Source organism: Streptococcus sp. 2579 (genome assembly GCF_013277195.1).
Classification (GTDB): Bacteria; Bacillota; Bacilli; order Lactobacillales; family Streptococcaceae; genus Streptococcus.
This window is the reverse complement of the sequence record NZ_VMMM01000011.1, coordinates 1-49,255: the sequence shown is the minus strand read 5'-3', so window position 1 is coordinate 49,255 and position 49,255 is coordinate 1. Positions and strand designations below refer to the sequence as shown.

At 40.3% G+C, this 49,255-nt stretch carries 50 protein-coding genes, 11 tRNA genes, 1 rRNA gene and 1 pseudogene; 61 read left to right on the top strand and 2 right to left on the bottom strand.

What is annotated here, in order from left to right:
• Positions 1 to 73: 73 nt before the first annotated feature.
• The 20 genes from rrf (at position 74) to pcp (ending at position 9,432) form a co-directional block, all read left to right on the top strand.
• Positions 74 to 189, top strand: a 5S ribosomal RNA gene (rrf, locus tag HT725_RS06640).
• Positions 190 to 193: 4 nt separating this feature from the next.
• A tRNA-Val gene (locus HT725_RS06635) sits at positions 194 to 266 on the top strand.
• Positions 267 to 271: 5 nt separating this feature from the next.
• Positions 272 to 342, top strand: a tRNA-Gly gene (locus tag HT725_RS06630).
• Between the two features lie 34 nt (positions 343 to 376).
• Positions 377 to 450: transfer RNA gene (locus tag HT725_RS06625), tRNA-Ile, on the top strand.
• Positions 451 to 532: 82 nt separating this feature from the next.
• Positions 533 to 622 (top strand) — tRNA-Ser (locus HT725_RS06620).
• A gap of 10 nt (positions 623 to 632) precedes the next feature.
• Positions 633 to 706, top strand: a tRNA-Met gene (locus HT725_RS06615).
• 3 nt (positions 707 to 709) lie between these two features.
• A tRNA-Phe gene (locus HT725_RS06610) sits at positions 710 to 782 on the top strand.
• Between the two features lie 12 nt (positions 783 to 794).
• Positions 795 to 875 (top strand) — tRNA-Tyr (locus HT725_RS06605).
• A 4-nt stretch (positions 876 to 879) separates the two neighbouring features.
• Positions 880 to 950, top strand: a tRNA-Trp gene (locus tag HT725_RS06600).
• Between the two features lie 14 nt (positions 951 to 964).
• Positions 965 to 1,037: transfer RNA gene (locus HT725_RS06595), tRNA-His, on the top strand.
• Positions 1,038 to 1,050: 13 nt separating this feature from the next.
• A tRNA-Gln gene (locus HT725_RS06590) sits at positions 1,051 to 1,122 on the top strand.
• A 9-nt stretch (positions 1,123 to 1,131) separates the two neighbouring features.
• Positions 1,132 to 1,215 (top strand) — tRNA-Leu (locus HT725_RS06585).
• Between the two features lie 106 nt (positions 1,216 to 1,321).
• Positions 1,322 to 2,599 carry a glutamate-cysteine ligase family protein gene (locus HT725_RS06580; RefSeq protein WP_173214441.1) on the top strand — a complete coding sequence of 426 codons (1,278 nt, stop codon included), beginning with the start codon at positions 1,322 to 1,324 and terminating at the stop codon, positions 2,597 to 2,599.
• Positions 2,600 to 2,674: 75 nt separating this feature from the next.
• Entirely contained in the window at positions 2,675 to 4,159 is a 1,485-nt protein-coding gene (gene thrC / locus HT725_RS06575; protein ID WP_173218878.1) for a threonine synthase, read from the top strand.
• Positions 4,160 to 4,219: 60 nt separating this feature from the next.
• Positions 4,220 to 5,500, top strand: a complete 1,281-nt coding sequence (locus HT725_RS06570; RefSeq protein WP_173253265.1) for an MATE family efflux transporter — start codon at positions 4,220 to 4,222, stop codon at positions 5,498 to 5,500.
• 3 nt (positions 5,501 to 5,503) lie between these two features.
• Positions 5,504 to 6,127: an HAD family hydrolase gene (locus HT725_RS06565; protein ID WP_173218876.1), complete on the top strand. Its 624-nt coding sequence runs from the start codon at positions 5,504 to 5,506 to the stop codon at positions 6,125 to 6,127.
• 162 nt (positions 6,128 to 6,289) lie between these two features.
• Positions 6,290 to 7,480, top strand: coding sequence for a LysM domain-containing protein (locus HT725_RS06560; protein ID WP_173218875.1), 1,191 nt, complete (start codon positions 6,290 to 6,292; stop codon positions 7,478 to 7,480).
• Positions 7,481 to 7,770: 290 nt separating this feature from the next.
• Positions 7,771 to 8,196, top strand: coding sequence for a MarR family winged helix-turn-helix transcriptional regulator (locus tag HT725_RS06555; protein ID WP_173218873.1), 426 nt, complete (start codon positions 7,771 to 7,773; stop codon positions 8,194 to 8,196).
• Positions 8,197 to 8,206: 10 nt separating this feature from the next.
• Positions 8,207 to 8,569 carry a DUF1304 family protein gene (locus HT725_RS06550; RefSeq protein ID WP_173218871.1) on the top strand — a complete coding sequence of 121 codons (363 nt, stop codon included), beginning with the start codon at positions 8,207 to 8,209 and terminating at the stop codon, positions 8,567 to 8,569.
• Between the two features lie 218 nt (positions 8,570 to 8,787).
• Complete coding sequence (gene pcp / locus HT725_RS06545; RefSeq protein WP_173218170.1) at positions 8,788 to 9,432, top strand: pyroglutamyl-peptidase I; 645 nt, start codon at positions 8,788 to 8,790, stop codon at positions 9,430 to 9,432.
• Positions 9,433 to 9,457: 25 nt separating this feature from the next.
• Here the strand turns inward: pcp and HT725_RS06540 are convergent, their stop codons facing one another.
• A complete protein-coding gene (locus HT725_RS06540; protein WP_173218172.1) occupies positions 9,458 to 10,315 on the bottom strand; it encodes a DUF975 family protein in 858 nt (285 codons plus the stop codon).
• Between the two features lie 116 nt (positions 10,316 to 10,431).
• On the opposite strand from HT725_RS06540, the gene tgt reads away from it, so the two are divergent.
• The 36 genes from tgt to gap all read left to right on the top strand — a co-directional run bounded on the left by tgt (position 10,432) and on the right by gap (position 44,682).
• The gene (gene tgt / locus HT725_RS06535; RefSeq protein WP_001285237.1) at positions 10,432 to 11,574 is read left to right on the top strand and encodes a tRNA guanosine(34) transglycosylase Tgt; all 1,143 of its coding nucleotides are present in this window, start codon (positions 10,432 to 10,434) and stop codon (positions 11,572 to 11,574) included.
• 100 nt (positions 11,575 to 11,674) lie between these two features.
• Entirely contained in the window at positions 11,675 to 13,492 is a 1,818-nt protein-coding gene (locus HT725_RS06530) for an acyltransferase family protein (RefSeq protein ID WP_173253264.1), read from the top strand.
• A 151-nt stretch (positions 13,493 to 13,643) separates the two neighbouring features.
• Entirely contained in the window at positions 13,644 to 14,795 is a 1,152-nt protein-coding gene (nagA, locus tag HT725_RS06525) for an N-acetylglucosamine-6-phosphate deacetylase (protein ID WP_173253263.1), read from the top strand.
• Between the two features lie 162 nt (positions 14,796 to 14,957).
• Positions 14,958 to 16,016, top strand: a complete 1,059-nt coding sequence (locus HT725_RS06520) for a zinc-dependent alcohol dehydrogenase family protein (RefSeq protein WP_173218177.1) — start codon at positions 14,958 to 14,960, stop codon at positions 16,014 to 16,016.
• A gap of 149 nt (positions 16,017 to 16,165) precedes the next feature.
• Positions 16,166 to 16,531, top strand: a complete 366-nt coding sequence (locus HT725_RS06515; protein ID WP_173218179.1) for a DUF1033 family protein — start codon at positions 16,166 to 16,168, stop codon at positions 16,529 to 16,531.
• Positions 16,532 to 16,607: 76 nt separating this feature from the next.
• A complete protein-coding gene (gene comGA / locus HT725_RS06510) occupies positions 16,608 to 17,549 on the top strand; it encodes a competence type IV pilus ATPase ComGA (RefSeq protein WP_173253262.1) in 942 nt (313 codons plus the stop codon).
• Entirely contained in the window at positions 17,497 to 18,513 is a 1,017-nt protein-coding gene (gene comGB, locus HT725_RS06505; RefSeq protein ID WP_173253261.1) for a competence type IV pilus assembly protein ComGB, read from the top strand. The genes comGA and comGB overlap by 53 nt, the downstream gene beginning before the upstream one ends.
• A gap of 1 nt (position 18,514) precedes the next feature.
• The gene (gene comGC / locus HT725_RS06500; protein WP_173218185.1) at positions 18,515 to 18,841 is read left to right on the top strand and encodes a competence type IV pilus major pilin ComGC; all 327 of its coding nucleotides are present in this window, start codon (positions 18,515 to 18,517) and stop codon (positions 18,839 to 18,841) included.
• Complete coding sequence (comGD, locus tag HT725_RS06495) at positions 18,834 to 19,238, top strand: competence type IV pilus minor pilin ComGD (protein ID WP_240147371.1); 405 nt, start codon at positions 18,834 to 18,836, stop codon at positions 19,236 to 19,238. The genes comGC and comGD overlap by 8 nt, the downstream gene beginning before the upstream one ends.
• On the top strand, positions 19,201 to 19,503 hold the full coding sequence (comGE, locus tag HT725_RS06490; RefSeq protein WP_071478895.1) for a competence type IV pilus minor pilin ComGE: 303 nt from the start codon (positions 19,201 to 19,203) through the stop codon (positions 19,501 to 19,503). Before comGD ends, comGE begins: the two co-directional genes overlap by 38 nt.
• Positions 19,466 to 19,927 (top strand): competence type IV pilus minor pilin ComGF, encoded by a 462-nt coding sequence (gene comGF, locus HT725_RS06485; protein WP_173253260.1) that lies wholly within the window; start codon positions 19,466 to 19,468, stop codon positions 19,925 to 19,927. Before comGE ends, comGF begins: the two co-directional genes overlap by 38 nt.
• Entirely contained in the window at positions 19,905 to 20,318 is a 414-nt protein-coding gene (comGG, locus tag HT725_RS06480; protein ID WP_173253259.1) for a competence type IV pilus minor pilin ComGG, read from the top strand. Before comGF ends, comGG begins: the two co-directional genes overlap by 23 nt.
• Before the next feature lie 32 nt (positions 20,319 to 20,350).
• Positions 20,351 to 20,938 carry a class I SAM-dependent methyltransferase gene (locus HT725_RS06475; protein ID WP_173253258.1) on the top strand — a complete coding sequence of 196 codons (588 nt, stop codon included), beginning with the start codon at positions 20,351 to 20,353 and terminating at the stop codon, positions 20,936 to 20,938.
• Positions 20,939 to 20,998: 60 nt separating this feature from the next.
• Entirely contained in the window at positions 20,999 to 21,952 is a 954-nt protein-coding gene (locus tag HT725_RS06470) for a class I SAM-dependent methyltransferase (protein ID WP_173253257.1), read from the top strand.
• Between the two features lie 50 nt (positions 21,953 to 22,002).
• Complete coding sequence (locus tag HT725_RS06465) at positions 22,003 to 23,193, top strand: acetate kinase (RefSeq protein WP_173253256.1); 1,191 nt, start codon at positions 22,003 to 22,005, stop codon at positions 23,191 to 23,193.
• A 148-nt stretch (positions 23,194 to 23,341) separates the two neighbouring features.
• Positions 23,342 to 23,713 (top strand): ribonuclease P protein component, encoded by a 372-nt coding sequence (rnpA, locus tag HT725_RS06460; RefSeq protein ID WP_173253255.1) that lies wholly within the window; start codon positions 23,342 to 23,344, stop codon positions 23,711 to 23,713.
• Entirely contained in the window at positions 23,688 to 24,512 is an 825-nt protein-coding gene (locus HT725_RS06455; protein ID WP_345890542.1) for a membrane protein insertase YidC, read from the top strand. Before rnpA ends, HT725_RS06455 begins: the two co-directional genes overlap by 26 nt.
• Before the next feature lie 17 nt (positions 24,513 to 24,529).
• The gene (gene jag / locus HT725_RS06450; RefSeq protein ID WP_173253253.1) at positions 24,530 to 25,516 is read left to right on the top strand and encodes an RNA-binding cell elongation regulator Jag/EloR; all 987 of its coding nucleotides are present in this window, start codon (positions 24,530 to 24,532) and stop codon (positions 25,514 to 25,516) included.
• A 50-nt stretch (positions 25,517 to 25,566) separates the two neighbouring features.
• Positions 25,567 to 26,202: a ribonuclease P gene (locus HT725_RS06445; RefSeq protein WP_173253252.1), complete on the top strand. Its 636-nt coding sequence runs from the start codon at positions 25,567 to 25,569 to the stop codon at positions 26,200 to 26,202.
• A 118-nt stretch (positions 26,203 to 26,320) separates the two neighbouring features.
• Complete coding sequence (locus HT725_RS06440; protein WP_173253251.1) at positions 26,321 to 27,778, top strand: PTS ascorbate transporter subunit IIC; 1,458 nt, start codon at positions 26,321 to 26,323, stop codon at positions 27,776 to 27,778.
• A gap of 21 nt (positions 27,779 to 27,799) precedes the next feature.
• Positions 27,800 to 28,081 carry a PTS sugar transporter subunit IIB gene (locus tag HT725_RS06435; protein WP_000241466.1) on the top strand — a complete coding sequence of 94 codons (282 nt, stop codon included), beginning with the start codon at positions 27,800 to 27,802 and terminating at the stop codon, positions 28,079 to 28,081.
• Positions 28,082 to 28,157: 76 nt separating this feature from the next.
• Entirely contained in the window at positions 28,158 to 28,643 is a 486-nt protein-coding gene (locus tag HT725_RS06430; RefSeq protein WP_001049924.1) for a PTS sugar transporter subunit IIA, read from the top strand.
• A gap of 16 nt (positions 28,644 to 28,659) precedes the next feature.
• Positions 28,660 to 29,325, top strand: coding sequence for a 3-keto-L-gulonate-6-phosphate decarboxylase UlaD (locus HT725_RS06425; RefSeq protein WP_042516260.1), 666 nt, complete (start codon positions 28,660 to 28,662; stop codon positions 29,323 to 29,325).
• Positions 29,326 to 29,328: 3 nt separating this feature from the next.
• Positions 29,329 to 30,192, top strand: a complete 864-nt coding sequence (locus HT725_RS06420) for an L-ribulose-5-phosphate 3-epimerase (protein WP_173253250.1) — start codon at positions 29,329 to 29,331, stop codon at positions 30,190 to 30,192.
• Between the two features lies 1 nt (position 30,193).
• Positions 30,194 to 30,901 carry an L-ribulose-5-phosphate 4-epimerase gene (locus tag HT725_RS06415; RefSeq protein ID WP_173253249.1) on the top strand — a complete coding sequence of 236 codons (708 nt, stop codon included), beginning with the start codon at positions 30,194 to 30,196 and terminating at the stop codon, positions 30,899 to 30,901.
• Between the two features lie 166 nt (positions 30,902 to 31,067).
• Positions 31,068 to 32,741, top strand: a complete 1,674-nt coding sequence (locus tag HT725_RS06410; protein ID WP_173253248.1) for a transcription antiterminator — start codon at positions 31,068 to 31,070, stop codon at positions 32,739 to 32,741.
• 111 nt (positions 32,742 to 32,852) lie between these two features.
• Positions 32,853 to 33,944, top strand: a complete 1,092-nt coding sequence (gene ulaG / locus HT725_RS06405) for an L-ascorbate 6-phosphate lactonase (protein ID WP_173253247.1) — start codon at positions 32,853 to 32,855, stop codon at positions 33,942 to 33,944.
• A 113-nt stretch (positions 33,945 to 34,057) separates the two neighbouring features.
• The gene (gene tkt, locus HT725_RS06400) at positions 34,058 to 36,034 is read left to right on the top strand and encodes a transketolase (RefSeq protein ID WP_173253246.1); all 1,977 of its coding nucleotides are present in this window, start codon (positions 34,058 to 34,060) and stop codon (positions 36,032 to 36,034) included.
• A gap of 116 nt (positions 36,035 to 36,150) precedes the next feature.
• Positions 36,151 to 36,450, top strand: a complete 300-nt coding sequence (gene yajC, locus HT725_RS06395; RefSeq protein ID WP_000445810.1) for a preprotein translocase subunit YajC — start codon at positions 36,151 to 36,153, stop codon at positions 36,448 to 36,450.
• Between the two features lie 46 nt (positions 36,451 to 36,496).
• Entirely contained in the window at positions 36,497 to 36,940 is a 444-nt protein-coding gene (locus tag HT725_RS06390) for a low molecular weight protein-tyrosine-phosphatase (RefSeq protein WP_173253245.1), read from the top strand.
• On the top strand, positions 36,927 to 37,337 hold the full coding sequence (locus tag HT725_RS06385) for an MORN repeat-containing protein (RefSeq protein ID WP_020902388.1): 411 nt from the start codon (positions 36,927 to 36,929) through the stop codon (positions 37,335 to 37,337). The genes HT725_RS06390 and HT725_RS06385 overlap by 14 nt, the downstream gene beginning before the upstream one ends.
• A gap of 299 nt (positions 37,338 to 37,636) precedes the next feature.
• Positions 37,637 to 40,288, top strand: a complete 2,652-nt coding sequence (adhE, locus tag HT725_RS06380; RefSeq protein WP_173253244.1) for a bifunctional acetaldehyde-CoA/alcohol dehydrogenase — start codon at positions 37,637 to 37,639, stop codon at positions 40,286 to 40,288.
• Positions 40,289 to 40,411: 123 nt separating this feature from the next.
• The gene (locus HT725_RS06375; protein ID WP_023945661.1) at positions 40,412 to 41,332 is read left to right on the top strand and encodes an XRE family transcriptional regulator; all 921 of its coding nucleotides are present in this window, start codon (positions 40,412 to 40,414) and stop codon (positions 41,330 to 41,332) included.
• 209 nt (positions 41,333 to 41,541) lie between these two features.
• Positions 41,542 to 42,225 (top strand): ABC transporter ATP-binding protein, encoded by a 684-nt coding sequence (locus HT725_RS06370; protein WP_173220056.1) that lies wholly within the window; start codon positions 41,542 to 41,544, stop codon positions 42,223 to 42,225.
• Positions 42,194 to 43,495, top strand: a complete 1,302-nt coding sequence (locus HT725_RS06365) for an ABC transporter permease (protein WP_173220053.1) — start codon at positions 42,194 to 42,196, stop codon at positions 43,493 to 43,495. Before HT725_RS06370 ends, HT725_RS06365 begins: the two co-directional genes overlap by 32 nt.
• A gap of 176 nt (positions 43,496 to 43,671) precedes the next feature.
• Positions 43,672 to 44,682, top strand: a complete 1,011-nt coding sequence (gene gap, locus HT725_RS06360) for a type I glyceraldehyde-3-phosphate dehydrogenase (RefSeq protein ID WP_000260662.1) — start codon at positions 43,672 to 43,674, stop codon at positions 44,680 to 44,682.
• A gap of 68 nt (positions 44,683 to 44,750) precedes the next feature.
• On the opposite strand, the gene HT725_RS06355 is transcribed toward gap, so the two are convergent.
• Positions 44,751 to 45,626 carry an RluA family pseudouridine synthase gene (locus HT725_RS06355; RefSeq protein ID WP_240147149.1) on the bottom strand — a complete coding sequence of 292 codons (876 nt, stop codon included), beginning with the start codon at positions 45,624 to 45,626 and terminating at the stop codon, positions 44,751 to 44,753.
• Positions 45,627 to 45,712: 86 nt separating this feature from the next.
• On the opposite strand from HT725_RS06355, the gene pbp2a reads away from it, so the two are divergent.
• The 5 genes and pseudogenes from pbp2a to HT725_RS10115 form a co-directional block, all read left to right on the top strand.
• On the top strand, positions 45,713 to 47,908 hold the full coding sequence (pbp2a, locus tag HT725_RS06350) for a penicillin-binding protein PBP2A (RefSeq protein WP_173253243.1): 2,196 nt from the start codon (positions 45,713 to 45,715) through the stop codon (positions 47,906 to 47,908).
• 52 nt (positions 47,909 to 47,960) lie between these two features.
• Complete coding sequence (gene rpmG, locus HT725_RS06345) at positions 47,961 to 48,113, top strand: 50S ribosomal protein L33 (protein WP_014017356.1); 153 nt, start codon at positions 47,961 to 47,963, stop codon at positions 48,111 to 48,113.
• A gap of 9 nt (positions 48,114 to 48,122) precedes the next feature.
• A complete protein-coding gene (secE, locus tag HT725_RS06340) occupies positions 48,123 to 48,299 on the top strand; it encodes a preprotein translocase subunit SecE (protein WP_001210991.1) in 177 nt (58 codons plus the stop codon).
• Between the two features lie 54 nt (positions 48,300 to 48,353).
• The gene (nusG, locus tag HT725_RS06335) at positions 48,354 to 48,890 is read left to right on the top strand and encodes a transcription termination/antitermination protein NusG (protein WP_000376739.1); all 537 of its coding nucleotides are present in this window, start codon (positions 48,354 to 48,356) and stop codon (positions 48,888 to 48,890) included.
• A gap of 120 nt (positions 48,891 to 49,010) precedes the next feature.
• Positions 49,011 to 49,255: pseudogene (locus HT725_RS10115) on the top strand (sigma-70 family RNA polymerase sigma factor); the annotation flags it as partial.

Sequence of the window (49,255 nt, the reverse complement as noted above, 5' to 3'; positions counted from 1 at the left end):
AACTGAGAATACGAAAGCGAATGGTTTTCTTGGTTTGAATAGATATTCAATTTTGAGTAGGTATTACTCAGAGTTAAGTGACGATAGCCTAGGAGATACACCTGTACCCATGCCGAACACAGAAGTTAAGCCCTAGAACGCCGGAAGTAGTTGGGGGTTGCCCCCTGTGAGATATGGAAGTCGCTTAGCTCTAGGGAGTTTAGCTCAGCTGGGAGAGCATCTGCCTTACAAGCAGAGGGTCAGCGGTTCGATCCCGTTAACTCCCATTTTAGCGGGTGTAGTTTAGTGGTAAAACTACAGCCTTCCAAGCTGTTGTCGCGAGTTCGATTCTCGTCACCCGCTTTGAACTTTGTTCTTTGTACCAAGTTTTTGACTTGGGCGCGTAGCTCAGGTGGTTAGAGCGCACGCCTGATAAGCGTGAGGTCGGTGGTTCGAGTCCACTCGTGCCCATAGTGTTTAGTCCATTACTAGAGAATTGTAATATTATCTGTTCGCTAAGAGGACACGGGTTTATTCCCGTATAAACTATTTTGGAGGATTACCCAAGTCCGGCTGAAGGGAACGGTCTTGAAAACCGTCAGGCGTGTAAAAGCGTGCGTGGGTTCGAATCCCACATCCTCCTTTTGTATTAGCGCGGGATGGAGCAGCTCGGTAGCTCGTCGGGCTCATAACCCGAAGGTCGTAGGTTCAAATCCTGCTCCCGCAATAAGGCTCGGTAGCTCAGTTGGTAGAGCAATGGATTGAAGCTCCATGTGTCGGCGGTTCGATTCCGTCTCGCGCCATTTATATATTTTGGAAGGGTAGCGAAGAGGCTAAACGCGGCGGACTGTAAATCCGCTCCTTCGGGTTCGGGGGTTCGAATCCCTCCCCTTCCATTTTACGGGCATAGTTTAAAGGTAGAACTAAGGTCTCCAAAACCTTCAGTGTGGGTTCAATTCCTACTGCCCGTGTTAATAGAATTATGGCGGGTGTGGTGAAGTGGTTAACACACCAGATTGTGGCTCTGGCATGCGTGGGTTCGATCCCCATCACTCGCCTATTTTATATTATTGGGGTATAGCCAAGCGGTAAGGCAAGGGACTTTGACTCCCTCATGCGTTGGTTCGAATCCAGCTACCCCAGTTACTATTTGCCGGCGTGGCGGAATTGGCAGACGCGCTGGACTCAAAATCCAGTGTCCGCAAGGACGTGCCGGTTCGACCCCGGCCGCCGGTATAGTATAGCATTAAGGAACGTTGTAAATCTTCGTTCCTTTTTATATTATTTTTGGTATAATAATAGTTATTCAAAATTTATTTAGATTATGAAAGTGTAGGGAAGTATGTCTCGTTCTATCGATTTATTAAAACATCGATATTTGAAAAATATTAAAGAAAATCCTGAATTGTTTGTCGGGATTGAGCTGGAATATCCTGTTGTAAACTTGGAAGGAGCTGCTACAGATGTTGAAGTTACCAAGCACTTATTCCGATATTTAGTTTCTTCTTTTGATTTTACTATCGAAAAGGTAGATGATTTTGGGAATCCTATCCAGTTAGTAGATCCAGTAAGTCAGGATGCTATTTTATTTGAAGTTTCCTATACTACGATTGAGTTTGCATTTGGCAAGGCTGAAACGATTCAAGAGATCGAAAATCGTTTCAACAATTATATGGATGTAATTCAGAAAAAGTTAGCTGAATCAAACCATGCTATTGTTGGCTGTGGTATTCATCCCAACTGGGATAAAAATGAGAATTGTCCAGTGGCTTCCCCACGTTATCAGATGTTGATGGACTATTTGAATTTGAGTAGAAATGTTACTAAATCAAACTTACATCATTTCCCTGAATATGGTTCTTTTATCTGTGGGAGTCAGGTTCAGCTGGATATTTCAAAGTCTAACTACTTACGAGTGATTAATGCTTTTACCCAAATTGAAGCAGTTAAGGCTTATTTATTTGCTAATTCTGAGTTTACAGGTGCGGATTGGGATACAAAAATCTCAAGAGATATTTTCTGGGAAGAATCGATGCATGGTATATATCCAGAGAATGTTGGTGTCAATGCTAGCCTCTTTAAAGATGAGGATGATTTTTTTGATTATCTAGATCATTCTGCAATTTTTACTGCGGAACGTGATGGACAAACCTATTATTTTTATCCGATTCAGGCTAGGGACTATTTAGCTACACCTGAAATCCAAGCATTTGATCTTAATGGGGAAGAGGTTCTTATTTACCCTCAAGAGAAAGACTTTGAAACTCATCGTAGTTACCAGTACCAAGACTTAACGACTCGAGGAACAGTTGAGTTTCGTAGTGTGTGTACTCAGCCTCTTGATAGAACTTTTGCTTCTGCAGCTTTTCACTTGGGATTATTAGTTAATTTAGAGAAACTTGAATCTTACTTAGAAACAGCACCTTTCTTTAAAGAATTTGGGCGAAATTATAAGTTTTTAAGACGACAATTTTCTAAGAAGAAGCTTACAGATCAGGAAGAGACTGCGATTATTGAAATTTCCAAAGACTTACTTCTGTTAGCTGAGGAAGGTCTGAAGATGAGAAATAAACAAGAAATGATTTATTTAGAGCCTTTGAAGAAAGAATTGGGACTATAATTTCTTTTATAAAGGGAGAATTTTCTGAAAAATCATGATATAATGGAAGAGACTATAGATAAAGGATAGAGAGTAATGACATTAGTTTATCAATCAACGCGTGATGCCAATAATACAGTAACTGCTAGCCAAGCAATTTTGCAAGGTTTGGCGACGGACGGTGGTTTGTTTACACCGCTTACTTATCCAAAGGTAGATTTGGACTTTGACAAATTGCAAGATGCTTCTTATCAGGAAGTTGCTAAGTTAGTTTTGTCAGCATTTTTAGATGACTTTACAGCTGAGGAGTTGAACTACTGTATCAACAATGCCTACGATAGCAAATTTGATACTCCAGCTATCGCGCCATTAGTGAAATTAGACGGCCAATATAACTTAGAACTTTTCCATGGTTCAACGATTGCCTTTAAGGATATGGCCTTGTCTATCTTGCCATACTTTATGACGACTGCTGCTAAGAAACATGGTTTGGAAAATAAGATTGTTATCTTGACAGCGACATCTGGTGACACGGGGAAAGCTGCTATGGCAGGGTTTGCGGATGTGCCTGGAACTGAGATTATCGTCTTTTATCCAAAGGATGGTGTCAGCAAGGTACAAGAGTTGCAAATGACCACTCAAACTGGCGACAATACTCATGTTATTGCTATTGATGGTAACTTTGACGATGCGCAAACTAACGTCAAACATATGTTTAACGATGTAGCACTTCGTGAAAAATTGGCTGCAAACAAGTTGCAATTTTCATCTGCAAACTCGATGAACATTGGTCGTCTGGTGCCACAGATTGTCTACTATGTGTATGCTTACGCTCAGTTGGTCAAGACTGCTGAGATCGTGGCTGGTGATAAGGTCAATTTCACCGTACCAACAGGAAACTTTGGAAATATCTTGGCTGCCTTTTATGCTAAGCAAATTGGTCTACCAGTTGGTAAATTGATCTGTGCTTCAAATGACAACAATGTTTTGACAGACTTTTTCAAGACACGTGTTTACGATAAGAAACGTGAGTTTAAAGTAACAACTAGTCCATCTATGGATATTTTGGTATCTTCAAACTTGGAGCGCTTGATTTTCCATCTTTTGGGAAATGATTCTGAAAAGACAGCTGAACTTATGAATGCCTTGAACACGCAAGGACAATATGAGTTGACAGACTTTGATGCAGAGATTCTTGAACTATTTGCAGCTGAATATGCGACTGAGGAAGAAACAGCGGCAGAAATCAAGCGAGTTTATGAGTCAGATTCTTATATCGAGGATCCACATACGGCGGTTGCCTCTGCAGTTTATAAGAAATACCAAACGGCTACTGGCGATGCGACTAAGACAGTGATTGCATCAACAGCTAGTCCATACAAGTTCCCAGTAGTTGCAGTAGAAGCTGTAACAGGAAAAGCAGGCTTAACTGACTTTGAAGCCTTGGTTCAATTACATGAAATCTCAGGAGTTGCAGTGCCACCAGCAGTTGATGGCCTTGAAACAGCTCCAGTTCGTCATAAGACAACTGTGGCGGCTGCTGACATGCAAGCAGCGGTTGAGGCTTATCTAGGACTTTAAGACAGAGGGAGTAAACTCGGTTGGGAAACCAACTGAGTTTCTTTTCATCAGGAGGAAGGATTGTTTAAGAAAAATAAAGACATTCTTAATATTGCCTTGCCAGCTATGGGCGAAAACTTTTTGCAGATGCTCATGGGGATGGTGGATAGTTACTTGGTAGCCCACTTGGGCTTGATAGCTATTTCGGGTGTATCAGTAGCTGGCAATATTATCACCATTTACCAGGCGATTTTCATCGCTCTGGGAGCTGCTATTTCCAGTGTTATTTCAAAAAGTTTGGGGCAGAAGGATCAGTCTAAGCTAGTCTATCATGTGACTGAGGCCTTGAAGATTACCTTACTATTAAGTTTTCTTTTGGGAGCTTTGTCCATCTTCGCTGGGAAAGAGATGATAGGACTTTTGGGGACGGAGAGAGATGTAGCTGAGAGTGGTGGACTCTACCTATCCTTGGTAGGCGGATCGATTGTTCTTTTGGGCTTGATGACCAGTATGGGTTCCTTGATTCGTGCAACGCATAATCCACGTTTGCCCCTCTATGTTAGTTTTTTATCCAATGCCTTGAATATTCTCTTTTCCAGTCTAGCTATTTTTGTTCTTGATATGGGAATAGCTGGTGTTGCTTGGGGAACTATTCTGTCTCGTTTGGTAGGTCTTGTGATTTTGTGGTCACAATTAAAACTGCCTTATGCGAAGCCAACTTTTGGTTTAGATAAGGAATTGTTGATCTTGGCTTTACCAGCAGCTGGAGAACGTCTTATGATGCGGGCTGGAGATGTCGTGATCATTGCCTTGGTCGTTTCTTTTGGAACGGAGGCAGTGGCTGGGAATGCAGTCGGAGAAGTCTTGACCCAGTTTAACTATATGCCTGCCTTTGGTGTGGCTACAGCAACAGTCATGCTGGTAGCTCGAGCGGTTGGAGAAGATGATTGGGAAAGAGTCGCTAGTTTGAGCAAGCAAACCTTTTGGCTCTCTCTGGTTCTCATGTTACCCTTGACCTTCAGTATCTATGCTTTGGGTATACCACTAACTCATCTCTATACGACTGATCCTCTAGCGGTGGAGGCCAGTGTTCTAGTAACACTTTTTTCACTACTTGGAACCCCTATGACGACAGGAACAGTCATCTATACGGCAGTCTGGCAGGGTTTGGGCAATGCTCGGCTTCCCTTTTATGCGACAAGTATAGGAATGTGGTGTATCCGCATTGGAACAGGATATCTGATGGGAATTGTGCTTGGTTGGGGCTTGCCCGGTATTTGGGCCGGAACTCTTTTGGATAATGGTTTTCGTTGGTTATTTCTACGTTACCGTTACCAGCGTTATATGAGCTTGAAAGGATAGGAAATGCAAAAAACAGCTTTTATTTGGGATTTAGACGGGACTTTATTGGACTCTTACGAAGCGATTTTGTCAGGGATTGAGGAGACTTTTGCTCAGTTTGCTATTCCTTATGATAAGGAGAAGGTGAGAGAGTTTATCCTCAAGTATTCGGTGCAAGATTTGCTTGTGCGGGTGGCAGAAGAGAGAAAGTTGTATGTGGAAGTGCTAAATCAGGTGCGTGCCCAGAGTTTGGCTGAGAAGAATGCTCAGGTAGTTTTGATGCCAGGTGCGCGTGATGTGCTAGCTTGGGCAGACGAATCAGGAATTCAGCAGTTTGTTTACACTCATAAGAGAGACAATGCTTTTACTATTCTAAGAGATCTGGGGCTGGAATCCTATTTTACAGAGATTCTAACCAGTCAGAATGGCTTTGCGCGCAAGCCAAGTCCAGAAGCAGCTACCTATCTGATAGACAAGTATCAGTTGAATCTTGATAATACTTATTATATAGGAGATCGAACTTTGGATGTGGAATTTGCCCAGAATAGTAGGATTCAAAGTATCAATTTTTTAGAGTCGACTTATGAAGGCAATCACAGGATTCAAGCCTTAGCAGATATTTCCCGTATTTTTGAGGCTGAGCGATAAAAAGATTGTGTCAGTTTTGTGACAGAGACCTAACAAACTATTTCAAGTAATCGAGTTTATTACAAGGAATAGACAGTTCTGTTAAATAGGCCCGAGAGGGCTTTTTTTCTGCATTTTTTGTGTTATCATAGTCAGGTACTCATTTGAAAGGAATTTGAAAGAATGAAGAAAAGAATATTATTAGCCTCAACAGTAGCCTTGTCATTTGCCCCAGTATTGGTAACTCAAGCAGAAGAACTTTTTTGGACTGCACGTAGTGTTGAGCAAATCCAAAATGATTTGACTAAAACGGATAACAAAACAAGTTATACAGTACAGTATGGTGATACCTTGAGCACAATTGCAGAAGCCTTGGGTGTAGATGTCACAGTTCTTGCGAATTTGAATAAAATCACTAATATGGACCTGATTTTCCCAGAAACTGTTTTGACAACGACTGTTAATGAAGCTGAAGAAGTAACAGAAGTTGAAATCCAAACTCCTCAAGCAGACTCTAGTGAAGAAGTGAGAACTGCGACAGCAGATTTGACAACCAATCAAGTGACGGTTGATAATCAAACTGTTCAGGTTGCAGACCTTTCTCAACCGATTGCAGAAGCGCCAAAAGAAGTAGCATCAAGCTCAGAAGTTACAAAGACAGTGACTGCTACAGAAGAAGTGACACCATCTACAGGTACTTCTGTCCCAGAGGAGCAAACATCCGAAACAAGTAGTGCAGTTGAAGAAGCAGCTCCTCAGGCAACGATTCCAACTGAGAAGCAGGAAACACAAGCAAGGACTCAAGCTGAATCAGCAGTAGAAGCAACTACAACGCCAGCAGAAGAAACAGCAAGCGAAACAACTGTAACAAGTGCAGAAGAAGTAAAAGAAGTAAAAGAAGTAGCATCATCAAGTGAAGCTGCACCAACAGTTTCTACTTATCAACCAGAAGAGACGAAAATAATTTCAACAACTTACACAGCTCCAGCTGCGCCCGATTATGCTGGACTTGCAGTAGCGAAATCTGAAAATGCAGGCCTTCAACCACAAACGGCTGCCTTTAAAGAAGAAATTGCTAACTTGTTTGGCATCACATCCTTTAGTGGTTACCGTCCAGGAGACAGTGGAGATCACGGAAAAGGTTTGGCTATCGACTTCATGGTACCAGAAAGCTCAGAACTAGGGGATAAGATTGCGGAATACGCTATTCAAAACATGGCTAGCCGCGGCATTAGTTATATCATCTGGAAACAACGTTTCTATGCTCCATTCGATAGCAAATATGGACCAGCTAACACTTGGAACCCGATGCCAGACCGTGGTAGCGTGACAGAAAATCACTATGACCACGTTCACGTTTCAATGAATGGATAAATCAGACTTGGTAATATCATTTTGACGAATGAGATCTAGCTTTCGTGACAGAGAACCACTATGATCACGTTCACGTTTCAATGAATGGATAAACCAGACTTGGTAATATCATTTTGACGAATGAGATCTAGCTTTCGTGATAGGAAGCGAGTCTCGTTCGTTTTTTGTTTATCAATTTGAATGGGAAGTTACCATCTTGTAATGATTCAAGCATAATCCTTGAAATTTTTTTTACTTTGCATCATAATTGATTAGTCAACTATTGATAAATCAATAAAAGAGAAGAAGAAATGTTAGAGATTCAAGATTTACTGTATCAACTCCGCTTGTCTGAGCAAGCGAGTACGCAATTGTTTGAAAAAAGGCTTGGGATTAGTTTGACACGGTATCAGATTTTATTATTTTTACTGAAGCATTCCCCTTGTAATCAAATAGCGGTTCAGGAGCGTTTGAAGATTGATCAAGCTGCCTTGACACGACATTTCAAGATTTTGGAAAAGGAAGGTCTGGTGGAGCGTCATCGCAATCCTGAAAATCAACGAGAAGTGTTGGTAGAGACTACGAAGTATGCCAAGGAGCAGTTAGTTGTGAATCCGCCTCTGCAGCATATCAAGGTTAAAGAAGCGATGGAAAGTATCTTAACAGAGTCTGAAAGAACAGAACTCAGCCGTTTAGTAAATAAATTGGTTTTGGGTATTGAAAATATAGAAATTTAAGGAGAAATAGGTGTCAATTATGACAATCATTTTAGCAACGATTGTTGCTTTGGAGCATTTTTACATTTTTTATTTGGAAAGTATTGCAACGCAATCAGATGCGACTAGTCGTGTCTTTAACATGGACAAGGAAGAACTGGCTCGTCCGTCAGTAAGTTCATTGTTTAAAAATCAAGGGATTTATAATGCTCTGCTAGGAGTCTTTCTCTTGTATGGGATTTATTTCTCACAGAATTTAGAAATTGTGACTATTTTTGTTTTATTTGTGATTGGTGCTGCGGCTTATGGCTCTCTCACAGCAGATAAGAAAATTATTTTGAAGCAAGGAGGACCAGCTATTTTGACCTTGATGAGTATTTTACTCTTTAAATAAACTCATACTCTTCGAAAATCAAATTCAAACCATGTCAGCGTCGCCTTGCCGTACTCAAGTACAGCCTGCGGCTAGCTTCCTAGTTTGCTCTTTGATTTTCATTGAGTATCAAAGAGCAATCCTAGCCTCGCTAGTCCTTTTCACTCCAGAATAAGGGAAATATGTTATACTTGTCTTTAAGAAAATAGTTTCATTAAATTGGTTTTGAGGAGTTAGAAATGAAAGTATTAGTGACAGGCTTTGAGCCCTTTGGAGGTGAAAAGGTTAATCCAGCTTTGGAGGCCATTAAAGGTTTACCAGCTGAAATCCATGGTGCTGAGGTCCGTTGGTTAGAAGTGCCAACAGTCTTTCACAAATCGGCCCAAGTATTGGAAGAAGAACTGATTCGTTATCAACCTGACTTTGTCCTTTGTATCGGCCAAGCTGGTGGAAGAACTAGCTTGACACCCGAGCGAGTGGCCATTAATCAAGACGATGCACGCATACCGGATAACGAAGGTAATCAACCGATTGACCTTCCTATTCGTCCAGATGGTGCTCCTGCCTATTTTAGTAGTCTGCCGATTAAAGCGATGGTCCAAGCTATAAAAAAAGAGGGCTTGCCGGCCTCTGTTTCCAATACGGCAGGGACTTTTGTCTGCAATCATTTGATGTATCAGGTCCTCTATTTGGTAGAAAAGAAATTTCCACATATTAAGGCAGGTTTTATGCATATTCCTTATATGATGGAACAGGTGGTGAATCGACCGACTACTCCAGCTATGAGTTTAGTGGATATTAGGCGAGGGATAGAAGCGGCAATCGGCGCCATTATCGAACATGGAGATCAGGACCTCAAGTTGGTAGGCGGAGAAACTCATTGATAGAAAAAAGCTTGAGGGAAAACCTTCAAGCTTTTGGACGTTTTTGAGCCAGTATAGATCGGTAGAAAATTATTTTATTGATTTGAATGTAGGGTAGGAGTGAGAAACTAGCAATCCCAAAGGTAATCCAATTGAGGAAGTACCAAGGAAGGAGTTGTAGGTCTAGAATAAAGCGTTGAAATTTGTAGCCTTTCATCAGGAAACGGCTGGTTTTTAGGATTTGTCCTGGTTTGGCTTGTCCTAAGTCTAGAGTGTCACAGAGGAGAAATTCTACCTGTGAATAGGCATAGTATTGTGGAATATAGAGACTATTTCCGACAATCATCAAGAGGACACTTGCTAGAAAGTAGAGACCAAAGGTCATGAGGAAGCGTTCGGTTTCAATTGACGTGAGATCCAGATTGGGAAACTCAGGATGAAGGACAATGAATTTCTTTGCTAGAAAGCTACTGTAAAAAAGAAAGTAAATTCCAAGCAAGCTAGGAATGCTCCATAAAAAGAGAGAGAAACGTTTGAGAAGGAGGGTCAAAAAGGTTTGTGAAAAGTGCTCTTCGTCAAATAGAGCCAGACTATTTTTGACGGATAGTTCTGTATCTGGATTCTTGATGAGTTTCAGAGTTGTATAAACTGAACTGGTTAGAAGTATTGTTCCGATAAAGGAGACTAATAGTGGAAAAAGGTAGGCTTGGAATACATGACCAAGCACGCTTAAAAAGGATTGCTCTAAAATAGACTCGTTGATACGCTCTAAGGGATTAAGAAAACCAGATAAGATGACCAGCATACTGGGAAGGATATAGAGGAGAAAGAGACGGGGGGTGTCAGCCTGAAAATGTTTTGACTCCTGACGAATTGTTTTTAAATCAATTTTTGGATAGTTCATTCTCTTATTATACCATAGTTCGTGACAGTTCCGGCTTTTTTTGATAAAATCATACAGTATGCCCTTGGGCACAAAGTATGAACTGGGACTGTCTTTCCCAGCTTCGGAGGTAAAAAATGTCAGATTCACCAATCAAATACCGTTTGATTAAGAAAGAAAAACACACAGGAGCTCGTCTGGGAGAAATCATCACTCCTCACGGCACCTTCCCGACACCTATGTTTATGCCAGTTGGAACACAAGCCACTGTCAAAACTCAGTCACCTGAAGAATTGAAGGAGATGGGTTCGGGAATTATCCTGTCAAACACTTATCATCTCTGGCTTCGCCCTGGAGATGAACTCATTGCACGCGCTGGTGGTCTCCACAAGTTCATGAATTGGGACCAGCCTATTTTGACAGATAGTGGTGGTTTTCAGGTTTATTCCTTAGCAGATAGCCGTAATATCACAGAAGAAGGAGTAACCTTTAAAAACCATCTCAATGGTTCCAAGATGTTCCTATCGCCAGAAAAAGCTATCTCTATTCAGAATAATCTGGGCTCAGACATCATGATGTCCTTTGACGAATGTCCTCAGTTTTATCAACCTTACGATTACGTTAAGAAATCAATCGAGCGTACCAGTCGTTGGGCTGAGCGTGGTTTGAAGGCTCACCGTCGTCCGCATGACCAAGGGTTATTTGGGATTGTGCAGGGGGCAGGATTTGAAGACCTGCGTCGCCAATCGGCTCATGACCTTGTCAGCATGGACTTCCCAGGTTACTCTATTGGTGGTTTGGCAGTGGGAGAAACCCACGAAGAGATGAATGCTGTCTTGGACTTCACAACCCAACTGCTACCTGAAAACAAACCTCGCTATTTGATGGGTGTGGGAGCGCCAGATAGCTTGATTGATGGGGTGATTCGTGGGGTGGATATGTTTGACTGTGTCTTGCCGACTCGAATCGCTCGTAACGGGACTTGTATGACCAGTCAAGGACGTTTGGTTGTCAAAAATGCCCAGTTTGCTGAGGACTTTACACCACTGGATCCTGAATGTGATTGCTACACATGTAAGAACTATACACGCGCTTATCTTCGTCACCTGCTCAAGGCTGATGAAACCTTTGGTATCCGCTTGACTAGCTACCACAATCTTTACTTCTTGCTTAACCTGATGAAGCAAGTACGCCAAGCCATCATGGATGACAATCTCTTGGAATTCCGTGAGTATTTTGTTGAAAAATATGGCTATAATAAATCAGGCCGTAATTTCTAAAACGGAATAGATATAAGCTAAAAATCCTAAGTTTTCTCTTAGGATTTTTCTTCTTTTTTTGATAGAATAAAGTGTATAACGAAAGGAAGAATAAACTCGTATGCGCATTAAATGGTTTTCCTTGATTAGGATTACAGGTTTACTTTTGGTACTCTTGTATCATTTCTTTCAGACCATCTTTCCTGGAGGATTTTTCGGGGTAGATGTCTTTTTCACATTTTCAGGCTTTCTGATTACAGCTCTACTCATCGAAGAATTTTCTAAAAATCATGAAATTGATTTACTTGGATTTTTTAGGAGGCGTTTTTATCGGATTGTGCCACCTGTGGTTTTGATGGTCTTGGTGACCATGCCCTTTACCTTCCTAGTTCGGCAAGATTATGTGGCTGGAATTGGGGGTCAGATTGCGGGTGTCTTAGGATTTATGACCAATTTCTATGAACTCCTAACAGGTGGGAGTTATGAATCTCAGTTCATTCCACATTTGTTTGTTCATAATTGGAGCTTGGCTGTTGAGGTGCACTACTATATCCTCTGGGGCTTGGCAGTTTGGTTCTTATCCAAGCAGTCTAGGTCAAATGGTCAGTTGAGAGGGATGGTTTTTCTCTTATCAGCTGCTGCCTTCTTGATTAGTTTCTTCTCCATGTTTATTGGTAGTTTTCTAGTGACCTCTTATTCCTCTGTTTACTTCTCCAGTTTAACTCATGTCTATCCATTCTTTTTGGGAAGTATCCTAGCAACGATTGTAGGGGTTCGTCAGACGACTTCCCTCATCAAGCAGTTGGATAAAATCTGGGATTTACGCAAGACCCTGTTGGTTTTTGGAGGAGGTTTTGGCTTCTTACTCATTTTGACCTTCTTTGTCAAATTTACCTATCTCTTTGCCTATCTTATTGGCTTCTTGCTTGCCAGCCTTGCAGCCCTTACTATGATTCTGGCTGCGCGTGTCTTACATGAAAAGACTCCTAACGTACAGGAACCAAAGATTATTAGTTTTTTAGCGGATACTAGCTATGCAGTTTATCTCTTCCATTGGCCTTTCTATATCATTTTCTCACAGTTGACATCAAATCTTCTTGCTGTGTTATTAACTTTGATTTTTTCTTATGGATTTGCCAGTCTTTCATTTTATGTATTGGAGCCGTGGATTGCAGGCAAGAACACACCTGTTTTACAAACTCTTCGTCCCCTGCCTTATATTCACGCAATTCTTGCAACAAGTACAGGAATCTTGGCCTTCATTGTCCTCTTAGTGACTTTGTTGGCACCACAAGTGGGAGCTTTTGAGACAGATTTGACTGTCAATGGTTTGAAGCAAGCTGCAACAAATATTGGTCAGACCAAGGTGATGGCAGAACGAGCAGAAGCTGATAGTTTAGGAATTGCTGATGGCACTATGTTAATTGGTGACTCGGTGGCTTTAAGGGCAAATACAGCACTACAGACAGCCCTTCCTGGAGCACAGATTAACGCGCAAGTCAGCAGAACAACCAAGAATGCCGATGAAATCATGCTAAATAATAGCCAGAATAAATTTTTACCTAAGATGGTGGTCATTGCAACAGGGGTAAATAATCCTGAAAATTACAAGGAAGATTGGGACAGTATCGTGAAAAATCTTCCTAAGGGCCATCATATGATTTTAGTGACTCCTTATGAGGGGGATAAGACAAAAGAGACCTATGCCATCGTTGAGAAGGCTGCTGCCTATATGAGAGAATTGGCAGAGAAGACACCTTACATCACGATAGCAGATTGGAATCAAGTTGCGAAAGAGCATCCAGAAATTTGGGCAGGAACAGACCAAGCCCATTTCGGAAGTGACACTAGCACTATTGAAGCAGGAGCAAAATTGTATGCAGATACCATTGCCACAGCCTTGCAAACAGCTCAAGACAAGCCAGTCAAATCAAAATAACTTGTATTAAAAAGAGAAGAGTTGGAGAAATCCAGCTCTTTTAAAATATCTCTAGAAAATAGGTCTATACCATTTACAAATGAATCAGAAAGGTTTATAATGTAATTGACATAATAAATATCAAAAGTAATCTTTTAAGGAGGTCATTATTATGCCTAATTACGTTAAAGCGGATCAGTTTTTCTATCCATTTGGCATTCGTCGCGGTGGGTACTTAGAACTTGTTGATGGCAAGTTTGGAAAACATGTCGAGCAGATTCCTGAAGGCGCTGAGGTGATTGACTATACAGGTTATAGCATTGCACCAGGTCTTGTGGATACTCATATTCATGGATATGCAGGTGTAGATGTGATGGACAACAACATTGAAGGTACATTGCATACTATGAGTGAAGGACTTCTTAGTACCGGTGTTACCAGTTTCTTGCCAACAACTTTAACAGCCACTTATGAGCAATTGCTTGCAGTCACTGAAAATCTCGGAAACCATTATAAAGAAGCAACAGGTGCTAAGATTCGTGGGATTTATTATGAAGGTCCATATTTCACAGAAACTTTTAAGGGGGCACAAAATCCAACTTATATGAGAGACCCGGGTGTTGAGGAGTTTCATTCTTGGCAAGATGCTGCAAAAGGGATGCTAAATAAAATCGCTATTGCACCAGAACGTGATGGGGTGGAAGATTTTGTACGTACTATTACAGGTGAAGGTGTGACAGTTGCACTTGGACACTCAGATGCGACATTTGAACAAGCTAAGAAGGCAGTTGATGCTGGAGCTAGTGTATGGGTACATGCCTATAATGGGATGCGTGGTTTAACACACCGCGAACTAGGTATGGTAGGAGCTATGTATGAGCTCCCACATACTTACGCAGAATTGATTTGTGATGGTTATCACGTAGATCCAAAAGCTTGTGAGATTTTACTTAAGCAAAAGGGGACAGAAAACATCGCTCTTATTACGGACTGTATGACAGCTGGTGGGCTTGAAGACGGTGACTATATGTTGGGAGAATTCCCTGTTGTAGTAGCAAATGGAACTGCACGTCTCAAATCTACTGGTAATTTGGCAGGTTCTATCCTCAAACTTAAAGATGGTATGAGAAATGTAGTCGAGTGGGGTATTGCAAATCCACACGAAGCGGTCATGATGGCTAGCCTTAACCCAGCAAAATCTGTTAATATTGATGATGTCTGTGGACAAATTCGTGAAGGATATGATGCAGACTTTATCGTATTAGATAAAGATTTGGAATTGGTAGCAACCTACCTAGACGGTGTGAAACGTTATCAAGCATAAGAGAGAAAGCAGAAGTTAGAGATTAGCTTCTGCTTTTTTATCTATATTGCTTTACCGGTAAATGAAAAAGTTAAAAATATCACAAAAAATCTTGAACAAGCAATTGAAAAGGTTTACAATTACATTATAAATAATACAAATAAAAAAACGGAGGAGTGCTTTATGAAAGCCTATACTTATGTTAAACCAGGACTTGCTTCTTTTGTTGACGTTGACAAACCAGTGCTTCGCAAGCCAACAGACGCTATTGTGCGTATCGTAAAAACCACTATTTGTGGAACAGACCTCCATATTATCAAAGGGGATGTTCCTGCTTGTCAAAGTGGTACCATTCTTGGTCACGAAGGAATTGGGATTGTTGAAGAAGTTGGGGAAGGAGTTTCTAACTTCAAAAAAGGCGATAAGGTCTTGATTTCTTGTGTTTGTGCCTGCGGTAAATGCTACTACTGTAAAAAAGGAATTTATGCCCACTGTGAAGACGAAGGGGGCTGGATTTTCGGTCACTTGATTGACGGTATGCAGGCTGAGTATCTACGTGTCCCTCATGCAGATAACACTCTTTACCACACTCCAGAAGCCTTGTCAGATGAAGCCTTGGTTATGCTATCAGACATTCTGCCTACTGGATATGAAATTGGTGTCTTAAAAGGGAAAGTAGAACCTGGTTGCAGCGTAGCCATTATTGGTTCAGGTCCAGTTGGTTTAGCAGCTCTTTTGACAGCTCAATTCTATTCACCAGCTAAATTGATGATGGTGGACTTAGACAATAACCGCTTGGAAACTGCTGTATCATTCGGTGCGACTCATAAGATTAATTCTTCAGACCCTGAAAAAGCCATTAAAGAAATTTATGATTTGACAGATGGCCGTGGGGTAGATGTTGCTATCGAAGCTGTTGGTATTCCTGCAACATTTGATTTCTGTCAAAAGATTATCGGTGTAGACGGAACGGTTGCCAACTGTGGTGTGCATGGTAAACCAGTTGAATTCGATTTGGATAAACTTTGGATTCGTAACATCAATGTAACAACTGGTTTGGTATCTACAAATACCACTCCACAATTGTTGAAAGCTCTTGAAAGTCATAAGATTGAACCAGAAAAATTGGTAACTCATTATTTCAAACTAAGTGAAATTGAAAAAGCCTATGAAGTTTTCAGTAAGGCAGCAGACCACCATGCCATTAAGGTCATCATCGAAAACGATATTTCAGAAGCTTAAGTAGTAAAAACATTTTGGAACATAAGCAAATAGAAATTCAGCCATCATAGGATGGCTGGATTTTTTATCTGAAAAATAAGCAATGAGCATATTTCTTTCCTTGTTTAGCGGAATTGGTTATAATATACGGTACAAAGGAATGAATGAATATGTATCGTGTTATAGAAATGTACGGAGATTTTGAACCGTGGTGGTTCTTAGAAGGTTGGGAAGAAGATATTGTAGCAAGTAAGAAATTTGACCAGTATTATGATGCTCTCAAATACTACAAAACTTGCTGGTTTAGATTGGAACGAGAATCTCCTCTTTATAAAAGTAGAAGTGATTTGATGACCATTTTTTGGGATCCAGAAGACCAACGCTGGTGTGATGAATGTGACGAGTATTTACAACAATACCATTCTTTGGCTCTTTTGCAGGATGAGCAGGTTATTCCAGATGAAAAACTACGCCCAGGCTATGAAAAACAAACAGGTAAGGAAAGGCACCGTTCTTGCCGTATGAAATTAAAATAGAGAAAAAGTAACTTTTTTGGAGTTGCTTTTTTTATTTTCCCAAATCTTTGCGAATAGTTTAGGTGAGGAGGTAAGTATGGTTCAAGAAATTGCACAAGAAATCATTCGTTCGGCTCGGAAAAAAGGGGCGCAGGATATTTATTTTGTCCCCAAGTTAGATGCCTATGAGCTTCATATGAGGGTAGGAGACGAGCGCTGTAAAATCGGTTGTTATGATTTTGAAAAATTTGCGGCCGTCATCAGTCACTTTAAGTTTGTGGCAGGTATGAATGTGGGAGAAAAGCGACGTAGTCAACTGGGTTCCTGTGATTATGAATATGACCAGAAGATGGCGTCCCTACGTTTATCTACTGTAGGCGATTATCGAGGGCAGGAGAGTTTAGTCATTCGCTTGTTGCATGATGAGGAGCAGGACTTGCATTTTTGGTTTCAGGATATTGAAGAATTGGGCAAGCAGTATAGGCAACGGGGACTTTATCTTTTTGCTGGTCCAGTCGGAAGTGGCAAGACGACCTTGATGCATGAATTGGCTAAATCTCTCTTTAAAGGACAGCAAGTCATGTCCATTGAAGATCCTGTAGAAATCAAGCAGGGCGACATGCTCCAGTTGCAGCTAAATGAAGCAATCGGACTGACCTATGAAAATCTGATTAAGCTTTCCCTACGGCATCGTCCTGATCTCTTGATTATCGGAGAAATTCGGGACAGCGAGACGGCGCGTGCAGTGGTCAGAGCCAGTTTGACAGGGGCGACAGTCTTTTCAACCATTCATGCCAAGAGTATCCGAGGTGTTTATGAACGCCTGCTGGAGTTGGGTGTGAGTGAGGAGGAATTGGCAGTCGTTCTGCAAGGAGTCTGCTATCAGAGATTAATCGGGGGAGGAGGAATCGTTGACTTTGCAAATAAAGACTATCAAGAACACCAGCCATCTAGCTGGAATGAACAGATTGACCAGCTTCTTAAAGATGGACATATCACAAGTCTTCAGGCTGAAACGGAAAAAATTAGCTACAGCTAAGCAAAAAAATATCATCACCTTATTTAATAATCTCTTTTCCAGCGGTTTTCATCTGGTGGAGACCATCTCCTTTTTAGATAGGAGTGCCTTATTGGACAAGCAGTGTGTGACTCAGATGCGTGCGGGATTGTCTCAGGGAAAATCATTCTCAGAAATGCTGGAAAGTTTGGGATTTTCAAGTGCCATTGTCACTCAGTTATCCCTAGCGGAAGTCCATGGAAATCTCCACCTGAGTTTGGGAAAGATAGAAGAATATCTAGACAATCTGGCCAAGGTCAAGAAAAAATTAATTGAAGTGGCGACCTATCCCTTGATTTTGCTGGGTTTTCTTCTCTTAATCATGCTGGGGCTACGGAACTACCTACTACCACAACTGGATAGTAGTAATATCGCCACTCAGATTATCGGTAATTTGCCACAAATTTTTCTAGGAATGGTAGGGTTTGTTTCAGTAGGTGTCCTTTTAGCACTCACTTTTTATAAAAGAAGTTCTAAGATGCGTGTCTTTTCTATCCTAGCACGCCTTCCCTTTCTTGGAATCTTTGTGCAGACCTATTTGACAGCCTATTATGCGCGTGAATGGGGGAATATGATTTCGCAGGGAATGGAGCTGACGCAGATTTTTCAAATCATGCAGGAACAAGGTTCCCAGCTCTTTAAAGAAATCGGTCAAGATTTGGCTCAGTCCCTACAAAATGGCCGTGAATTTTCTCAGACGATAGGAACCTATCCTTTCTTTAAAAAGGAGTTGAGTCTCATCATCGAGTATGGGGAAGTCAAGTCCAAGCTGGGTAGTGAGTTGGAAATCTATGCTGAAAAAACTTGGGAAGCCTTTTTTACCCGAGTCAATCGCACCATGAATTTGGTGCAGCCACTGGTTTTTATCTTTGTGGCTCTGATTATCGTTTTACTTTATGCGGCAATGCTCATTCCCATGTATCAAAATATGGAGGTAAATTTTTAACATGAAAAAAATGATGACATTCTTGAAAAAAGCTAAGGTTAAAGCTTTCACTCTGGTAGAGATGTTAGTGGTCCTTTTAATCATCAGCGTGCTTCTCTTGCTCTTTGTACCTAATCTGACCAAGCAAAAAGAGGCTGTCAACGACAAAGGAAAAGCTGCTGTTGTTAAGGTGGTAGAAAGCCAGGCAGAGCTTTATAGCTTGGATAAAAATGAAGATGCTAGCCTAAGCAAGTTACAAGCAGATGGGCGTATTACTTCTGAACAGGCTAAAGCCTATAATGAATACTATACTAAAAACGGAGGAGCAAATCGTAAAGTCAATGATTAAGGCCTTTACCATGCTGGAAAGTCTATTGGTTTTGGGTCTTGTGAGTATCCTTGCCTTGGGATTGTCTGGTTCTGTTCAGTCCACTTTTGCAGCAGTAGAGGAGCAGATTTTCTTTATGGAGTTTGAAGAACTTTATCGGGAAACTCAAAAACGCAGTGTAGCTAGTCAGCAAAAGACAAGTTTGAGCATAGACGGAAAGACCATTAGCAATGGCAGTCAAAAGCTGACAGTTCCTAAAGGAATTCAAGCACCATCGGGACAAAGTATCACATTTGACCGAGCTGGGGGCAATTCGTCTCTGGCTAAGGTTGAATTTCAGACCAGTAAAGGAGCGATTCGCTATCAATTATATTTAGGAAATGGAAAAATTAAACGCATTAAGGAAACAAAAAATTAGGGCAGTGATTTTACTGGAAGCAGTAGTCGCTCTAGCTATTTTTGCTAGCATTGCGACCCTCCTTTTGGGACAAATTCAAAAAAATAGGCAAGAAGAAGCAAAAATCTTGCAGAAAGAAGAAGTTGTGCGTGTCGCTAAGATGGCTCTGCAGACAGGTCAAAATCAGGTAAACATAAATGGAGTGGAGATTCAGGTGTTTTCTAGTGAAAAGGGATTGGAGGTTTATCATGGTTCAGAACAGTTGTTGGCTATCAAAGAGCCATAAGGTCAAGGCTTTCACCTTGTTGGAATCCCTTATTGCTCTTATTGTCATCAGTGGAAGCTTACTCCTCTTTCAAGCCATGAGTCAGCTCCTCATTTCAGAAGTTCGCTACCAGCAACAAAGCGAGCAAAAGGAGTGGCTCCTGTTTGTGGACCAGTTGGAGGCAGAATTAGACCGTTCGCAGTTTGAAAAAGTGGAGGGCAATCGTATTTATATGAAGCAGGATGGCAAGGAAATTGCGATAGGTAAGTCAAAATCAGATGATTTTCGGAAAACCGATGCCAGTGGACGGGGTTATCAGCCTATGGTTTATGGACTCAAATCTGCGCAGATTACAGAGGACAATCAACTGGTTCGTTTTCGTTTCCAGTTCCAAAAAGGCTTAGAAAGGGAGTTCATCTATCGTGTGGAAAAAGAAGAAAGTTAAGGCAGGGGTTCTCCTCTATGCAGTCACCATGGCAGCTATCTTTAGTCTTTTGTTACAATTTTACTTGAACCGACAAGTTGCCCACTATCAAGACTATGCTTTGAATAAAGAAAAATTGGTTGCTTTTGCCATGGCTAAACGAACCAAGGATAAAGCCGAGCAAGAAAGCGGGGAACAGGTCTTTAATCTGGGTCAGGTAAGCTATCAAAACAAGAAAACAAACTTGGTGACAAGGGTTCGTACGCCTAAGAGACAATATGAATTCATCTTTCCTTCAGTCAAAATCAAAGAAGAGAAAAAGGATAAAAAGGAAGAGGTAGCGACCGATTCAAGCGAAAAAGTGGAGAAGAAAAAATCAGAAGAGAAGCCTGAAAAGAAAGGGAATTCCTAGCCAACCAAGCTACTTTGTGTTAAACTAAAAGCATGAAACATGATTTTAACCACAAAGCAGAAACTTTTGATTCCCCTAAAAATATCTTCCTTGCAAACTTGGTTTGTCAAGCAGTCGAGAAACAGATTGATCTTCTATCAGACAAAGAAATTTTGGATTTTGGTGGAGGGACGGGTCTGTTAACCTTGCCCCTAGCCAAGCAGGCTAAGTCTGTAACATTGGTGGATATTTCGGAGAAAATGCTGGAGCAAGCTCGTTTGAAAGCGGAGCAGCAAGACATCAAGAATATCCAGTTTTTGGAGCAAGATTTACTGGAAAACCCCTTAGAGCAAGGGTTTGATCTCATTGTTGTTTGTCGGGTTCTTCACCATATGCCTGATTTGGATGCGGCTCTCTCACTATTTCATCAACATTTGAAGGAAGATGGGCAACTCCTACTTGCTGATTTTACCAAGACAGAAGCTAACCATCATGGATTTGATTTAGCTGAACTGGAAAACAAGCTAGCTCAGTTTGGTTTTTCGAGCATTGATAGTCAGATTCTTTACAGTGCTAAAGACCTGTTTCAAGGAAATTACTCAGAACTCTTTTTAACAGTAGCCCAAAAATCACTCGCCTAGTCAGGGAGTGATTTTTCTATAAGGATGGAAAAAAGAAGGGAAATTTGATAAGATAGGAATATGGATTTTGAAAAAATTGAACAAGCTTATACCTATTTACTAGAGAATGTCCAAGTCATCCAAAGTGATTTGGCGACCAACTTTTATGACGCCTTGGTGGAGCAAAACAGCATCTATCTGGATTGTGAGACTGAGTTAGAGCAGGTCAAGGAGAACAATCATGCCCTTAAACGCTTAGCGCTTCGCAAAGAAGAATGGCTCAAGACCTACCAGTTTCTCTTGATGAAGGCTGGGCAGACAGAGCCCCTACAGGCCAATCACCAGTTTACACCAGATACCATTGCTTTACTTTTGGTGTTTATTGTGGAAGAGCTGTTTAAAGAGAAGGAGATTACGATCCTCGAAATGGGTTCCGGGATGGGAATTCTAGGCGCTACTTTCTTGACCTCGCTTGATAAAAAGGTGGATTACTTGGGAATGGAAGTGGATGATTTGCTGATTGATTTGGCAGCAAGCATGGCAGATGTAATTGGTTTGCAGGCTGGCTTTGTCCAAGGAGATGCTGTTCGTCCACAAATGCTCAAAGAAAGCGACGTGGTCATCAGCGACTTGCCTGTCGGCTATTATCCTGATGATGCCGTTGCGTCGCGCCATCAAGTTGCTTCTAGTCAAGAACATACTTACGCCCATCACTTGCTCATGGAACAAGGGCTTAAGTACCTCAAGTCAGATGGATATGCTATTTTTCTCGCTCCGAGTGATTTGTTGACCAGTCCTCAAAGTGACTTGTTGAAAGGCTGGTTGAAAGAAGAAGCAAGTCTGGTTGCTATGATTAGTTTACCTGAAAATCTCTTTGCCAGTTCTAAACAATCTAAGACTATTTTTATCTTACAGAAGAAAAATGAAATAGCAGTAGAACCCTTTGTTTATCCACTTGCTAGTTTGCAAGATGCAAGTGTTTTAATGAAATTTAAAGAAAATTTTCAAAAATGGACTCAAGGTACTGAAATATAAAATAGATTTTGTTATAATAGATGAAAACGCTTAAAAAGGGGTATCATGTTATGACAAAAACAATCGCAATCAATGCAGGAAGTTCAAGTTTGAAATGGCAATTATACTTAATGCCAGAAGAAAAAGTATTGGCGAAAGGCTTGATTGAACGTATCGGTTTGCAAGATTCAATTTCAACTGTAAAATTTGATGGCCGTTCTGAACAACAAATTTTAGATATCGAAAATCATACACAAGCTGTTAAAATCTTATTGGATGACTTGATTCGTTTCGATATTATCAAGGCTTATGATGAGATTACAGGTGTTGGCCACCGTGTTGTTGCAGGTGGAGAATATTTCAAAGAATCAACAGTTGTTGAGGGAGATGTTTTAGAAAAAGTTGAAGAGTTGAGTTTGTTGGCTCCTCTCCACAATCCAGCTAATGCAGCAGGTGTTCGTGCCTTCAAGGAATTGTTGCCAGACATTACGAGTGTAGTTGTTTTTGATACTTCATTCCACACAACTATGCCAGAGAAAGCTTATCGCTACCCTCTACCAACAAAATATTACACAGAAAACAAGGTTCGTAAATACGGTGCCCACGGGACAAGTCACCAGTTTGTAGCAGGAGAAGCTGCAAAACTATTGGGACGTCCATTAGAGGATTTGAAATTGATTACTTGCCACATCGGTAATGGTGCTTCTATTACAGCCGTTAAAGGTGGTCAATCTGTCGATACTTCAATGGGCTTCACTCCACTTGGTGGTGTGATGATGGGTACTCGTACAGGAGATATTGACCCAGCTATTATTCCTTATTTAATGCAATATACAGAGGACTTTAACACGCCTGAAGACATTAGTCGCGTCCTTAATCGTGAATCAGGGCTTATGGGTGTCTCAGGTAAATCTAGTGATATGCGTGATGTGATTGCTGCGAAAGAAGCAGGAGATCATGATGCTACCTTGGCCTATGAAATCTATATTGATCGTATCCAAAAACATATCGGTCAATACCTCGCAGTCCTAAACGGAGCAGATGCTATTATCTTTACAGCGGGTGTAGGAGAAAATGCAACCGATGTACGTGAAGATGTTATCTCAGGTATCTCTTGGTTTGGCTGTGATGTTGACCCAGAAAAGAACGTCTTTGGTGTGACAGGAGACATCTCAACAGATGCAGCGAAGATCCGTGTATTGGTTATTCCAACAGATGAAGAATTGGTCATTGCCCGTGATGTTGAACGCTTGAAAAAATAAGTAAAACTAGAAAAAATATTTAGGACAAGGAGTTGGGAAAGAGATTTTCCGGCTCCTTTTTCTGATGAAATTGTCCAAAACCTTGCTATGATTGGCTTTTTTGAAAAATATGGTATAATAGTAGTAATTTAATAGATGGAGTTGAGTTTTGAAGAAAAACTTTCGTGTAAAAAGAGAGAAAGATTTTAAGGCAATTTTCAAGGAAGGGACAAGTTTTGCTAATCGCAAATTTGTTGTCTACCAATTAGAAAACCAGAAAAACCATTTTCGAGTAGGTCTATCAGTTAGCAAAAAGCTGGGGAATGCCGTCACTAGAAATCAAATCAAGCGACGAATTAGACATATTATCCAGAATGCAAAAGGGAGTCTGGTAGAAGATGTAGACTTTGTTGTCATTGCTCGGAAAGGGGTCGAAATCTTGGAATACGCAGAGATGGAGAAAAATCTACTCCACGTATTAAAGTTATCAAAGATTTACCAGGAAGGAAATGGGAGTGAAAAAGAAACTACAGCTGACTAGTTTGTTAGGTCTGTCTCTATTGATCATGACAGCCTGTGCGACTAATGGGGCAACTAGTGATATTACAGCCGATTCGGCTGATTTTTGGAGTAAATTGGTTTACTTCTTTGCAGAGGTCATTCGCTTTTTATCATTTGATATTAGTATCGGAGTAGGGATTATTCTCTTTACAATCTTGATTCGTACGGTGCTCTTGCCAGTCTTTCAAGTGCAAATGGTGGCTTCTAGAAAAATGCAGGAAGCTCAACCACGCATTAAGGCGCTGCGAGAACAATATCCAGGTCGAGATATGGAAAGCAGAACCAAGCTAGAGCAAGAAATGCGTAAAGTCTTTAAAGAAATGGGTGTCAGACAGTCAGATTCTCTTTGGCCGATTTTGATTCAGATGCCGCTTATCTTGGCCTTGTTCCAAGCCCTATCAAGAGTTGATTTTTTAAAGACAGGTCATTTCTTATGGATTAACCTTGGTGGTGTGGATACAACCCTTGTTCTTCCGATTTTAGCAGCTGTATTTACCTTTTTAAGTACTTGGTTATCCAATAAAGCCTTGTCTGAGCGTAATGGAGCTACGACGGCGATGATGTATGGGATTCCAGTCTTAATTTTTATCTTTGCAGTTTATGCGCCAGGTGGAGTCGCTCTATACTGGACAGTGTCCAATGCTTATCAAGTCTTGCAAACCTATTTCTTGAACAATCCATTCAAGATTATCGCAGAGCGCGAGGCCGTAGTTCAGGCACAGAAAGATTTGGAAAATAGAAAAAGAAAAGCCAAGAAAAAGGCTCAGAAAACGAAATAATAAGGAGGAATCTGGTAATGGTAGTATTTACAGGTTCAACTGTTGAAGAAGCAATCCAGAAAGGATTGAAAGAATTAGATATTCCAAGGAAGAAGGCACATATTAAAGTCATTTCTCGTGAGAAAAAAGGCTTTCTTGGTTTATTTGGTAAAAAACCAGCCCAAGTGGATATTGAAGCGATTAGTGAAACGACTGTTGTCAAAGCAAACCAACAGGCAGTAAAAGGTGTTCCGAAAAAAATCAATGATTTGAATGAGCCTGTTAAAACAGTCAGTGAAGCAACTGTTGATTTGGGTCATGTTGTAGAGGCGATTAAAAAGATTGAAGAGGAAGGTCAAGGTATTTCTGATGAAGTCAAGGCTGAAATCTTAAAACATGAAAGACATGCCAGCACTATCTTAGAAGAAACTGGTCACATTGAGATTTTAAATGAACTTCAAATCGAGGAAGCGATGAGGGAAGAAGCGTGCGCTGATGACCTTGAAACTGAGCAAGACCAAACTGAAAATCAAGACTTGACAGAGATGGGCTTGAAAGTTGAACCGAGCTTCGATATTGCCCAGGTGGCTACGGATGTGACTGCCTATGTTCAAGCGATTGTGGATGACATGGATGTTGAAGCCACACTTTCAAATGATTATAACCGTCGTAGCATCAATCTACAAATTGACACCAACGAACCAGGGCGTATTATCGGTTACCATGGTAAAGTTTTGAAGGCCTTGCAACTATTGGCTCAAAATTATCTTTACAATCGCTATTCAAGAACTTTCTACATCACTATTAATGTCAATGATTATGTTGAACACCGTGCAGAAGTCTTGCAGACCTATGCGCAAAAATTGGCGACTCGTGTTTTAGAAGAAGGGCACAGTCATCAGACAGATCCAATGTCAAATAGCGAACGCAAGATTATCCATCGTATTATTTCGCGTATGGATGGCGTGACTAGTTACTCTGAAGGTGATGAGCCAAATCGCTATGTCGTTGTAGATACAGAATAAGTAAAATCAGGTTTATCCTGATTTTTTGCTAGTTAGAGGAGGTTAAATGGATGTTGAATGAGATAAGAGACTATCTAGACTTTGCGGGTTTGCAGTACCGTAATCCAGATAAAGTTGGGGAAGAACGAGAAAAAATGCTGGAATTGCGCCATAAAGGCCAAGAGGCTCGAAAAGCTTTTACAGAACTGGCTAAAGCATTTCAGATAAGTCATCCAGAATGGCAACTCCAACAGACCAGTCAGTGGATGAATCAAGCGCAGCGTTTACGACCACATTTTTGGGTTTATCTACAGCGTGAGGGGAAAGTGACAGAACCTATGATGGCTCTTCGTTTGTATGGAACACCTGCTGACTTTGGGATTTCTTTGGAAGTCAGTTTCATAGAGCGCAAGAAAGATGAGCAAACCTTGGAGCAACAAGCCAAGTTATTAGAAGTTCCGGTGGTAGAAGGAATTTATTATCTAGTTTATTCAAATGGGGAAAGTCAACGGTGGGAGGCTACTGAGGAAAATCGCCAAGTGTTAAGAGAAAAACTATCCCATCAGGAAGTTCGCAAAGTTTTAGTGAAGGCAGATGTTCCTGTGACTGCAAATTTATCTGAAGAAGAAATCGTAGAAGGTCTATTGAAATCTTATGCTAAAATTCTTCCCTATTATTTAGCTACAAGAAAATTAGATAATCCGTAAAATATCATAAATCATACAGTCCAAGAGTGAACAGTCCGCTGTGTAATTCTTGGTCTTTTTGTTTACGCTTTCAAAGTATATAATAAACCTACAAAAACAATTCAAAAGGAGAACAATTATGGAAGTCATTTCAAGTGTTCTAAATTGGTTTTCTAGCAATATTTTGCAGAATCCCGCATTTTTCGTAGGTTTATTGGTGTTGGTAGGATACGCACTTTTGAAAAAACCTGCCCATGACGTTTTCTCAGGGTTTGTTAAAGCAACAGTAGGGTATATGTTGCTCAACGTGGGTGCGGGTGGTTTGGTTACAACCTTCCGTCCGATCTTAGCAGCCCTTAACTACAAATTCCAAATTGGTGCAGCGGTTATCGACCCTTACTTTGGACTTGCTGCAGCAAACAACAAAATTGCAGCAGAGTTTCCAGATTTTGTTGGAACTGCAACTACAGCTCTATTGATTGGTTTCGGAATAAATATCTTGCTCGTAGCTCTTCGCAAGATTACGAAGGTAAGAACCCTCTTTATTACTGGTCACATCATGGTACAACAAGCTGCAACAGTATCTCTTATGGTTCTATTCTTAGTACCACAATTGCGCAATGCTTACGGTACAGCAGCGATTGGTATCATCTGTGGACTTTACTGGGCGGTTAGTTCAAATATGACTGTTGAAGCAACTCAACGCTTGACTGGTGGTGGTGGGTTTGCGATTGGTCACCAACAACAATTTGCAATCTGGTTTGTAGATAAAATAGCAGGACGCTTTGGTAAGAAAGAAGAAAGTTTAGATAATCTTAAATTACCTAAGTTTCTCTCAATCTTCCACGATACAGTTGTTGCATCTGCTACCTTGATGCTCGTTTTCTTTGGAGCCATTCTTTTAATCTTGGGTCCAGACATTATGTCTAATAAAGAAGTCATCACTTCAGGAACTCTATTCAATCCTGCTAAACAAGATTTCTTTATGTACATTATCCAAACAGCCTTTACCTTCTCAGTTTACTTGTTCGTTTTGATGCAAGGTGTCCGCATGTTCGTATCTGAGTTGACAAACGCCTTCCAAGGTATTTCAAACAAATTGTTGCCAGGTTCATTCCCAGCGGTTGACGTTGCAGCTTCTTATGGATTTGGTTCTCCAAACGCTGTCTTGTCAGGATTTGCCTTTGGTTTGATTGGTCAATTGATCACAATTGTCTTGCTCATCGTCTTTAAAAATCCGATTCTTATTATTACAGGATTTGTACCAGTGTTCTTTGACAATGCAGCCATTGCGGTCTACGCTGATAAACGCGGCGGATGGAAAGCGGCTGTTATCCTATCCTTCATCTCAGGTGTTCTCCAAGTTGCTTTAGGAGCTCTCTGTGTAGCTCTTCTTGATTTAGCATCTTATGGTGGTTACCATGGAAATATCGACTTTGAATTCCCATGGCTTGGATTTGGATATATCTTCAAATACCTTGGTATTATTGGTTATGTACTTGTGTGTCTCTTCTTGCTTGTTATTCCTCAACTTCAATTTGCCAAAGCAAAAGATAAAGAGAAATATTACAACGGTGAAGTTCAAGAAGAAGCTTAGTATTTAGAAAAGGAGAATAAAATGGTTAAAGTATTAGCAGCGTGCGGAAATGGAATGGGTTCATCAATGGTTATCAAGATGAAGGTTGAAAATGCTCTCCGTAAGCTTAATCAAACAGATTTTACAGTCAATTCATGCAGTGTCGGTGAAGCTAAAGGTTTAGCAGCAGGATATGACATCGTAATCGCTTCTCTTCATTTGATTCAAGAATTGGAAGGGCGAACTAATGGGAAGTTAATTGGGCTTGACAACTTGATGGATGATAAAGAAATCACTGAAAAACTCAGTCAAGCACTACAGTAAAAGGTTGGAGGGGGCTGGACAGAAACTGAGAGTTATCGTTTCTGTCCTTCTCCCTCTTTAAATAAAGGAGGCAGATATGAATTTAAAACAAGCTTTAATTGACAATGACTCGATCCGACTAGGTTTAGAGGCTCACGATTGGAAAGAAGCAGTCAAGGTAGCAGTAGATCCCTTGATTGAAAGTGGGGCAATTTTGCCAGAGTATTACGATGCTATCATTGAATCGACTGAAGAGTATGGCCCTTACTATATCTTGATGCCAGGTATGGCTATGCCCCACGCTAGACCTGAAGCGGGTGTGCAAAGTGATGCCTTTTCATTGATTACCTTACAAAATCCTGTTGTATTTTCAGATGGGAAAGAGGTATCTGTTTTGTTGGCACTAGCAGCAACAAGCTCAAAAATTCACACAAGTGTAGCCATTCCACAAATCATTGCCCTGTTTGAATTAGAAGATTCTATTGCACGTTTACAGGCTTGCCAGACTAAAGAAGATGTCTTGGCTATGATTGAAGAATCTAAGGATAGCCCTTATCTCGAAGGATTGGATTTGGAAAGTTAGAAAGAGGAATAAAGAAATGACAAAAAGAATACCTAATTTACAAGTTGCATTAGATCATTCAGACTTGCAAGGAGCGATTAAAGCAGCTGTTTCTGTTGGTCAGGAAGTAGATATTATCGAAGCTGGAACTGTTTGCTTGCTTCAAGTTGGAAGTGAACTGGTTGAAGTCTTGCGTAGCCTTTTCCCAGATAAGATTATTGTGGCAGACACAAAATGTGCTGATGCTGGTGGAACAGTTGCTAAAAATAATGCGGTTCGTGGAGCAGACTGGATGACTTGTATCTGTTGTGCAACCATCCCTACTATGGAAGCAGCTCTAAAGGCTATCAAGACTGAACGAGGAGAACGAGGCGAAATCCAGATCGAGCTTTATGGCGATTGGACTTTTGAACAAGCTCAGCTTTGGCTAGATGCAGGTATCTCACAAGCTATTTATCACCAATCTCGTGATGCTCTTCTTGCTGGTGAAACTTGGGGTGAAAAAGACCTTAATAAGGTTAAAAAACTCATTGACATGGGCTTCCGTGTATCTGTAACAGGTGGTCTAGATGTAGATACTCTAAAACTCTTTGAAGGTGTTGATGTCTTTACCTTTATCGCAGGTCGTGGAATTACAGAGGCTGCGGATCCAGCAGGAGCAGCGCGTGCATTCAAGGATGAAATCAAACGAATTTGGGGGTAAACCATGGTACGTCCAATTGGAATTTATGAAAAGGCAACCCCGACACACTTTACTTGGCTAGAACGTTTAAATTTTGCTAAGGAGTTAGGCTTTGATTTTGTCGAGATGTCTATTGATGAACGTGACGAGCGTTTAGCCAGACTTGACTGGAGTAAGGAAGAGCGCTTGGAAGTTGTCAAAGCGATTTATGAAACTGGCGTTCGTATTCCTTCGATCTGTTTTTCAGGTCATCGTCGTTACCCATTGGGATCAAATGATCCAGTTCTAGAGGAAAAATCTCTAGAACTCATGAAAAAATGTATTGAATTAGCCCAAGATTTGGGAGTTCGTACGATTCAACTAGCTGGTTACGACGTTTACTATGAGGAAAAGTCACCCCAGACACGCCAACGTTTTATCAAAAATTTGAGAAAAGCCTGTGACTGGGCTGAAGAAGCTCAGGTGGTACTTGCTATTGAAATTATGGATGATTCTTTCATCAATAGCATCGAAAAATATTTGGCTGTAGAGAAAGAGATTGACTCTCCCTACCTCTTTGTCTATCCAGATATTGGGAATGTGTCTGCATGGCATAATGATGTCTACAGTGAATTTTATCTTGGCCATCATGCCATCGCAGCTCTCCACCTCAAGGATACTTATGCAGTGACAGAAAATTCAAGGGGCCAGTTCCGAGATGTACCTTTTGGGCAAGGTTGTGTCAAATGGGAAGAAGCTTTCGATATTTTAAAGCAAACCAATTATAATGGTCCTTTCCTAATCGAAATGTGGTCTGAAAATTGTGAAACTGTAGAAGAAACACGCGCAGCTATTCAAGAGGCCCAAGCTTTTCTCTACCCACTAATTAAGAAAGCAGGTTTGATGTAAGATGAATCAAGTAATCAATGCTATGCGTAAACGAGTCTGTGATGCCAATCAATCATTACCGAAACATGGACTTGTCAAATTTACCTGGGGTAATGTATCTGAAGTCAATCGCGAACTAGGTGTCATTGTTATCAAACCATCAGGCGTAGATTATGACGAATTGACACCTGAAAACATGGTAGTGACTGATCTAGATGGTAAGGTCCTAGAAGGGGATTTAAGACCCTCTTCTGATCTTCCAACTCATGTGCAGTTATATAAGGCTTGGTCAGAAATTGGTAGTGTGGTCCACACCCATTCGACAGAAGCAGTTGGTTGGGCTCAAGCTGGACGCGATATTCCTTTCTACGGAACAACCCATGCAGATTATTTCTACGGTTCAATCCCTTGCGCCCGTAGTTTGACCAAGGACGAAGTAGAAGTGGCCTATGAAAAGGATACCGGCCTGGTTATCGTAGAAGAGTTTGAACGTCGCGGACTTAACCCGGTTGAAGTACCAGGAATTGTTGTACGCAATCACGGTCCATTCACCTGGGGCAAAAGTCCAGAGAATGCTATTTATCACTCCGTCGTACTAGAGGAAGTATCAAAGATGAATCGCTTTACAGAACAAATCAATCCAAGAGTTGAACCTGCTCCCCAGTACATTCTAGAAAAACACTACCAACGTAAGCATGGACCAAATGCTTATTACGGTCAAAAGAAATAAGAAATTGAATTGAAAAGAGGCTAGGACCTTTCGATCCCAGCCTCGCTTTTGTAATTGTAAATATTCGTTATTAAGAGACTACTGTTGATAATTGAAATGCGTTAGTGAATGTGATACTATTATAAAGTTGTTTTCAAGGCAGTTGATTGGTAGAGGAGTATGAAATATGGTACTGGATAAGGCAAGTTGTGATTTGCTTCAATATTTGATGGATCAAGAAACGTCCAAAACGATTATGGCAATTTCGAAAGATTTGAAAGAGTCAAGAAGGAAAATTTATTATCACATTGACAAAATCAATGCTGCTCTGGGTGACGAGGCGCTTCAAATCATTAGTATTCCACGAATTGGTATTCACTTAACGGAAGAGCAGAGAGATGCTTGTTGTGAACTATTATCGGAAGTAGATTCGTACGATTATATCATGAGTGCGCATGAACGTATGATGATAATGTTACTATGGATAGGTATCTCTAAAGAACGTATTACGATTGAAAAATTGATGGAGTTAACAGAGGTATCTAGGAATACTGTTCTCAATGATTTGAATAGTATTCGTTATCAACTAACTTTGGAACAATATCAGGTGACCTTGCAAGTGAGCAAGTCACAGGGATACCACCTTTATGCCCACCCCCTTAATAAAATTCAGTATCTTCAATCGCTTCTATATCATATTTTTATGGAAGAAAATGCCATTTTTGTATCTATTTTAGAAGATAAGATGAAAGAGAGGTTAGATGATGAGAGTTTGCTTTCTGTTGAAATGAACCAATTTTTTAAGGAACAGGTTCCTTTAGTTGAACAAGATTTAGGGAAGAAAATAAACCATCATGAAGTAACTTTTATGTTGCAGGTTCTACCTTATTTGCTGTTAAGCTGTCATAATGTTGAACAGTATCAAGAAAGACATCAGGATATAGAGAAAGAATTTTCTTTGATAAGAAAAAGAATAGAGTATCAGGTGTCTAAGAAATTAGGAGAACGGTTGTTTCAAAAGTTTGAAATTTCTTTGTCAGAACTTGAAGTTTCTCTTGTAGCTGTTCTTCTCCTCTCCTATCGTAAAGATTTGGATATTCATGCAGAAAGTGATGATTTTCGGCAATTAAAACTTGCTTTAGAAGAATTTATCTGGTATTTTGAATCACAAATCCGAATGGAGATTGAAAACAAGGATGATTTGTTAAGAAATTTGATGATCCACTGTAAAGCCTTGTTATTTAGAAAGACTTACGGTATTTTTTCTAAAAATCCTCTAACAAAACAAATTCGATCCAAGTATGGAGAATTATTTTTAGTCACTAGAAAATCTGCGGAAATTTTAGAAGGAGCATGGTTTATTCGGCTAACAGACGATGATATTGCCTATTTGACGATTCATATTGGAGGATTTTTAAAGTATACACCATCGTCTCAAAAAAATATGAAAAAAGTTTATCTCGTTTGTGATGAAGGTGTTGCGGTTTCGAGACTTTTGCTGAAACAATGCAAACTTTATTTTCCAAATGAGCAAATTGGCACTGTATTTACAACAGAACAATTTAAGAGTGTGGAAGATATTGCACAAGTTGATGTAGTGATTACTACTAATGATGATTTGGATAGCAGATTTCCGATTTTAAGGGTTAATCCTATCCTTGAAGCAGAAGATATTTTGAAAATGCTAGACTATCTTAAACACAATATATTTCGTAATGAGAGCAAAAGTTTCAGTGAAAATCTTTCTAGTCTTATTTCGTCTTATATTGTAGACAGCAAGTTGGCTAGTAAGTTCCAAGAAGAGGTTCAAACACTTATAAATCAAGAAATAGTAGTTCAAGCTTTTTTGGAAGATATTTGAAGGACAGTCCAATGATGAACACAAACCTGTGTTTTTCTTGGTCTTTTTTAGTGTTTTGAAGGGTGGTATACTAATCTCAAAGATAACAATTATATCCAAAGGAGGCAACATATGCCAAACGTCAAAGAAATTACAAGAGAGTCATGGATTTTAGCTACTTTTCCAGAGTGGGGAACCTGGTTGAACGAAGAAATCGAAGAAGAAGTCGTACCTGAAGGTAACTTTGCCATGTGGTGGCTAGGCAACTGTGGTACTTGGATTAAGACACCAGGTGGTGCTAACGTTGTTATGGATCTTTGGTCAAATCGTGGAAAATCAACTAAAAAAGTGAAAGATATGGTTCGAGGGCATCAAATGGCAAATATGGCAGGTGTTCGTAAGTTGCAACCAAACTTGCGTGTTCAGCCAATGGTTATTGATCCATTTGCTATCAACGAACTCGACTACTACTTGGTTTCACACTTCCATAGTGACCATATCGACCCATACACAGCTGCAGCAATTCTCAACAATCCTAAGTTAGAGCATGTTAAGTTTATCGGTCCTTACCACTGTGGACGAATCTGGGAAGGATGGGGTGTTCCAAAAGAACGTATCATCGTTGTTAAACCAGGTGACACTATCGAATTAAAAGATATGAAGATTCATGCAGTAGAATCATTTGACCGTACTTGCTTGGTAACTCTACCAGTGAACGGTGCTGATGAGACAAGTGGCGAACTTGCCGGCTTAGCTGTTACAGATGAAGAAATGGCTCAAAAGGCTGTTAACTATGTCTTTGAAACACCAGGTGGAACTATCTATCATGGTGCAGATTCTCACTTCTCAAACTACTTTGCAAAACATGGTAAAGACTTTAAAATTGATGTTGCTTTGAATAACTATGGTGAAAATCCGGTAGGTATCCAAGATAAAATGACCTCTATCGATCTTCTTCGTATGGCAGAAAATCTACGTGCTAAAGTCATTATCCCAGTTCACTATGATATCTGGTCTAACTTCATGGCTTCTACTAATGAGATTCTAGAACTTTGGAAAATGAGAAAAGATCGCTTGCAATACGATTTTCATCCATTTATCTGGGAAGTTGGCGGTAAGTACACTTATCCTCAAGATCAACACTTAGTAGAATACCATCATCCACGTGGTTTTGATGATTGTTTTGAACAAGACTCTAACATTCAATTTAAAGCTTTGCTATAATATAAAAATATTCTTTGGAGGTTATCCGTATGTTGCATGATACGGATAATTTTCATATAATAGTAGAATAGAATGTGTGATCCAATAATCACCTCAAATAGAAAGGAAATTCTATGTCAAATCTATCTGTTAATGCAATCCGTTTCCTAGGTATTGACGCCATCAACAAAGCCAACTCAGGTCACCCAGGTGTGGTCATGGGAGCAGCTCCGATGGCTTACAGCCTCTTTACAAAACAACTTCGTATCAATCCAGCTCAACCAAACTGGATTAACCGCGATCGCTTTATTCTGTCAGCAGGCCATGGTTCAATGCTTCTTTATGCTCTCCTTCACCTTTCTGGTTTTGAAGATGTCAGCATGGATGAGATCAAGAGCTTCCGCCAATGGGGTTCAAAAACACCTGGTCACCCAGAATTTGGCCATACAGCAGGGATTGATGCTACGACAGGTCCTCTAGGGCAAGGAATTTCAACTGCCACTGGTTTTGCCCAGGCAGAACGTTTCTTGGCAGCCAAATATAACCGCGAAGGCTACAATATCTTTGACCACTATACTTACGTTATCTGTGGAGACGGAGACTTGATGGAAGGTGTCTCAAGTGAGGCGGCTTCATACGCAGGCTTGCAAAAACTAGATAAGTTGGTTGTCCTTTATGATTCAAATGACATCAACTTGGATGGTGAGACAAAGGATTCCTTTACAGAAAGCGTTCGTGACCGTTACAATGCCTACGGTTGGCATACTGCCTTGATTGAAGATGGAACAGACTTGGAAGCAATCCATGCAGCTATCGAAACAGCAAAAGCTTCAGGTAAACCATCTTTGATTGAAGTGAAGACTGTTATTGGATACGGTTCTCCAAATAAACAAGGAACTAATGCCGTACACGGTGCTCCTCTTGGAGCAGATGAAACTGCAGCTACTCGTCAAGCTCTCGGTTGGGACTATGAACCATTTGAAATCCCAGAACAAGTTTATGCTGATTTCAAAGAACATGTTGCAGACCGTGGCGCATCAGCTTATCAAGCTTGGACTAAATTAGTTGCTGACTATAAAGAGGCTCATCCAGAATTGGCTGCAGAAGTAGAAGCTATCATCGATGGACGTGATCCAGTTAAAGTGACTCCAGCAGACTTCCCAGCCTTAGAAAATGGCTTCTCTCAAGCAACTCGTAACTCGAGTCAGGATGCCTTGAATGTTGTGGCGGCTAAGTTGCCAACTTTCTTGGGTGGATCAGCCGACCTTGCTCACTCAAACATGACTTATATCAAGACTGACGGACTTCAAGACGATGCCAATCGCTTGAACCGTAACATTCAGTTTGGTGTTCGTGAATTTGCAATGGGAACGATCTTGAACGGGATGACCCTTCATGGTGGACTTCGTGTATACGGTGGAACTTTCTTCGTATTCTCTGACTATGTGAAGGCAGCTGTCCGCTTGTCAGCCTTACAAGGACTTCCTGTGACTTATGTCTTTACCCACGATTCAATCGCGGTTGGGGAAGATGGTCCAACGCACGAACCAGTTGAGCACTTAGCAGGTCTTCGTGCTATGCCAAATCTAAATGTTTTCCGTCCAGCAGATGCGCGTGAAACTCAAGCAGCTTGGTACCTTGCAGTGACAAGTGAGAAAACACCAACTGTCCTTGTCTTGACACGTCAAAACTTGACTGTTGAAGAGGGAACAGACTTCGACAAGGTTGCTAAAGGTGCTTATGTTGTCTATGAAAATGCAGCAGACTTTGATACGATCTTGATTGCGACAGGTTCAGAGGTTAATCTTGCTGTCTCAGCTGCCAAAGAATTGGCTAGTCAAGGCGCAAAAGTCCGCGTAGTCAGCATGCCATCTACAGATGTCTTTGATAAACAAGATGCAGCTTACAAGGAAGAGATTCTTCCAAATGCAGTCCGCCGTCGTGTTGCAGTCGAAATGGGTGCAAGTCAAAACTGGTACAAATATGTTGGTCTCGATGGTGCCGTTCTAGGTATTGATACCTTCGGAGCCTCTGCCCCAGCACCAAAAGTATTGGCAGAATATGGCTTTACTGTAGAAAATCTTGTAAAAGTTGTTCGAAACTTGAAATAATCCTAAAAATCAGGGCGTAAGCTCTGGTTTTTCTTACCAGAAAAGTAAGGTACAATCTTGTAAAAGTAGCTGAAATTTGATATAGTAGTCCTATGTAAAAGACAAAGGAGAGTATAATGGAATCACAATATACATTTTTAATCATTCTTGTGGCTATGGTGGGCTTGATGTTCTTTACGCAACGCTCTCAAAAGAAACAAGCACAAAAGCGTATGGAAAGCTTGAATAAATTACAAAAAGGCTATGAAGTTATTACAATCGGGGGCCTTTATGGAACAGTCGATGAAGTAGATACAGAAAAGAAAACAATTGTTCTTGATGTAGATGGGGTTTACTTGACTTTTGAACTAGCTGCTATCAAGACCGTATTACCACTTAAAGAAACAGCTTCACTAGAAGGCGCAATTGAAAAATAAGACGGGATCACTAACTCCCGTTTTTCTATAAAAGAAAGGAAATGGGATGAAAAAATTAGTCTTTGTCTGTCTGGGAAATATTTGCCGTAGCCCTATGGCTGAGTTTGTGATGAAATCAATGACAGATAATTACGAAATCCAAAGTCGAGCGACTTCTTCTTGGGAACATGGCAATCCGATTCATAAGGGAAGTCAGGGGGTTTTTCAAGAGTATGATATTCCTTATGACAAAGGCAAAACATCGCTTCAGATTAGTAAGGAAGATTTTGAATCCTTTGATTATATTATCGGAATGGACGATTCAAATGTTTCTGACTTACGTCAGATGTGTCCAGTAGACTGTCAAGATAAGATTTACTCATTTGCATCTGAAAGTGTTCCAGACCCTTGGTATACAGGAGATTTTGAGGAAACCTATCGACGTGTTCAAGAGGGCTGTCAAGCTTGGTTAGAACGTTTAGAAAAGGAGAGTGAAGATGGAAAATCTTAAGAATTTTTACGAAAAGTATCGTGTCTATCTGACTCGTCCACGTTTAGAGCTTTTGGCAGTAGTTACCATTGTTTTTTGTGCTGTGCTCGTCTTTTTTCTAAATATTCCCGGAAAAGGTGTTCTAAAGCTTGATAATGGAACGATTGTTTACGACGGCAGTCTTGTGCGTGGTAAAATGAATGGCCAAGGTACCATTACTTTCCAAAATGGAGACCAATATACAGGTGGTTTCAACAATGGAGCCTTCAACGGAAAAGGTACCTTTCAATCTAAAGAAGGCTGGACCTACGAAGGTGATTTTGTAAATGGTCAGGCTGAAGGAAAAGGAAAACTAACAACAGAACAAGAAGTCGTTTATGAAGGAACTTTTAAACAAGGCGTTTTTCAACAAAAATAAAGCCTCCTTATCAAAGGAGGTATTGTTAGAACGCTTAAGTAAGCGCTTACCTGTAAATCTCTATCTTTCCAAGTCCCTCTTCCAAGTAAGTTTGTGAAATAAAAAAACATTTGAAATAAATTTCACAAACTTTAAAGAAAAAGCTTGCTAAGAAAAGAAAATAACAAACATTTCACAAGGTGCTAAAAATTCTTTGTGAAATGTTTATGAAACTGTTTACAAAGTTGAAATAATGCGTTATAATAAACTTGTGAAAAAATTAACAAAGGATTGAATCCTTGAAAGCTATGGAGGAAAATATGGCTGATAAAAAAACTGTGACACCAGAGGAAAAGAAACTCGCTGCTGAAAAGCATGTCGATGGATTGGTGCAAAAAGCTCTAGTTGCTCTTGAAGAAATGCGTAAGTTGGATCAAGAGCAGGTTGACTACATCGTTGCCAAAGCATCAGTAGCAGCTTTGGATGCCCACGGAGAATTGGCTTTACATGCCTTTGAAGAAACAGGACGTGGTGTATTTGAAGATAAAGCAACTAAGAACTTGTTTGCTTGTGAACACGTAGTAAACAACATGCGCCACACTAAAACAGTTGGTGTTATCGAAGAAGACGATGTAACAGGTTTGACTCTTATCGCTGAACCAGTTGGCGTTGTTTGTGGTATCACTCCAACAACAAACCCAACATCAACAGCAATCTTTAAGGCATTGATTTCATTGAAGACACGTAATCCAATCGTCTTTGCCTTCCACCCATCAGCTCAAGAATCATCAGCTCACGCAGCTCAAATCGTTCGTGATGCTGCGATTAAAGCGGGAGCTCCTGAAAACTGTGTGCAATGGATTACTCAACCATCTATGGAAGCAACAAGTGCCCTTATGAACCACGAAGGTGTTGCGACAATCCTTGCAACAGGTGGTAATGCCATGGTTAAGGCGGCTTACTCATGTGGTAAACCAGCTCTTGGGGTAGGTGCTGGTAACGTTCCAGCTTATGTTGAAAAATCAGCAAACATCCGTCAAGCAGCACACGATATCGTCATGTCTAAATCATTTGATAACGGTATGGTCTGTGCATCTGAACAAGCAGTTATCATTGATAAAGAAATTTACGATGAATTTGTAGCAGAGTTCAAATCATATCATACTTACTTTGTAAACAAAAAAGAAAAAGCTCTTCTTGAAGAATTCTGCTTCGGCGTGAAAGCAAACAGCAAAAACTGTGCTGGTGCAAAATTGAACGCTGACATCGTTGGTAAACCGGCAACCTGGATTGCAGAACAAGCAGGATTTACAGTTCCAGAAGGAACAAACATTCTTGCTGCAGAATGTAAAGAAGTTGGTGAAAATGAGCCATTGACTCGTGAAAAATTGTCACCAGTTATCGCAGTTTTGAAATCTGAAAGCCGTGAAGATGGTATTACTAAGGCTCGTCAAATGGTTGAATTTAACGGTCTTGGCCACTCAGCAGCCATCCACACAGCTGACGAAGAATTGACTAAAGAATTTGGTAAAGCTGTTAAAGCTATTCGTGTTATCTGTAACTCACCTTCTACTTTCGGTGGTATCGGGGACGTTTACAATGCCTTCTTGCCATCATTGACACTTGGATGTGGTTCTTACGGACGCAACTCAGTTGGGGATAACGTTAGTGCCATTAACCTCTTGAATATCAAAAAAGTCGGAAGACGGAGAAATAACATGCAATGGATGAAACTTCCTTCAAAAACATACTTTGAACGTGATTCAATTCAATACCTTCAAAAATGTCGTGACGTTGAACGTGTCATGATCGTTACTGACCATGCCATGGTAGAGCTTGGCTTCCTTGATCGTATCATCGAACAACTTGACCTTCGTCGCAATAAGGTTGTTTACCAAATCTTTGCTGATGTGGAACCAGATCCAGATATCACAACTGTAAACCGTGGTACTGAGATTATGCGTGCCTTCAAACCAGATACAATCATCGCTCTCGGTGGTGGATCTCCAATGGATGCTGCTAAAGTAATGTGGCTCTTCTACGAACAACCAGAAGTGGACTTCCGTGACCTTGTCCAAAAATTCATGGATATCCGTAAACGTGCCTTCAAGTTCCCATTGCTTGGTAAGAAGACTAAATTCATCGCGATTCCAACTACATCTGGTACAGGATCTGAAGTAACACCATTTGCCGTTATCTCTGATAAAGCAAATAACCGTAAATACCCAATCGCCGACTACTCATTGACACCAACTGTGGCAATCGTAGACCCTGCTTTGGTATTGACAGTTCCTGGATTTGTTGCTGCGGATACTGGTATGGACGTATTGACCCACGCGACTGAAGCTTACGTATCACAAATGGCTAGCGACTACACTGACGGTCTTGCGCTTCAAGCCATCAAACTTGTATTCGAAAACCTTGAAAGCTCAGTTAAGAACGCAGACTTCCACTCACGTGAGAAAATGCATAACGCTTCAACAATCGCTGGTATGGCCTTTGCCAATGCCTTTCTAGGTATTTCTCACTCAATGGCTCATAAGATTGGTGCGCAATTCCACACAATCCACGGTCGTACAAATGCAATCTTGCTTCCATACGTCATCCGCTATAACGGTACACGTCCAGCTAAGACAGCAACATGGCCTAAGTATAACTACTACCGTGCAGATGAAAAATACCAAGATATCGCACGCATGCTTGGCCTTCCAGCTTCTACTCCAGAAGAAGGTGTGGAATCTTATGCAAAAGCTGTTTACGAACTTGGTGAGCGCGTAGGTATCCAAATGAACTTCAAAGCACAAGGAATTGATGAAAAAGAATGGAAAGAACATTCTCGTGAATTGGCCTTCCTTGCTTATGAAGATCAATGTTCGCCAGCTAACCCACGTCTTCCAATGGTTGACCATATGCAAGAAATCATCGAAGATTCTTACTATGGCTACAAAGAAAGACCAGGACGCCGTAAATAATTGTTATCAGCCTAGAGGCAGGAGAAATCCTGTCTCTTTTTTTGTAATTCTATTTGAAAAATGGTATAATCATCGCATATATTTATTTGAAAATCAAATCTTTAATAATCATGCGAGGGGCAAATGAACAAGATAAATGAGTTAGGGGATAAAGTGCGACTTTTAAGAGAGGAGAAAGGACTTAGTCGTCCAGTTTTTTGCGGGGATGAGTCTGAATTATCAGTGCGTCAGTTGGTGCGGATTGAAAAAGGAGAATTTCGCCCGACGATAAAAACACTAGAATATATTGCAGAACGATTAGAAATTCCGTCCTACGTCTTGATGCCAGATTATAAGGAATTACCCAAGCGTTACCAAGAATTAAAGTACTTTCTTTTACATCATCCTGACTATGGAGACGAGGAGTTGCAGGAACAAAAGGAAGAATATTTTGATGAGATTTTTGAGTGTTTTTATGATGACCTGCCCCGTGATGAGAAAGTGCTAGTGGATTGTCTTCAAGCTATAGATGCAGTGAGAGCGACTAGTAATTCCTTATACGGAAGTGGTGTGATTGAAGACGGTCTTCAAGATTTACTATCCAGAGATGTATATAAAGCCGAGGACTTGTTGAAACTGAGACTGTATTTCAACTGTCAGTTAATGGATGGTTTAAATGTGGGTGAGATAAAAGAATCTGAGCATGAAACCATTCTTTGTTTTCATGACAAACTAAGTTCTCAGGTTGATAAGATAGAGTTCGATTGTTTGGACTTACTTAGAGATTCCTTGTTAGCTTCTTTAGCTTGTATAGAAATTATGGGGCTGTTTCATTATTTTAAGAGGGCAGTCGAGACCTTAAATAAAATAGGACAAAAAACACGAGATTTCCAAAAGCAACCGATTGTCTTGATGGTGGAGTGGAAATATTATATTCATACCGATTATGATACAGCCAAACAAAAGTATGAAGAAGCAAAAATGATGGCGAGGATGTTTGGTAATGAGAAGTTACTCGTTAGTTTAGATAAGGAATGGAGCGAAGACTTAGAAAGGTATTATTAAATGATTTATAGGAGTGACATTTCTGTCATTGGGGAAATGTCGCTTTTTTGTTACAATAAATTTTACTTGCTATACATCCAGAGCAAACGAGGCAATAGAGAAAAAATTCTAAGCAGTAGGTTCATAGTGGCAATCAGTGCTGATGTCGCTTGAAGGCTTTTCTATAATTATGATGTATGACGATAACAGTTTTAAATAAGGGGGAAAGAATGTCCATTTTATCCATTAAAAATATTTCAAAGTTTTACACTTTGGACGGTAAACATCAAGAGCAGGCTCTAAGAAATATTAACCTGCAGATTGCAAAAGGTAAAATTACAGCGATTTACGGTCCGTCAGGCTGTGGCAAAACCAGTCTACTAAACATCATCAGCGGTTTAGACAGACAATATGAAGGAGGTTTAGAGTTTAAAGGGGAATCCCTCCGTGACTTATCAGAGATTGAACTAACTCAATTTCGTAAAGATAAGATTGGATTTGTGTTTCAAAACTTTAACCTTATTCCTCATCAGTCTGTCTTGGACAATGTCAAGCTACCTCTCTATGTCAAAGATTTATCTGACAGGGAGATGACAATGATTGCAAAGGAGCAATTAAGTAACTTGGGCATGGAGCCTTTTATTACTAAAAATGTTAAACAGCTTTCTGGCGGGCAAAAGCAACGTGTAGCAATCGCGCGTGCCTTGGTAAATCAGCCTGATATGATTGTAGCAGATGAACCAACGGGTTCGCTGGACTCTCAATCCCAAGAAATGGTATTGGAGGTATTTAAAAAATTAGCCCAAACAGGGAAAACAGTACTGATTGTAACCCATAATCCAGAGGTTGCCGAATATGCAGATGTGATTATCAAAATGAAGGATGGTGAAGTCGTTGAAGAAGTCAAAAAATAAAGGATTATCATTGAAAAATAAATTCAAACTTTCTTTAAATAACTTTCTGGAAAGAAAATGGCGTAACCTATTGATTGCGCTAGCAACCTCAATCGGTTTTGTAGGAGTCTTGATTTCTTTTGGATTGGGAAATGCCTTGATTTCGATGATTGATGAAAATACGAATGGAGGTCAAATTCCTTCTCAAGTTCAGATTGCTTTAAACACAAAAAATGTTGGACGAGGCTTTTTGAACCAAGATGATAAGAACTATATCACGGATACAGTTGGAAAAGAAGCTATTAAATATTTGGAGAGTCCTTTTGGGATGATTATGTCAAATATTACTATAGATGGGCAAGAAATGGATCTGAGTCAAACGATGCCTTCTTATGCTCAAGTAGTGAGTCTCTATGAGGATACAAGTATTTCTGTTAGTAGTAATGAGGCGGACAAAGTATTAGCTGGTTCCCTCTATACTGATTCAAATGAACAGGGATTGACGATTCCAAGCAGTTTACTAAAAAATTGGAATGAACAGACAGGAAAAAATCTGACAGCTAATGATGTTATTGGCAAATCAGTCTCAGCTAGCATTGTAGAAAATGCTGCTGAAGCTAGTAAGACTGCTCAATTTCAAACAAAGATTGTACGTGTAATCAATGATGAAGATGACCTGGAGGACAGCAACAGTTTCATGCCGTCTCATCAAATGGAAGCAATCTTGAAAGAGGCTGGATTTACAAAAGCTGTATCTTATTTTATCTTGGAACTCAAAGATCCATCACAAACAAAAGCGATAACAGAAGAATTGCAGAAAAACAAGAAGTATACTGTTCTTTCTCAACAGAAGGTTCTTGATATTGTGATTACTTTTATTCGTGTCATTCAGGGATTGTTGATTGTACTTTCATCACAAGCTATTGTGGTAGCAGCGGTCATGATTGGTATCATCATTTACATCAATATCATGCAACGTTCTAAGGAAATAGGTGTCATGAAGGCAGTTGGTTATCAAAATCGTGATGTCAAAGGAATTTTTATTTACGAGGCTATCTGGATTGTAGGCATCGCCTTGCTACTGGCCTTTTTGGTAGCACAAGGGGTGGGAAGTTTGGCGAATGCGGTTGTAAATCATTTTTACCCATCCATCACTAAGGTTTTTGAATTAAATTTGTTATCTGTTTTAGGAACTCTAGCTTTTGCTCTATTACTTGGTTATGTCTCAGCCTACTTCCCAGCACGTAAAATTAGTAAAATGGATCCTGTAGAATCGCTACGATATGAATAGTAAGGGAGTTCTTGATTTATATCCTTAAAAAGAAACTAACATAGAAAAACAATGTCCGTACTTGCAATTAAACTTAAATAGTTATATAATAGGTTTGTTGAAAGGTGATTTGTAGTGATTCAAGTTACTCTTTTCACAATAAAAATTTCATGATTTTCATAAGGAGGAAATCACTAATGGTAGTTAAAGTTGGTATTAACGGTTTCGGACGTATCGGTCGTCTTGCTTTCCGTCGTATCCAAAATGTAGAAGGTGTTGAAGTTACTCGTATCAACGACCTTACAGATCCAGTTATGCTTGCACACTTGTTGAAATACGACACAACTCAAGGTCGTTTCGACGGTACTGTTGAAGTTAAAGAAGGCGGATTTGAAGTTAACGGTAAATTCATCAAAGTTTCTGCTGAACGTGATCCAGAACAAATCGACTGGGCTAACGACGGTGTAGAAATTGTTCTTGAAGCTACTGGTTTCTTTGCTAAGAAAGCAGCTGCTGAAAAACACTTGCACGCTGGTGGAGCTAAAAAAGTTGTTATCACTGCTCCTGGTGGAAACGACGTTAAAACAGTTGTATTCAACACTAACCACGACGTTCTTGACGGTACTGAAACAGTTATCTCAGGTGCTTCATGTACTACAAACTGCTTGGCTCCAATGGCTAAAGCTCTTCAAGACAACTTTGGTGTTGTTGAAGGATTGATGACTACTATCCACGCTTACACTGGTGACCAAATGATTCTTGACGGACCACACCGTGGTGGTGACCTTCGCCGTGCTCGCGCTGGTGCTGTAAACATCGTTCCTAACTCAACTGGTGCTGCGAAAGCTATCGGTCTTGTAATCCCAGAATTGAACGGTAAATTGGACGGAGCTGCTCAACGTGTTCCTGTTCCAGCAGGTTCTGTAACTGAGTTGGTAGCAGTTCTTGAAAAGAACGTTACTGTTGATGAAGTGAACGCAGCTATGAAAGCAGCTTCAAACGAATCATACGGATACACTGAAGATCCAATCGTATCTTCAGATATCCTAGGTATGTCTTACGGTTCATTGTTTGATGCAACTCAAACTAAAGTTCTTGACGTTGACGGTAAACAATTGGTTAAAGTTGTATCATGGTACGACAACGAAATGTCATACACTGCACAACTTGTTCGTACTCTTGAATACTTCGCAAAAATTGCTAAATAATTCATGAGTCGATAAAAAGCAAGGCCTCTTGGTCTTGCTTTTCTTATATGGAAAAATGGATGACACAATCATCCATTCTTTTTTATTTCTCTTTCGAAAGTATCTGAAAGGGCAGTGAAGCTTAATTTTTCTAATGTAAGTGGATGGGTAAAGGAAAGTCGGAAGGCATGAAGCATAAGCCGACTTATCTTTGAATTGCTGTTATAGAGAGGGTCGCCCAAAATAGGGAAGTTATGATGCGAAAGGTGTACACGGATTTGATGGGTTCGACCTGTCTTTAGTTTGCAATGAACCAAGGAAGTCTTGTTTTGGAATTGCTTTAATCTGCTTACATGTGTTTCAGCATATTGCCCATTTTTTGTATCAACTATTCGCTTTCTGCGGTCATGGCGATCACGTCCGATTTTGTCTCTGAAAACAAGTTCTTTGCTGTTGATATTTCCGTCAACGAGTGCCCAATATTCCCTAGAAATCTCTTTTTTCTCCAATAAGCGATTGAGAATAGGTAGGATAAAAGGATTTTTGGCAAAGAGAACTAAACCACTGGTTTCCATGTCCAGACGATGAACGACATAGCAGGTTTGGCCAACATAGGCACTGACATGGTTAAGAAGGGCGATTTCGTTCGGCTGATTACCGTGGGTTTTCATCCCCTCTGGTTTGTTGACAATAATCAAGTGTTGATCTTGATAAACCTCTTGAACGAGGTTTGGGTTGCCCCAAGGAATTTCCTTTTTGGGATAATCTTCCTCATCAAAAGTCAACTGGCAAACATCCCCAGGGCTTACCATCTCGTTCCAGTGAACTTCTTCTTGGTTTATCAAAATATGTTTCTTGATTCTCAAAAAATGACGGATTTTTCTAGGGATGAGGAGTTGTTCCTCAAGTAATTGCTTTACCGTCATTTGAGGTAGAGAGTCTGGTAATGTAAATGTGAATTTCATACAGATATTGTAACAAAAAACCCCCTATTTTGATAGGAAATAGCTAAATTCTTGTCTTCCTATGATGAAGATGATAAAATAAACGCATGAAATTAGATAAATTATTCGAGAAATTTCTTTCTCTTTTTAAAAAAGAAACAAGTGAACTAGAGGACTCTGATTCTACTAGCCTACGTCGCTCTCGTAGTGATCGAAAAAAATTGGCCCAAGTAGGTCCAATTCGAAAATTTTGGCGTCGTTATCATCTAACAAAGATTGTCCTTATACTAGGTTTGAGTGCAGGCTTGCTAGTTGGAACCTATTTGTTTGCTGTGGCCAAGTCAACCAATGTCAATGATTTGCAAAACGCCTTGAAAACTCGGACTATCATTTTTGACCGTGAAGAAAAGGAGGCTGGTGCCTTGTCTGGTCAAAAGGGAACCTACGTTGAATTGACTGCTATCAGTAAAAATTTGCAGAATGCCGTTATTGCGACAGAAGACCGTTCCTTCTATAAAAATGACGGGATTAACTATGGTCGTTTCTTCTTGGCTATTGTCACTGCTGGTCGTTCAGGTGGTGGCTCTACTATTACCCAACAGCTGGCTAAAAATGCCTATCTGTCGCAGGATCAAACTGTTGAGAGAAAAGCGAAAGAATTTTTCTTGGCTTTAGAATTGACTAAAAAATATAGCAAGGATCAGATCCTAACCATGTACCTTAACAATGCCTATTTTGGAAATGGTGTGTGGGGTGTAGAAGATGCGAGTAAGAAATACTTTGGAGTTTCTGCATCAGAAGTGAGTCTGGATCAAGCTGCGACTCTGGCAGGGATGCTGAAGGGACCGGAATTGTATAATCCTTTGAATTCCGTACAAGATTCGACTAATCGTCGCGACACTGTCTTACAAAATATGGTTGCAGCAGGATATATTGATAAAAACCAAGAAACCGAAGCTGCAGAAGTTGATATGAATTCTCAATTGCACGATAAGTATGAAGGGAAAATCTCAGATTACCGCTATCCTTCTTACTTTGATGCGGTGGTTAATGAAGCTGTTTCCAAGTATAATCTAACAGAGGAAGAAATTGTCAATAATGGCTACCGCATTTACACAGAGCTGGATCAAAACTACCAAGCAAATATGCAGGTTGTCTATGAAAATACAGTGCTATTTCCGAGGGCAGAGGATGGAACATTTGCTCAATCAGGAAGTGTCGCTCTCGAACCGAAAACAGGGGGAGTTCGTGGAGTTGTCGGTCAAGTTGCTGGCAATGATAAAACGGGATTCCGGAATTTCAACTATGCAACCCAATCGAAACGTAGCCCTGGTTCTACAATTAAGCCTTTAGTTGTTTATACGCCAGCAGTTGAAGCAGGCTGGGCTTTGAATAAGCTCTTGGATAACCATACCATGCAGTATGACAGCTATAAGGTTGATAACTATGCAGGGATCAAAACGAGTCGAGAAGTTCCCATGTATCAAGCCTTGGCAGAATCGCTTAATCTACCTGCTGTTGCCACTGTTAATGATTTGGGCCTTGATAAGGCTTTTGAGGCGGGCGAAAAATTTGGACTCAACATGGAAAAGGTCGACCGTGTTCTTGGTATTGCCTTGGGAAGTGGTGTCGAAACCAACCCACTTCAAATGGCTCAAGCATATGCTGTTTTTGCCAATGAAGGTTTAATGCCGGAAGCTCATTTTATTAGTAGAATTGAAAATGCTAGTGGACAAGTTATTGCTAGCCATAAAAAATCACAAAAACGGGTGCTTGATAAGTCTGTAGCTGACAAGATGACTAGTATGATGTTGGGGACATTCACCAACGGAACCGGTATTAGTTCATCGCCTGCAGATTATGTCATGGCAGGGAAAACTGGTACAACCGAAGCTGTTTTTAATCCGGAATACACAAGTGACCAGTGGGTGATTGGTTATACTCCGGATGTGGTGATTAGTCATTGGCTTGGTTTTCCGATCACTGATGAAAATCACTATCTAGCAGGATCTACTTCAAACGGTGCAGCCCATGTCTTTAGGAATATTGCAAATACCATTTTACCTTATACACCAGGAAGTACCTTCACAGTTGAAAATGCATATAAGAAAAACGGAATTGCACCAGCTAACACAAAAAGACAAGTACAAACCAATGATAATAGCCAGACAGATGATAATTTGTCTGATATTCGAGGACGTGCGCAAAGTCTAGTAGATGAGGCTAGTCGGGCTATCTCGGATGCGAAGATTAAGGAAAAGGCTCAAACAATATGGGATTCGGTAGTCAATCTATTTCGCTAAGATGCTTGTCAAAGCCTAGCTTTCTTGTTATAATAGATAAGATGGAGGCGTTATGGCACTAAAAAAAGCAAGCCTAGCTTGTGCGGTTTGTGGTTCGAGAAACTATTCAATCAAGATTAGTGGAACCCCCAAGCCTACACGACTAGAAGTAAATAAATTTTGTAAGCATTGTGGTAAGTACACTACACACAGAGAAACGAGATAGGAGAGAGCGATGCGTTTTATTGGAGATATTTTTAGACTTCTTAAAGACACAACATGGCCAACTCGCAAGGAAAGCTGGAGAGATTTTCGTTCTATCATGGAATACACAGCTTTCTTTGTAGTAATTATTTACATTTTTGACCAGTTGATTGTTTCAGGTTTGATTCGATTTATTAACATTTTTTAGAAGGTTAGTGGAGTTAATTACACTAGAAATCTTCTATTTATGAAAGGAAATATCATGGATAGTTTTGATAAAGGATGGTTTGTCTTACAAACTTATTCTGGTTATGAAAATAAGGTAAAAGAAAATCTATTACAACGTGCACAAACCTACAATATGTTGGATAATATTCTACGCGTTGAAATTCCAACACAAACAGTGCAAGTTGAAAAAAATGGAAAGAGAAAAGAAGTAGAGGAAAATCGCTTTCCAGGTTATGTTCTTGTAGAAATGGTCATGACAGATGAAGCTTGGTTTGTTGTTAGAAACACACCAAATGTTACAGGATTTGTCGGATCACACGGGAACAGATCAAAACCAACTCCATTATTGGAACAAGAAATTCGTGACATTTTGGTATCTATGGGACAAACTGTTCAAGAATTTGATTTCGATGTTGAGGTTGGTCAAACTGTACGTATTATTGATGGTGCTTTTGCAGACTACACTGGTAAGATTACAGAAATTGATAATAACAAAGTAAAAATGATTATCTCTATGTTTGGTAATGACACAGTTGCAGAAGTAAACCTAAACCAAATTGCAGAATTATAACCCTGAGAGAGGCTTGTCCTCTCTTTTTTGTGCAGTTGAGGAGTTAAAGGGTGCAGAATGGAGGAAATGTGCCAAAAGTGTTTCTGAATCTGTTAGACTGTATCTAGAAAGGGGAAAATTATGCTTAAAAAAATGTATGAAGAAGTCCAAGGAATTGTATACAAGTGTAGAAATGAATATTACCTTCATTTGTGGGAGTTATCGGACTGGGACCAAGAGGGAATGATTTGCTTACATGAATTGATCAGTAGAGAAGAAAGGCTTGTAGAAGATATCCCTCGTTTAAGGAAATATTTCAAAACCAGGTTTCGAAATCGAATTTTAGACTATATCCGTAAACAAGAGAGCCACAAACGAAGATATAA

Excerpts from the sequence above, each read along its gene's own strand:
- comGE (WP_071478895.1), top strand. The coding sequence starts at position 19,201 with ATGGAAAAATTAAACGCATTAAGGAAACAAAAAATTAGGGCAGTGATT.
- HT725_RS06540 (WP_173218172.1), bottom strand. The coding sequence starts at position 10,315 with ATGAACTATCCAAAAATTGATTTAAAAACAATTCGTCAGGAGTCAAAA.
- gap (WP_000260662.1), top strand. The coding sequence starts at position 43,672 with ATGGTAGTTAAAGTTGGTATTAACGGTTTCGGACGTATCGGTCGTCTT.
- jag (WP_173253253.1), top strand. The coding sequence starts at position 24,530 with ATGGTAGTATTTACAGGTTCAACTGTTGAAGAAGCAATCCAGAAAGGA.
- HT725_RS06580 (WP_173214441.1), top strand. The coding sequence starts at position 1,322 with ATGTCTCGTTCTATCGATTTATTAAAACATCGATATTTGAAAAATATT.
- tgt (WP_001285237.1), top strand. The coding sequence starts at position 10,432 with ATGTCAGATTCACCAATCAAATACCGTTTGATTAAGAAAGAAAAACAC.
- yajC (WP_000445810.1), top strand. The coding sequence starts at position 36,151 with ATGGAATCACAATATACATTTTTAATCATTCTTGTGGCTATGGTGGGC.
- HT725_RS06470 (WP_173253257.1), top strand. The coding sequence starts at position 20,999 with ATGGATTTTGAAAAAATTGAACAAGCTTATACCTATTTACTAGAGAAT.
- HT725_RS06520 (WP_173218177.1), top strand. The coding sequence starts at position 14,958 with ATGAAAGCCTATACTTATGTTAAACCAGGACTTGCTTCTTTTGTTGAC.
- comGF (WP_173253260.1), top strand. The coding sequence starts at position 19,466 with ATGGTTCAGAACAGTTGTTGGCTATCAAAGAGCCATAAGGTCAAGGCT.
- HT725_RS06515 (WP_173218179.1), top strand. The coding sequence starts at position 16,166 with ATGTATCGTGTTATAGAAATGTACGGAGATTTTGAACCGTGGTGGTTC.
- HT725_RS06385 (WP_020902388.1), top strand. The coding sequence starts at position 36,927 with ATGGAAAATCTTAAGAATTTTTACGAAAAGTATCGTGTCTATCTGACT.
- comGA (WP_173253262.1), top strand. The coding sequence starts at position 16,608 with ATGGTTCAAGAAATTGCACAAGAAATCATTCGTTCGGCTCGGAAAAAA.
- adhE (WP_173253244.1), top strand. The coding sequence starts at position 37,637 with ATGGCTGATAAAAAAACTGTGACACCAGAGGAAAAGAAACTCGCTGCT.
- secE (WP_001210991.1), top strand. The coding sequence starts at position 48,123 with ATGCGTTTTATTGGAGATATTTTTAGACTTCTTAAAGACACAACATGG.
- HT725_RS06560 (WP_173218875.1), top strand. The coding sequence starts at position 6,290 with ATGAAGAAAAGAATATTATTAGCCTCAACAGTAGCCTTGTCATTTGCC.
- HT725_RS06565 (WP_173218876.1), top strand. The coding sequence starts at position 5,504 with ATGCAAAAAACAGCTTTTATTTGGGATTTAGACGGGACTTTATTGGAC.
- tkt (WP_173253246.1), top strand. The coding sequence starts at position 34,058 with ATGTCAAATCTATCTGTTAATGCAATCCGTTTCCTAGGTATTGACGCC.
- comGD (WP_240147371.1), top strand. The coding sequence starts at position 18,834 with ATGATTAAGGCCTTTACCATGCTGGAAAGTCTATTGGTTTTGGGTCTT.
- HT725_RS06355 (WP_240147149.1), bottom strand. The coding sequence starts at position 45,626 with ATGAAATTCACATTTACATTACCAGACTCTCTACCTCAAATGACGGTA.
- HT725_RS06420 (WP_173253250.1), top strand. The coding sequence starts at position 29,329 with ATGGTACGTCCAATTGGAATTTATGAAAAGGCAACCCCGACACACTTT.
- HT725_RS06440 (WP_173253251.1), top strand. The coding sequence starts at position 26,321 with ATGGAAGTCATTTCAAGTGTTCTAAATTGGTTTTCTAGCAATATTTTG.
- HT725_RS06415 (WP_173253249.1), top strand. The coding sequence starts at position 30,194 with ATGAATCAAGTAATCAATGCTATGCGTAAACGAGTCTGTGATGCCAAT.
- HT725_RS06465 (WP_173253256.1), top strand. The coding sequence starts at position 22,003 with ATGACAAAAACAATCGCAATCAATGCAGGAAGTTCAAGTTTGAAATGG.
- comGB (WP_173253261.1), top strand. The coding sequence starts at position 17,497 with ATGGACATATCACAAGTCTTCAGGCTGAAACGGAAAAAATTAGCTACA.
- nusG (WP_000376739.1), top strand. The coding sequence starts at position 48,354 with ATGGATAGTTTTGATAAAGGATGGTTTGTCTTACAAACTTATTCTGGT.
- pbp2a (WP_173253243.1), top strand. The coding sequence starts at position 45,713 with ATGAAATTAGATAAATTATTCGAGAAATTTCTTTCTCTTTTTAAAAAA.
- HT725_RS06430 (WP_001049924.1), top strand. The coding sequence starts at position 28,158 with ATGAATTTAAAACAAGCTTTAATTGACAATGACTCGATCCGACTAGGT.
- HT725_RS06435 (WP_000241466.1), top strand. The coding sequence starts at position 27,800 with ATGGTTAAAGTATTAGCAGCGTGCGGAAATGGAATGGGTTCATCAATG.
- HT725_RS06425 (WP_042516260.1), top strand. The coding sequence starts at position 28,660 with ATGACAAAAAGAATACCTAATTTACAAGTTGCATTAGATCATTCAGAC.
- HT725_RS06410 (WP_173253248.1), top strand. The coding sequence starts at position 31,068 with ATGGTACTGGATAAGGCAAGTTGTGATTTGCTTCAATATTTGATGGAT.
- HT725_RS06375 (WP_023945661.1), top strand. The coding sequence starts at position 40,412 with ATGAACAAGATAAATGAGTTAGGGGATAAAGTGCGACTTTTAAGAGAG.
- HT725_RS06445 (WP_173253252.1), top strand. The coding sequence starts at position 25,567 with ATGTTGAATGAGATAAGAGACTATCTAGACTTTGCGGGTTTGCAGTAC.
- HT725_RS06530 (WP_173253264.1), top strand. The coding sequence starts at position 11,675 with ATGCGCATTAAATGGTTTTCCTTGATTAGGATTACAGGTTTACTTTTG.
- HT725_RS06370 (WP_173220056.1), top strand. The coding sequence starts at position 41,542 with ATGTCCATTTTATCCATTAAAAATATTTCAAAGTTTTACACTTTGGAC.
- comGC (WP_173218185.1), top strand. The coding sequence starts at position 18,515 with ATGAAAAAAATGATGACATTCTTGAAAAAAGCTAAGGTTAAAGCTTTC.
- rpmG (WP_014017356.1), top strand. The coding sequence starts at position 47,961 with ATGGCACTAAAAAAAGCAAGCCTAGCTTGTGCGGTTTGTGGTTCGAGA.
- HT725_RS06390 (WP_173253245.1), top strand. The coding sequence starts at position 36,497 with ATGAAAAAATTAGTCTTTGTCTGTCTGGGAAATATTTGCCGTAGCCCT.
- ulaG (WP_173253247.1), top strand. The coding sequence starts at position 32,853 with ATGCCAAACGTCAAAGAAATTACAAGAGAGTCATGGATTTTAGCTACT.
- HT725_RS06555 (WP_173218873.1), top strand. The coding sequence starts at position 7,771 with ATGTTAGAGATTCAAGATTTACTGTATCAACTCCGCTTGTCTGAGCAA.
- pcp (WP_173218170.1), top strand. The coding sequence starts at position 8,788 with ATGAAAGTATTAGTGACAGGCTTTGAGCCCTTTGGAGGTGAAAAGGTT.
- HT725_RS06365 (WP_173220053.1), top strand. The coding sequence starts at position 42,194 with ATGGTGAAGTCGTTGAAGAAGTCAAAAAATAAAGGATTATCATTGAAA.
- HT725_RS06475 (WP_173253258.1), top strand. The coding sequence starts at position 20,351 with ATGAAACATGATTTTAACCACAAAGCAGAAACTTTTGATTCCCCTAAA.
- nagA (WP_173253263.1), top strand. The coding sequence starts at position 13,644 with ATGCCTAATTACGTTAAAGCGGATCAGTTTTTCTATCCATTTGGCATT.
- thrC (WP_173218878.1), top strand. The coding sequence starts at position 2,675 with ATGACATTAGTTTATCAATCAACGCGTGATGCCAATAATACAGTAACT.